General features: G+C 73.8%; 53 protein-coding genes (1 of these 53 cut by a window edge). 32 read left to right on the top strand and 21 right to left on the bottom strand.

The annotated features are described in order from the left end of the window. Positions 1 to 464 precede the first annotated feature (464 nt). The 3 genes from IG94_RS0105565 (at position 465) to IG94_RS0105555 (ending at position 2791) form a co-directional block, all read left to right on the top strand. Positions 465 to 1460 (top strand): DUF6192 family protein, encoded by a 996-nt coding sequence (locus IG94_RS0105565; protein WP_031031888.1) that lies wholly within the window; start codon positions 465 to 467, stop codon positions 1458 to 1460. Between the two features lie 2 nt (positions 1461 to 1462). Next, positions 1463 to 1882, top strand: coding sequence for a hypothetical protein (locus tag IG94_RS0105560; RefSeq protein WP_031031886.1), 420 nt, complete (start codon positions 1463 to 1465; stop codon positions 1880 to 1882). 66 nt (positions 1883 to 1948) lie between these two features. Further along, a complete protein-coding gene (locus tag IG94_RS0105555; protein WP_031031885.1) occupies positions 1949 to 2791 on the top strand; it encodes an IS5 family transposase in 843 nt (280 codons plus the stop codon). Positions 2792 to 2841: 50 nt separating this feature from the next. On the opposite strand, the gene IG94_RS0105550 is transcribed toward IG94_RS0105555, so the two are convergent. The 6 genes from IG94_RS0105550 to IG94_RS0105525 form a co-directional block, all read right to left on the bottom strand. Beyond that, positions 2842 to 3060: a hypothetical protein gene (locus IG94_RS0105550; RefSeq protein ID WP_031031882.1), complete on the bottom strand. Its 219-nt coding sequence runs from the start codon at positions 3058 to 3060 to the stop codon at positions 2842 to 2844. A gap of 133 nt (positions 3061 to 3193) precedes the next feature. Then, complete coding sequence (locus tag IG94_RS0105545) at positions 3194 to 4204, bottom strand: Ppx/GppA family phosphatase (protein WP_031031879.1); 1011 nt, start codon at positions 4202 to 4204, stop codon at positions 3194 to 3196. 121 nt (positions 4205 to 4325) lie between these two features. Continuing rightward, positions 4326 to 7148, bottom strand: coding sequence for an NHLP bacteriocin export ABC transporter permease/ATPase subunit (locus IG94_RS0105540; RefSeq protein WP_031031877.1), 2823 nt, complete (start codon positions 7146 to 7148; stop codon positions 4326 to 4328). A 1-nt stretch (position 7149) separates the two neighbouring features. Continuing rightward, positions 7150 to 9372: an NHLP family bacteriocin export ABC transporter peptidase/permease/ATPase subunit gene (locus IG94_RS0105535; RefSeq protein WP_031031875.1), complete on the bottom strand. Its 2223-nt coding sequence runs from the start codon at positions 9370 to 9372 to the stop codon at positions 7150 to 7152. Next, positions 9369 to 10175, bottom strand: coding sequence for an HlyD family efflux transporter periplasmic adaptor subunit (locus IG94_RS0105530; protein WP_031031872.1), 807 nt, complete (start codon positions 10173 to 10175; stop codon positions 9369 to 9371). The genes IG94_RS0105535 and IG94_RS0105530 overlap by 4 nt, the downstream gene beginning before the upstream one ends. 179 nt (positions 10176 to 10354) lie before the next feature. Continuing rightward, positions 10355 to 10570, bottom strand: coding sequence for a hypothetical protein (locus IG94_RS0105525; protein WP_031031870.1), 216 nt, complete (start codon positions 10568 to 10570; stop codon positions 10355 to 10357). Positions 10571 to 11178: 608 nt separating this feature from the next. Between IG94_RS0105525 and IG94_RS0105520 the strand changes: the two genes are divergently transcribed. From IG94_RS0105520 to IG94_RS0105510, 3 genes are all read left to right on the top strand, one after another. Beyond that, on the top strand, positions 11179 to 12567 hold the full coding sequence (locus tag IG94_RS0105520) for a S1 family peptidase (RefSeq protein ID WP_031031868.1): 1389 nt from the start codon (positions 11179 to 11181) through the stop codon (positions 12565 to 12567). 329 nt (positions 12568 to 12896) lie between these two features. Further along, positions 12897 to 15344, top strand: a complete 2448-nt coding sequence (locus IG94_RS0105515) for a SpoIIE family protein phosphatase (RefSeq protein WP_031031866.1) — start codon at positions 12897 to 12899, stop codon at positions 15342 to 15344. A 127-nt stretch (positions 15345 to 15471) separates the two neighbouring features. Then, positions 15472 to 15651, top strand: a complete 180-nt coding sequence (locus tag IG94_RS0105510) for a hypothetical protein (RefSeq protein ID WP_031031865.1) — start codon at positions 15472 to 15474, stop codon at positions 15649 to 15651. Between the two features lie 102 nt (positions 15652 to 15753). Here IG94_RS0105510 and IG94_RS0105505 read toward each other — a convergent pair whose 3' ends face one another. After that, on the bottom strand, positions 15754 to 16335 hold the full coding sequence (locus tag IG94_RS0105505; protein ID WP_031031863.1) for a hydrolase: 582 nt from the start codon (positions 16333 to 16335) through the stop codon (positions 15754 to 15756). 135 nt (positions 16336 to 16470) lie between these two features. Here IG94_RS0105505 and IG94_RS0105500 point away from each other — a divergent pair, with 135 nt between their 5' ends. Together IG94_RS0105500 and IG94_RS0105495 are read left to right on the top strand one after the other, a co-directional pair. Then, positions 16471 to 16971 (top strand): metallophosphoesterase family protein, encoded by a 501-nt coding sequence (locus IG94_RS0105500; RefSeq protein WP_031031862.1) that lies wholly within the window; start codon positions 16471 to 16473, stop codon positions 16969 to 16971. A gap of 261 nt (positions 16972 to 17232) precedes the next feature. Then, positions 17233 to 17517: a hypothetical protein gene (locus IG94_RS0105495; RefSeq protein ID WP_031031860.1), complete on the top strand. Its 285-nt coding sequence runs from the start codon at positions 17233 to 17235 to the stop codon at positions 17515 to 17517. An 8-nt stretch (positions 17518 to 17525) separates the two neighbouring features. Here the strand turns inward: IG94_RS0105495 and IG94_RS0105490 are convergent, their stop codons facing one another. Then, positions 17526 to 19280, bottom strand: coding sequence for an ABC transporter ATP-binding protein (locus IG94_RS0105490; RefSeq protein ID WP_031031858.1), 1755 nt, complete (start codon positions 19278 to 19280; stop codon positions 17526 to 17528). A 177-nt stretch (positions 19281 to 19457) separates the two neighbouring features. Between IG94_RS0105490 and IG94_RS0105485 the strand changes: the two genes are divergently transcribed. The 3 genes from IG94_RS0105485 (at position 19458) to IG94_RS0105475 (ending at position 22269) form a co-directional block, all read left to right on the top strand. Next, entirely contained in the window at positions 19458 to 20546 is a 1089-nt protein-coding gene (locus IG94_RS0105485; RefSeq protein WP_031031856.1) for an S-(hydroxymethyl)mycothiol dehydrogenase, read from the top strand. Beyond that, positions 20546 to 21175: an MBL fold metallo-hydrolase gene (locus tag IG94_RS0105480; protein ID WP_031031854.1), complete on the top strand. Its 630-nt coding sequence runs from the start codon at positions 20546 to 20548 to the stop codon at positions 21173 to 21175. The genes IG94_RS0105485 and IG94_RS0105480 overlap by 1 nt, the downstream gene beginning before the upstream one ends. 167 nt (positions 21176 to 21342) lie before the next feature. Continuing rightward, a complete protein-coding gene (locus IG94_RS0105475) occupies positions 21343 to 22269 on the top strand; it encodes an SDR family oxidoreductase (RefSeq protein WP_031031851.1) in 927 nt (308 codons plus the stop codon). Between the two features lie 13 nt (positions 22270 to 22282). Here the strand turns inward: IG94_RS0105475 and IG94_RS0105470 are convergent, their stop codons facing one another. Then, positions 22283 to 22822: a hypothetical protein gene (locus IG94_RS0105470; RefSeq protein ID WP_031031848.1), complete on the bottom strand. Its 540-nt coding sequence runs from the start codon at positions 22820 to 22822 to the stop codon at positions 22283 to 22285. A gap of 49 nt (positions 22823 to 22871) precedes the next feature. Between IG94_RS0105470 and IG94_RS0105465 the strand changes: the two genes are divergently transcribed. Beyond that, on the top strand, positions 22872 to 23702 hold the full coding sequence (locus IG94_RS0105465) for an SDR family NAD(P)-dependent oxidoreductase (protein WP_031031846.1): 831 nt from the start codon (positions 22872 to 22874) through the stop codon (positions 23700 to 23702). Between the two features lie 34 nt (positions 23703 to 23736). Here IG94_RS0105465 and IG94_RS0105460 read toward each other — a convergent pair whose 3' ends face one another. After that, a complete protein-coding gene (locus IG94_RS0105460) occupies positions 23737 to 24939 on the bottom strand; it encodes a Gfo/Idh/MocA family protein (protein ID WP_031031841.1) in 1203 nt (400 codons plus the stop codon). A 322-nt stretch (positions 24940 to 25261) separates the two neighbouring features. Here IG94_RS0105460 and IG94_RS0105455 point away from each other — a divergent pair, with 322 nt between their 5' ends. Beyond that, the gene (locus IG94_RS0105455) at positions 25262 to 25447 is read left to right on the top strand and encodes a hypothetical protein (RefSeq protein WP_031031839.1); all 186 of its coding nucleotides are present in this window, start codon (positions 25262 to 25264) and stop codon (positions 25445 to 25447) included. An 88-nt stretch (positions 25448 to 25535) separates the two neighbouring features. On the opposite strand, the gene IG94_RS0105450 is transcribed toward IG94_RS0105455, so the two are convergent. Then, a complete protein-coding gene (locus IG94_RS0105450) occupies positions 25536 to 26897 on the bottom strand; it encodes a S1 family peptidase (protein ID WP_031031837.1) in 1362 nt (453 codons plus the stop codon). Positions 26898 to 27218: 321 nt separating this feature from the next. Between IG94_RS0105450 and IG94_RS0105445 the strand changes: the two genes are divergently transcribed. Further along, the gene (locus IG94_RS0105445) at positions 27219 to 27623 is read left to right on the top strand and encodes a PPOX class F420-dependent oxidoreductase (RefSeq protein ID WP_031031834.1); all 405 of its coding nucleotides are present in this window, start codon (positions 27219 to 27221) and stop codon (positions 27621 to 27623) included. 7 nt (positions 27624 to 27630) lie between these two features. Here IG94_RS0105445 and IG94_RS0105440 read toward each other — a convergent pair whose 3' ends face one another. Next, positions 27631 to 28044: a Zn-ribbon domain-containing OB-fold protein gene (locus IG94_RS0105440; protein WP_031031832.1), complete on the bottom strand. Its 414-nt coding sequence runs from the start codon at positions 28042 to 28044 to the stop codon at positions 27631 to 27633. Between the two features lie 184 nt (positions 28045 to 28228). Then, a complete protein-coding gene (locus IG94_RS0105435; RefSeq protein ID WP_031031830.1) occupies positions 28229 to 28963 on the bottom strand; it encodes a TetR family transcriptional regulator in 735 nt (244 codons plus the stop codon). Positions 28964 to 29107: 144 nt separating this feature from the next. On the opposite strand from IG94_RS0105435, the gene IG94_RS0105430 reads away from it, so the two are divergent. Beyond that, entirely contained in the window at positions 29108 to 29605 is a 498-nt protein-coding gene (locus tag IG94_RS0105430) for a flavin reductase family protein (RefSeq protein ID WP_107060445.1), read from the top strand. A 25-nt stretch (positions 29606 to 29630) separates the two neighbouring features. On the opposite strand, the gene IG94_RS0105425 is transcribed toward IG94_RS0105430, so the two are convergent. Further along, positions 29631 to 30014 carry a hypothetical protein gene (locus IG94_RS0105425; RefSeq protein WP_031031826.1) on the bottom strand — a complete coding sequence of 128 codons (384 nt, stop codon included), beginning with the start codon at positions 30012 to 30014 and terminating at the stop codon, positions 29631 to 29633. Between the two features lie 112 nt (positions 30015 to 30126). Further along, positions 30127 to 31041: a MurR/RpiR family transcriptional regulator gene (locus IG94_RS0105420; RefSeq protein ID WP_031031823.1), complete on the bottom strand. Its 915-nt coding sequence runs from the start codon at positions 31039 to 31041 to the stop codon at positions 30127 to 30129. 174 nt (positions 31042 to 31215) lie between these two features. Here IG94_RS0105420 and IG94_RS42810 point away from each other — a divergent pair, with 174 nt between their 5' ends. Further along, positions 31216 to 31377: a hypothetical protein gene (locus IG94_RS42810; RefSeq protein ID WP_166625600.1), complete on the top strand. Its 162-nt coding sequence runs from the start codon at positions 31216 to 31218 to the stop codon at positions 31375 to 31377. A 55-nt stretch (positions 31378 to 31432) separates the two neighbouring features. On the opposite strand, the gene IG94_RS0105410 is transcribed toward IG94_RS42810, so the two are convergent. Next, the gene (locus IG94_RS0105410) at positions 31433 to 32188 is read right to left on the bottom strand and encodes a nucleoside/nucleotide kinase family protein (protein WP_372459476.1); all 756 of its coding nucleotides are present in this window, start codon (positions 32186 to 32188) and stop codon (positions 31433 to 31435) included. A 45-nt stretch (positions 32189 to 32233) separates the two neighbouring features. Between IG94_RS0105410 and IG94_RS0105405 the strand changes: the two genes are divergently transcribed. The 5 genes from IG94_RS0105405 (at position 32234) to IG94_RS0105385 (ending at position 37881) form a co-directional block, all read left to right on the top strand. Next, on the top strand, positions 32234 to 32974 hold the full coding sequence (locus IG94_RS0105405) for a beta-phosphoglucomutase family hydrolase (protein ID WP_031031820.1): 741 nt from the start codon (positions 32234 to 32236) through the stop codon (positions 32972 to 32974). Continuing rightward, entirely contained in the window at positions 32971 to 35325 is a 2355-nt protein-coding gene (locus IG94_RS0105400; RefSeq protein ID WP_031031819.1) for a glycoside hydrolase family 65 protein, read from the top strand. Before IG94_RS0105405 ends, IG94_RS0105400 begins: the two co-directional genes overlap by 4 nt. Before the next feature lie 163 nt (positions 35326 to 35488). Further along, entirely contained in the window at positions 35489 to 36967 is a 1479-nt protein-coding gene (locus IG94_RS0105395; RefSeq protein WP_031031817.1) for a hypothetical protein, read from the top strand. A gap of 79 nt (positions 36968 to 37046) precedes the next feature. After that, positions 37047 to 37532: a DUF5709 domain-containing protein gene (locus tag IG94_RS0105390; RefSeq protein ID WP_031031814.1), complete on the top strand. Its 486-nt coding sequence runs from the start codon at positions 37047 to 37049 to the stop codon at positions 37530 to 37532. A gap of 127 nt (positions 37533 to 37659) precedes the next feature. Further along, positions 37660 to 37881 carry a hypothetical protein gene (locus tag IG94_RS0105385; protein WP_031031811.1) on the top strand — a complete coding sequence of 74 codons (222 nt, stop codon included), beginning with the start codon at positions 37660 to 37662 and terminating at the stop codon, positions 37879 to 37881. Between the two features lie 41 nt (positions 37882 to 37922). Here the strand turns inward: IG94_RS0105385 and IG94_RS0105380 are convergent, their stop codons facing one another. Both IG94_RS0105380 and IG94_RS0105375 read right to left on the bottom strand, forming a co-directional pair. After that, entirely contained in the window at positions 37923 to 39026 is a 1104-nt protein-coding gene (locus IG94_RS0105380; RefSeq protein WP_107060438.1) for a PP2C family protein-serine/threonine phosphatase, read from the bottom strand. Between the two features lie 85 nt (positions 39027 to 39111). After that, the gene (locus tag IG94_RS0105375) at positions 39112 to 40320 is read right to left on the bottom strand and encodes a glycoside hydrolase family 64 protein (RefSeq protein WP_031031806.1); all 1209 of its coding nucleotides are present in this window, start codon (positions 40318 to 40320) and stop codon (positions 39112 to 39114) included. A gap of 322 nt (positions 40321 to 40642) precedes the next feature. Between IG94_RS0105375 and IG94_RS0105370 the strand changes: the two genes are divergently transcribed. Next, positions 40643 to 41086 (top strand): hypothetical protein, encoded by a 444-nt coding sequence (locus IG94_RS0105370; RefSeq protein ID WP_078892172.1) that lies wholly within the window; start codon positions 40643 to 40645, stop codon positions 41084 to 41086. Positions 41087 to 41107: 21 nt separating this feature from the next. Here the strand turns inward: IG94_RS0105370 and IG94_RS0105365 are convergent, their stop codons facing one another. Beyond that, positions 41108 to 42001, bottom strand: coding sequence for a Gfo/Idh/MocA family protein (locus IG94_RS0105365; protein WP_031031801.1), 894 nt, complete (start codon positions 41999 to 42001; stop codon positions 41108 to 41110). A 561-nt stretch (positions 42002 to 42562) separates the two neighbouring features. Between IG94_RS0105365 and bdeA the strand changes: the two genes are divergently transcribed. The 9 genes from bdeA to IG94_RS0105320 all read left to right on the top strand — a co-directional run bounded on the left by bdeA (position 42563) and on the right by IG94_RS0105320 (position 54269). After that, positions 42563 to 43468: a bis(hydroxyethyl) terephthalate hydrolase gene (gene bdeA, locus IG94_RS0105360; RefSeq protein WP_031031799.1), complete on the top strand. Its 906-nt coding sequence runs from the start codon at positions 42563 to 42565 to the stop codon at positions 43466 to 43468. A gap of 216 nt (positions 43469 to 43684) precedes the next feature. After that, complete coding sequence (locus IG94_RS0105355; protein ID WP_031031797.1) at positions 43685 to 46507, top strand: helix-turn-helix transcriptional regulator; 2823 nt, start codon at positions 43685 to 43687, stop codon at positions 46505 to 46507. A gap of 117 nt (positions 46508 to 46624) precedes the next feature. Then, positions 46625 to 47908: an RsbRD N-terminal domain-containing protein gene (locus IG94_RS0105350; RefSeq protein WP_031031795.1), complete on the top strand. Its 1284-nt coding sequence runs from the start codon at positions 46625 to 46627 to the stop codon at positions 47906 to 47908. 425 nt (positions 47909 to 48333) lie between these two features. Then, a complete protein-coding gene (locus IG94_RS0105345; RefSeq protein ID WP_031031792.1) occupies positions 48334 to 49134 on the top strand; it encodes an ABC transporter ATP-binding protein in 801 nt (266 codons plus the stop codon). Continuing rightward, complete coding sequence (locus IG94_RS0105340) at positions 49131 to 49943, top strand: ABC transporter ATP-binding protein (RefSeq protein ID WP_031031790.1); 813 nt, start codon at positions 49131 to 49133, stop codon at positions 49941 to 49943. The genes IG94_RS0105345 and IG94_RS0105340 overlap by 4 nt, the downstream gene beginning before the upstream one ends. Beyond that, the gene (locus tag IG94_RS0105335; protein ID WP_031031787.1) at positions 49940 to 50839 is read left to right on the top strand and encodes a branched-chain amino acid ABC transporter permease; all 900 of its coding nucleotides are present in this window, start codon (positions 49940 to 49942) and stop codon (positions 50837 to 50839) included. The genes IG94_RS0105340 and IG94_RS0105335 overlap by 4 nt, the downstream gene beginning before the upstream one ends. After that, on the top strand, positions 50832 to 51995 hold the full coding sequence (locus IG94_RS0105330; RefSeq protein WP_031031784.1) for a branched-chain amino acid ABC transporter permease: 1164 nt from the start codon (positions 50832 to 50834) through the stop codon (positions 51993 to 51995). The genes IG94_RS0105335 and IG94_RS0105330 overlap by 8 nt, the downstream gene beginning before the upstream one ends. After that, positions 51992 to 53284, top strand: a complete 1293-nt coding sequence (locus tag IG94_RS0105325) for an ABC transporter substrate-binding protein (RefSeq protein ID WP_031031782.1) — start codon at positions 51992 to 51994, stop codon at positions 53282 to 53284. The genes IG94_RS0105330 and IG94_RS0105325 overlap by 4 nt, the downstream gene beginning before the upstream one ends. Before the next feature lie 166 nt (positions 53285 to 53450). Beyond that, the gene (locus tag IG94_RS0105320; protein WP_031031780.1) at positions 53451 to 54269 is read left to right on the top strand and encodes an SAM-dependent methyltransferase; all 819 of its coding nucleotides are present in this window, start codon (positions 53451 to 53453) and stop codon (positions 54267 to 54269) included. Positions 54270 to 54353: 84 nt separating this feature from the next. Here IG94_RS0105320 and IG94_RS0105315 read toward each other — a convergent pair whose 3' ends face one another. Then, positions 54354 to 55280, bottom strand: coding sequence for a helix-turn-helix domain-containing protein (locus IG94_RS0105315; RefSeq protein ID WP_031031777.1), 927 nt, complete (start codon positions 55278 to 55280; stop codon positions 54354 to 54356). A 200-nt stretch (positions 55281 to 55480) separates the two neighbouring features. Next, positions 55481 to 55708, bottom strand: a complete 228-nt coding sequence (locus IG94_RS0105310; protein ID WP_031031774.1) for a DUF397 domain-containing protein — start codon at positions 55706 to 55708, stop codon at positions 55481 to 55483. A gap of 369 nt (positions 55709 to 56077) precedes the next feature. Between IG94_RS0105310 and IG94_RS0105305 the strand changes: the two genes are divergently transcribed. Continuing rightward, positions 56078 to 56157, top strand: the beginning of a protein-coding gene (locus tag IG94_RS0105305) for an ATP-binding protein (protein WP_372459472.1). Its footprint extends 310 nt past the window's final position; 80 of the gene's 390 nt are visible here — the first part of the coding sequence; the start codon lies at positions 56078 to 56080; its stop codon lies off the right edge, out of view.

The following is a 56157-nucleotide window of genomic DNA, read 5'->3' as shown; positions in this document are numbered from 1 at the left end:
GAGAGGGCCGTGGAGAGGGAATGTCGCGCTTGCGGTGAACGGCTGAGGCTGGATGCCCGGCCCGGGGCGGCGTTCTGCTCGTCTGTCTGTCGTTCCAGGCAGTGGCGCAAGGAGCGACGGTTACGGAAGCGGTTGGCGGCCGTACGGGACGAGACCGGCATGGTCGAGTGCCCGGAGTGCGGGGCCCGCTGGGTGGCTGGTGTCGACCGCCGCTCGGACGCCCGGTTCTGCTCGCGGCGGTGCGTCGTGAGGGCCTGGCGGAAGCGGAAGGATCCGTTCGCGGATCGTGCACAGTGACCACTGAACGAACGCCTCCGTGGACCAGTTTCGCTCACGGAACGGTCAATTGTGGTCATTCATTGTGATCTTCGTATTTCCGGTCCGACTCTCGGGAACGGATGCGGTCCCTGTCCTGTCATGGCCCCAAGTGCCTTGCCAGAGGCCGCACTTGGATGGTGAAAGCCATGTCCGAGCAGATGGAGAACATCGGATCCGTCAGCCAGTCCCGCTACGAGCAGATCGTGGCCGAGCTGCGGGAAGTCGTGGAACAGCAGACCCGGGGCAAGTTCACGATCGGCGACCGGGCCCTGGAGATCGAGCCGGTCAGGCCCCGCGGCGGCACCCCGGACACCGAGTGGACGGTCCGGGAGTCGCTGGTCCGCTTGGCCGACGACATCGGCCTGACGTTCCACACAGTGAAGAACGCGAGGTGGATCGCGTCGCGCTGGCCCAAGGAACACCGCCAGGGGGACGTGTCGTTCACGATCCACCGCATCCTGGGCCGGATCGAGAACGACCAGGAGAGGTGGGCCGCGATCAAGAACCCTCCCGAGGGGAAGGCCCGGTGGACGGCGGACGACGCCAAGCGGCGGGTCGGCTGGACGGTCGACAGCCCGGAGACCCCGCAGGAGCGGATCACCGCGATTCACCACCTGGCCCAGGATGAGGAGGTCGCCGCGGCGGTGACCACCGATTTCCTCAGGCGCCCGCAGGTCGCGGCCAAAGTCTCCACGGAGAACAAGGTCCGGGTGGTGGAGGAATTCACCCGCGACGAGGGCGTCGCCACTACGGCCGCGACCAGCCTGTTGCGCAGGCCGGACGTCGCGTTCAAGGCGATGAGCGACGACACCGCCCGTTTCCAGGTCAACTCTGCCCAGGCCGAGCGCGGCCGGCAAGCCCACGACCACTTCGAGCGCACGAACCCCGTCGCCCCGGCGGTCCGCAACATCGACCGGACGGTGGAGTTCCTTGACCTGGTGACCGCCTTCCACGCGTTCGTCGCGGCGGCCGGCCGCACCGTTCCCGGCCTGCGCGACCGGCAGCTGTCGGAGGACGAGCGCACCATCGTCCACCAGAACGTTGCGAAGGTGAAAGCGACCCTGGACTGGATCGAGACGGCGGTCGACACCGGCAAGGTCGACATGGACGACGAGCTCGCGGCCATCCTTCGGGGCGAGTAGTCGTGCCCCGCGCCTCCCGGCGCAAAGGGGACGCGGCCAGACGGCACGCGGACACGGTCCGCTTCGTCCTGTTCGAGGCCCGGCCGGCCGGGCTGGAGTTCCACCAGCTCGTTCGTGCCAGTGCCCTGTCCCCGCACCAGGTCCGGTCCGGCCTGGCCGCGCTGAAGGACGAGGCCGCGTCGAAGGGGTGGCCGCCGCTGATCTGGAACCGCGTCGACGGCTATCAGCTCGGCGCGGAGCGGGCCGCGCTGGAAGCCTACGAACGGCAGGTCGTCTCCGAGAAGCTGACGCAGTTCCGCCGCTTCATCACTGGCACCGTCGCCCCGCACGCGGCCGCCCATCCGAACGACAAGTGGGTGCGGCACATCGTCGCCCAGCTCAACTCCATCGAGTCCACCCTCGACCTCATCGCCTCGGCCTGACCCTTCCCCGCGGGGGCCGACCGGCGAAGCCGGTCGGCCCCCGCCGCAGGTCACCAGGGGAGAACCATGCGTGAACGCCGCTATCCCTCGGACATGACCGACCCCGAGTGGGCGCTGATCGAACCGCTCCTTCCGCTGCCCGCGAGTGAGACCCCGCTGGGAGGCCGGCCGGAGAAGCACCCCCGCCGGGAGATCGTCGACGCGATCCGCTACGTGGTCGACACCGGCTGCAAATGGAGGGCCCTACCTGCGGACTTCCCGCCCTGGAGGACCGTTTGGGGGTTCATGGCCCGCTGGGCGGCGGCCGGGGTCATCGGCCAGATCCGTGACGCACTCGCGGGGCGGATCCGCCGGGAGATGGGCAGAGGCCCCAGAGCCGTCGCCACGATCATCGACTCCCAGTCGGTCAAGGCGGCCTCGACCGTCGGGAAGGACAGCCGCGGCTACGACGCGGGCAAAAAGATCAACGGACGCAAACGGCACATGGTGGTCGACACCAAGGGCCTGCCGCTGATGGTCATGGTCACCCCCGCGGACCTCCACGACTCCGCCGCCGCGAAGGAAGTCCTCTTCCGCCTCCGTCTCACCCATCCCGAAATCACGCTCGTCTGGGCCGACCGCGCTTACGCGGGCAAGCTCGTGACCTGGGCTAAGAAGTATCTGAACCTCACGATCAAGACGATCTCCCGGCCCAAGGACACCACCGGATTCGTCGTCCTTCCCCGCCGCTGGGTCGTCGAACGATCACTCGCCTGGATGATGAACGCCCGCCGCCATGCCCGCGACTACGAGCGGCTCATCCAGCACTCGGAGACGCTCATTACCTGGGCCGCCATCACGCTCATGACCAGACGCCTGGCCACGATCATGGGACGTCGTCACTCAGCAGGGCCTGCGGCCGGCGTCTGACGCGCCGGTGGGGCCGGCCACCGGCCGACCCCACCGGAACCAGCGGCCGGTCAGTCCTTCTCGTACTGCGCGAGTGCGAGTCCGAGGCCGAAGAACGTCGGCGCCCACTCACCCACGAAAATCCCCCACCGGTCAGCACGGTCCGTCCCCGCTGCCTCTCCCTTGACCGAAGCCGTCCACGACAGGAACGACAGCCCGATCGAGACCACAGCAGCCGTATAGGCGTGATCACTACGCAAACCCGCCTCGTGCAACTTCTTGATGATCATGACCAAACTCCTCTGACGGAGATCTGCAGACACTGCCACCGTCACCCCCGCCCGGCATAACCGCTCACTCCGCACCACCAAACGGGTGACCCCAAAGGCAGCGCTCACAGCCCTCGCCTTTGAAAACAGCTTCTCAGACCGACGGGGACGCGAGGCGCAGGGGGACCGGTGGCGGCGGCGCGGCCTCGTCGCTGCGCCGGAGGACCTCCGCCCACCAGGCCGGACCGTCCTCGATGTGGCGCAGCAGCACCCCCTCCCGGATCGCCCAGGGACAGAGCGTGACCGACTCCAGGCCGGTCAGCTTCATGGCGGTGTGCCCGACGACCGCCCCGGCCAGACTCTGCGCCGACCGGGGCGCGGAGATGCCGGGCAGCCGCGCGCGCTCCGCCGCGGGCAGGGCGGCCAGCCGCTCGACCGCGTCCCCGAGGTCCGAGCAGCGCAGCCGCCGCTCCACGAACGGACCGTGCCGGCCCGGCGCGGCCCCGCACAGCCGGGCCAGCTGCTGGAAGGTCCGCGAGGTGGCCACCGCGGTGCGCGGACCCTCCCAGCGGATCCGCGCCGCGACGTCCCGCAGCTGATGGCGGACCCCGCGGCGCAGCGCCCGGACCTGCTCCGGCGCGGCCGCGTCCCGGCCGCCCGCCAGATACTCGTGGGTCAGCCGTGCCGCCCCGAGCGGCAGCGACGCCACGAAACCGGGCATCCTCCCGCGTCCGAAGGCCACCTCGAGCGAGCCGCCGCCGATGTCCAGCAGGGCGAGCGGGCCTGCCCGCCAGCCCATCCAGCGCCGGGCCCCGAGGAAGGTCAGCTCGGCCTCCACCTCGCCGGGCAGGGTGCACAGCGGGACGCCGGTCCGGGCGTGGACCGTGCGCAGCACCTCCCGGCGGTTCGGCGCGGCCCGCACCACGGCGGTGGCGAAGGCCAGCGGTCCGGACGCCCCCCACCGGTCCGCGGTACGGCTCGCGTCGGCGACCGCCGCCACGAGCCGCTCCACGGCCTCCTCCGGCAGCGGGCCGCCGTGCCTGACCTGTTCCGACAGCCGCAGCCGCCACTTCGCGGTGTGCACCGGCAGCGGAACCCCGCCCTCCGCGTCCGCCACCATGAGCCGGACCGTGTTCGACCCCACATCCACCACGCTGATACGCATGAAGGCCGAGGTACCCAACTGAGCGCCGCTCCAACGCGCCCCGGGCGGTTCGGCCGGAATCCCGGCGCTCCGCCGTCCGGCGCGGTGCGGCTCGGATTCCGGCGTCCCGCCGTCCGGCCGGTCAGGTCAGCTGACGCCGCACCAGCTCGTGCAGCCGGCCGCCCGTGTCCGCCAACAGCCGGTCGGGCGGGCCCTGCTGGGCGACCCGGCCGTCCTCCATCACGATCACCCGGTCCGCGTCGAGCACCGTGGACAGCCGGTGCGCGATCACGACACGGGTCGCGTTGAGGGCCTTGGTCGACTCGATCACCGTGCGCTGCGTCTCGTTGTCCAGCGCGCTGGTCGCCTCGTCGAAGAACAGGATGCGCGGCCGGCGGATCAGCGCCTGCGCGATCATCAGCCGCTGCCGCTGGCCCCCCGAGACCGTGCCGCTGCCCGACACGATGGTGTGCAGGCCCATCGGCATCCGCTTGATGTCCTCGGCGAGCCCCGCCATTCCGGCCGCCGCCATCGCCTCCTCGGGCGTGTACGGCTCGGTGCCGCAGATGACGTCCAGGATCGAGCCGGTGAAGGGCTGCGCGTGCTGGAGCACCACCCCGCACTGCCGGCGCACCGCCGACTGGTCGAGCGCGCCCAGGTCCTGGCCGTCGTACAGGACACTGCCCGACAGCGGCCGGTCGAAGCCGATGAGCAGCCGCAGCAGCGTCGACTTGCCGCAGCCGCTGGGACCGACGACCGCCACGAACTCGCCGGGCCGCACCTCGAAGGACACGTCGTCCAGGACGAGCGGCCCGTCGTCGGTGTAGCGGAACGACAGCCGCCGCGCCTCGATCGCCCCCGACAGCGGCCCCGGCCGGGTGCTCGCCGTCCGCACCTCGGGCGTCGCGTCCAGGACCGGCCGGATCTCCTCGAACAGCGGCAGCGCCGCCACCGCCGACACGAACGCGCCGGTCAGCTGGGTGACCGAGGTCAGCAGCATCGTCACCGAGGCGTTGAAGGTCAGGAACTCCGCCGCCGACATCGAACCGCGCGCCGGGCCGGCCAGCAGCATGAACATCAGCAGCGTGCACAGCGGCAGGTACACCGCGCCGAGGACCGCGTTGAGGTTCTTGACCCGCCCGGCCCGCTGCTGCAGCTCGCGGCTGTGCGCGAACCGTTCCGCCCACGCCGCGTAGGCGTAGTTCTCCGCCGCCGCCACCCGCAGCTTCGGGAGGCCGCGCAGCGTCTGGAACGCCTGGTTGTTCAGCTTGTTGGTGAGCTTGACCAGCCGCCGCTGCCAGCGCACCTGCCACAGCCCGAGGCCCAGGAAGACCCCGGCCACGACCACCAGCATGCCGATCGCCGCCAGCGCCATCGGCACACTGAACCAGAGCAGCAGCCCCAGGTTCATCGCCCCGACGGTCACCGACTGGGCCACCGTCGGACCGACGCCCGCCAGCAGCCGGCGGATCGCGCTGATGCCCATCGCCGCGCTCGCCAGCTCGCCGGTCGAGCGCTCGGTGAAGAACTTCGTCGGCAGCCTCAGCAGCCGGTCCCACACGGCCGGTTGGAGCGTCGCCTCGACCCGGCCCTCCAGCCGCAGGATGGTGAGGTTCTGCAACAGCATGAAGGCCGCCGCGACGACACCGCTCAGCATCACCGCGAGACACACCTGCACGATCAGCCCGGTCTGCGCCGTCGGCACGAACTCGCCGAGCACCCGGCCCGTCGCGATCGGCACCAGCGCGCCGAGCCCCACCGTCACCAGGCCGCTCAGCAGCAGGCCCGTCAGATCCCGGCGGGTGCCCGCCAGGCAGAACCGCAGCAGCCCGAGCGGACCGAGCCGGCCCTCCGGCAGCGGCCGGTAGAACATCACCGCGCTCGGCTCGAACTCCTCGGCGTTGTCCCGCTCCACCGGCGTCTCCCGGCCGGTCGCCGGATGCACGGCCGCATAGCCGCCGCGCCGCCACAGCAGCGCCACCGGCGCCCCCGACAGACTCCGGTGCCCGACCAGCGGCCCCACGTCGTCCCGCCACCAGCCGTCCTCCAGCCGCACCGTGCGGGTCCGCAGCCGCGAGGCGAGGGCGACCCGCTCGACCGGATCAAGCCGCTCGCTCTCCGTGCCGCTCCGCACGGGCTCGGCGAGCGGGATCCCGGCGGCGCGGGCGACCAGCCGGCACGCCGCGTACGAGGCGTCGGCGTCGGCGGCCGTGGTGCGCCCCGCCGACCGCTTCCCGATGGAGGCCAGCAGGGTCCGGTCGGCCTGCGCGCGCACGGCCTCACCCGCCTTGATACCGGCCGCCGTCCGCGTCTCGTGGGTGCGCTCCAACTGCTCGATCCAGCGGTCCAGCGTCGTCAGCAGCCGGTACTGCTGGTCGACCAGGCTCTGCCACAGCGCCGGGTCCATCAGCAGGTCGGCGGCGGCCTCCTCGCCGTACACCGCCCCGTACTGCACGCTGCCCGGCGGCACCTGCATCCAGAACACGTCGTCGTCGGTGGGCGCGGACGCCCGTTCCGCGGCCATCGGCGCCTGGAACAGGACCGTCAGGCCGCGGCCCACGCCGAGCGCCAGGGCGTACTCCAGCGGGCTCGTCGTCGGCGGCACGTACTGCGGGTTGCCGTACTCGTCGTACGACCACGTCTGCGTGGGCGCCGGCTGGTACAGCTCGCGCAGCCCGATGCGGTGCACCACGCAGTCCCGCAGCGGACGCGCGACCAGGGTGTGCTGCGGGCCCGCCACCGGACCGAGCAGCGCCGAGCCCGCCTCCAGCCGTCCCAGATGGTGCCAGTGGCCCTGCTCCCCGGCGTCGACCGCGAACAGGTCGACCGCGCCGGACGCCACCAGCCACAGCACCTGCGGCCCCTCCAGGTCGAGGCGGTTGAGCCCGGCGCAGTCCACCCGCGTGCCCAGCGCGCCGAGCGCCCCGAGGACGAGGTCGCCCTGTCCGTCGTGCACGGCCGTCATCTCACCGCTCCCTGACCAGCGCCGCGTACGCACCGCCGTGCGCCACCAGCTGCTCGTGCCGTCCGCGCTCCACGACGCTGCCGTGCTCCAGGACGACGATCTCGTCGCTGTCCCGCACGGTGCTCAGCCGGTGCGCGATCACCACGCAGGCGCAGCCGCGCCGGCGCAGGTTGTCCATGACCACCAGCTCCGTCTCCGCGTCCAGCGCGCTGGTCACCTCGTCCAGGACCAGGATGCTGGGGCGGCGCACCAGGGCCCGCGCGATCTCCAGGCGCTGGCGCTGCCCGCCGGAGAAGTTGCGGCCGTCCTGCTCGACCGGGCTCCCGATGCCGCCGGGACGCCGCATCACGACGTCGTACAGTGCCGCGTCCTTGAGCGCGTCCACCACCGCGGTGTCCGGAATCGACGGGTCCCACAGCGCCACGTTGTCGCGCACCGAGCCCTCGAACAGGAACACGTCCTGGTCGACGAAGGAGACCGAGGCGGCCAGCGCCCCGCGCGGCACGTCCTCCAGCCGCTGCCCGTCGACGCGGATGACCCCGTCCCACGGGGCGTACAGGCCCGAGATCAGCCGGGACACCGTGGACTTGCCGCTGCCCGAGCCACCCACCAGCGCCACCTGCTGCCCGGGGCCCACGGTCAGGTCGAAGCCGGTCAGCAGCGGTGTGTCGAGCGGGTTGTAGCCGAAGGAGACGTTCTGCAGCTCGACGTGCCCCTGCAGCCGGCGGGTGGAGTCCGGGCCGCCGGGGCGGTCGTAGAGCGGGTCCGTGCGGAAGTTCTCCACGTCCTTCAGCCGCGCCACGTCCGCCGCGAAGTCCTGGATGCGGCCCGCCACGCCGTTCAGGCGGGTCAGCGGGGCCGTGAAACGGACCACCAGCGACTGGAAGGCGACCAGCAGCCCGACCGAGATGTGCCCCTCGACCGCGCGCATGCCGCCGATCCACAGGATCAGCCCGCTGTTCAGCGTCGCCAGGGTCGGCGCGACCACCCCGAGCCAGGCACTCGGCACCCCCAGCCGCTGCTGCTCCTCCAGCGTGGTGGCGTGCTGCCCCGCCCACTTGCGGAAGTAGCCGTCCTCGCCGCCCGTCGCCTTCATCGTCTCGATCAGCTGCAGGCCGGTGTACGCGGTGTTCGTCAGCCGCGCCGTGTCGGCCCGCAGCTTCGCGGTACGGGTCGCCCGCAGCCGCACGACGACCCGCATCGCGAGGATGTTGAGCAGCGCCACGCCGACCCCGACGAAGGTCAGCTGCGGGTCGTACGTGTACAGCAGCACCGCGTACAGGACGACCACGACCGCGTCCACGCCCGCCGCCGCGAGGTCGCGGGCCAGCGTCTCGGCGACGGCGTCGTTGGACTGCAGGCGCTGCACCAGGTCGGCCGGGCTGCGCTGGGAGAAGAACGTCACCGGCAGCCGCAGCAGATGGCGCAGGAAGCGGGCGCTGGAGAGGGTGGAGGAGATGATGCGGCCGTGCAGCAGGTTGGCCTGCTGGAGCCAGGTGAGCAGGACCGTGAGCAGCACGCAGGCCGCCATCGAGGCGAACAGCACACCGAGCAGCGAGGTCTGCCCGCCGATCAGGAACATGTCGATGTAGGTGCGGCTGAGCGCGGGCACCGCCGCGCCGACCGCCACCAGGAGCAGGCTGGCCAGCACGGCGGCGGGCAGCGTCCCGGCGGTGCCCCGCAGCCGGGCCGGCATCGCGCCGAGCACGCCGGGCCTGCGGCCGCCCCGGGTGAAGTCCGCGCCCGGCTCCATGGTCAGGACGACGCCGGTGAAGCTTCCGTCGAAGTCCTCCAGGGACACGAAACGCCGGCCCTTGCCCGGGTCGTTGATGAACACCCCGCGCCGCCCGAACCGGCGGCCCATGCCGTCGTAGACGACGTAGTGGTTGAACTCCCAGAACAGGATGGCCGGCGTCGCCACCTCGGCGAGCGCGGCCAGGTCCATCTGCATGCCCTTGGCGGTGAACCCGTAACTGCGGGCGGCCTTCAGGAGGCTGCTCGCCCGGGAACCGTCGCGGGAGACGCCGCAGGCGATCCGCAGCTCCTCCAGCGGAACGTGCCGGCCGTAGTGGCCGAGCACCATCGCGAGGGAGGCGGCGCCGCACTCGACGGCCTCCATCTGGAGCACGGTGGGGGTGCGGACGGTCTTCGCGCCGCTCTTCGGCACGCTGCGCCGGGGCGGGGCGGCGCGGCGTCTGCCGCGGGTCTCCTGGGCGGTACTCACGGCAGCAGCCAATCGACGGGACGCTGGTCGGCCAGGCGGATGGAGCCCGAGGCCAGGGTCATGGAGGTCAGTTCGAACGGCGGCCCGTCCGCCGACGACCACGCGTAGCCGCTCTTCGTCGACTCCGAGGCCGTCAGCCGCACCGTCACGGCCACCGGCCTGCCGTCCTTGGTGAACTGCTCGCCGAGCTGGCTGTCCCCCAGGAACGCGCCGATCGTCTGCGCCGACTGCGCCGAGCGGTCCACCGACTTCACCTTCCCGTGCAGGACGCCGTACTGCTGGGTCGGCACCGACTGCACGGTCAGGTCGACGGAGGCGTTCGCGGGTACGGCGGCGGCGTTGTCGGCCGGCACGTAGACGGTGGCGTACAGCGGGTCGCCGGTGTGGGCGACCTTCTCGACCGAGGCGACGTTCGCGCCGGTCTGGATGATCTGGCCGACGGTGGCGGCGAGCGCGCTGACCCGGCCGGCGTCGACCGTGCGGACCACGCTCTCGCCGTCGGCGGTGCGGACCTTCAGTACGGGGGCGTCGGCGCCCAGCCGCTGTCCCGGCCTGGCGAGGACCGCGGTGACCTGCCCGGAGACGGGGCTCTGCAGGAGGTAACTGCCCTGGCCGTGCGTGAGGATGGCGGGCGCGGAGACGGTGGAGGTCACCGAGCCGCCCACCGCCCACACGGACGCGGCGGCCATCGCGACCACGGTCACGGACAGCACCAGCCAGCCCTGCGGACGGGCGAGACGCACCGGAAGATCGAGCTCGTCCGGCGACTGGAGCTTGGAGAGGGCCTGTTGGCGGAACTGCACGGCGGACGTACCCCAGTGATTCCCGTGATTCCCCGTGATTCGCCGTGCTCCCGAAGAGCCTCGTGAGCACGAGAGGACCGGGTGGGACGAGTGGGTTGGCGGAAGGAAGGCGTCGGGTGGAACGGCCGAAGAGCCCCGGAGCCTGGGCGGCTCCGGGACTCAGCGGCGCAAGGGCGCGATCAGAGACCGGCGACCAGGCCCGTGACCGGGGCGGTGTTCAGACCGGTGACACCCTCGACGGTGCCGACGGCGGTGTTGACCAGGCCGGAGACCGGGGCGACGCCGTCCACCAGGCCGGTGACGGTGCCGACGGCGTTCACGTTCAGGCCGCCGGAGACGTTGTCGAGGTCGGCGTCGGAGATCTCGGTGGTCTCAACCTGGGGGATGGAGTTCATGTGGGAACTTCCCTTCGTATAGCCATTTCACAAGGGGGGAGCGGCCCCCTCTGGGGACAGATGACGGCCGCGACCGCGGACACCGGGCGCCCGTTTCCGGAGCGTCCCCGGCCTCCGCGGTGCGATGGATCAAAGCACGCGTGCCGTCCGGGCTTCCAATCAATCACCCCCTCCCACCAGGGGACTTGCAACGCCGACGCGCCCAACGGTGCAGGGCCGGGCACGCCTTCGGGGCGACTTCTTCACACCGTGCGCGACATCGGCCCGGACGCCCCCCTTGCCGCGCCCCGGCCGATTGGGGCACTCCCGCCCCAAAGACGTACCGGCCGGTGGCGGGTTGTGCAGATCCGCCAACGAGGATGACCGGGCTGGGCATTCGATGTGCAGATTCACTGAAGCGCCGATTCCGCCCCAGGATCAGTACGCCGGGTCGCCGGCCGGACACGGGGAGTGGCGAGTGGTGGGGGTGTGCGGGGAGCGGTCCCGGGTGCGGGGGAGGGGCCGGTCTGAACGCACCGCGCGGTCCGTGCGTACCAACAGCCGTCAAGGCGCCCCCAACAGCAGCCGGGCCGGTGGCACGGTCCACCGGCCCCAGGAGGTCGAGTAGGTTGAGTCACAAGCGAATTCCGAAGCGCAAGGCCGCGATGGCCGCGGGCGGTGTGGTGGCGCTCGGCGCGGCCGCCATCCTCCTGCCGAACGCCAACGCCTCGCAGGACGGCGGCGGTTCACACGACGCCGCCGCGGCCCCGCGGACCCTCAAGGCGGCGGACGCCTCGGACCTCGCCTCGCAGCTCGCCGGCCAGCTCGGCGACGCCTTCGCCGGCTCGTACTACGACGCCGGTGCGCAGCGGCTCGTCGTGAACGTCGTCCCCGGTGACGACGACCAGGTCGCGGTGCGGGCCCAGCGGGCGGGCGCGGAGATCCGCGAGGTCGACAACAGCATGACCGAGTTGCACGGCGGCGCGCAGACACTGAAGTCCGAGGCGACCATCCCCGGCACCTCGTGGGCGATCGACCCGCGCACCAACAAGATCCTGGTGACCGCCGACAGCACCGTCACCGGCGAGAAGTGGGACCGGCTTGAGTCCACGGTCGGCCGCCTCGGCTCCGGCATGGCGACGCTGGAGAAGTCCGCGGGCACCTTCAAGACCTTCGTGTCGGGCGGCGACGCCATCTTCGGCGGCGGCGCGCGCTGCTCGCTCGGCTTCAACGTCACCGCGGGGGACGGTTCCCCGGCCTTCCTGACGGCCGGGCACTGCGGCGTCGCGGCCGACGCGTGGTCCGACGCCCAGGACGGGCAGCCGATCGGCACCGTCGACCAGGCGGTCTTCCCCGGCGAGGGCGACTTCGCGCTCGTCACGTACGACGACCCGGCGACCGAGGCCCCCAGCGAGGTCAACCTCGGCGACCAGACCCTGCAGATCTCCGGGGCCGCGGAGGCGACCGTCGGCGAGCAGGTCTTCCGCATGGGCAGTACGACCGGGCTGGCCGACGGCCAGGTCCTCGGCCTGGACGCCACCGTCAACTACCCGGAGGGCACGGTCAGCGGCCTCATACAGACCGACGTCTGCGCCGAGCCCGGCGACAGCGGCGGCTCCCTGTTCACGCAGGACGGCCTGGCGATCGGGCTGACGTCCGGCGGCAGCGGCGACTGCACGGCCGGCGGCGAGACGTTCTTCCAGCAGGTCACCACCGCCCTGGAGGCGGTCGGCGCCACCCTCGGCGACGGCGCGGGCGACGGCGCCGGGGAGCAGCCCGGCGGCGAGGTGGCCGGAGGGGCCGGCGCCGGCGGTGACGAGGCCGGCGGAGCCGGGGGCGGCGATGCCGGTGCCGGCGACGAGCAGCCCGGCGACGAGCAGCCCGGCGACGAGCAGCCCGGCGACGACGCGGGCGACAGCACCGGCACGGTCGGCGCCGTCTCCGGTTCTGGTTCCGGTTCCGGTTCCGACGACGGAACGGGTACCGGCGCCGGGCACGGCTCCGGCCCGCTCGGCTGACCGTGGCGCCAACGGGATCGACCGGCACTTCGACGGCGGTCCGGTCCTCCGGCGGGAGGACCGGACCGCCGCGGTGTCCTTCGGGAGCACTGGGCCACCGCGGTGCACGCCCCCTCCCTCCCCACGCGCACCGTCGGCCTCGTGCGGAGGTGATCGCACCCGGGGCCACCCAGCGCGGGGCGCCTCCCTCGCATCCTCCGGATCCAGCCCGCCCGGGTGCCGTCCCGGCCGGGCGCGGGCGCGCTCCCACGCACGTACACACGCCCCGCACCACCGGTAACAGCTCCGCAGGGGCTGCGCGGGCGTCGCTTTGGCGCTGTAATGGCGAAGTGGTCGGAGAGGGTGCTGCGGAACGCGGGTCGAGGACCCTGCGGGCCGAGGGTGCCCTGAAGGCGATCGCCGCCGGACCGGACCGCCAGGGGCGCACGCGCCGGGTCCTGGAGCAGGCACTGGTCTTCGCGGGTGCCTCCTGCGCCGCCCTCTACACGCCCGGCGACCACCGCGACCTGCTCTGCCTGGTCGAGTCGGCCGGTGTGCCGCGCGCCCTGTACGGCGTGCGTGACAGCTATCCGGCGTCCGGCGGCTCCCCGGTCGCCGACGCCCACCGGGGCGGCGCCGCGGTGTGGGTCGGTCCTGAGGAGTTCGCCGGTTCGGCGGAGTCGCGGCGCGTGCCGTCCAGCGGCCTCTCGCTCGCCGCGCTGCCGGTACGCGGGGACGGCGGTGGCTGCCTGCTCGCCCTGACCGGGCATCCGGACGGCTTCGGCGCCGAGGACCGCGCCTGCCTGGAACTGATCGCCGAGGCCCTGACCTGCCCCGTCCCCACCGAGGCCGCCGAGGGCGGGGAACTGCGGCCCACTGCCTTCACCCTCGCGATGGACAGCGGCCGGGTCGAGGTCGGCGACGGCGTCCTGCGGTTGTTCGGCCTCGCCCCCGGCGAGTTCGACGGCCGGGTCGAGACGCTGCTCGGCCTCACGGTGCCGGAGGATCTGCCCTCACTGATGTCGGTGACCGAGGCCGACCACATGACCATCGGCGAGCGCGAACTGGAGTTCCGCGTACTGCAGCCCACCGGGCCGCCGAAGTGGCTCCGGCTCAGCGGGCGCCTGCTGCCCGGCGGCGAGGGCCGGCCGACCCGCCTGCTCGGAACCGTCGCCGACGCCTCCACGCTGCGCCCGGACGTCACCGACGTCGCCCGCGTCCAGCGGCTCGCCGCCGCCCTCGCTACCGCCGGGACCGTCCGCGACGTCAGCCAGGCCGTGGTCGCCGCCCTGCGCAGGCCGCTGCGCGCCGACCGGATCGCGCTGGCCGAGCTGGAGAACGAACGGCTCGTGGTCACCGTCCTCGACCCGCCCGACCCCGAGTCCTGGCCCGAGCTGTGGCGGCTGGAGTGGCGCACCGAGTGGCCGGACGCGCCGGTACGGGCCATGCCCACCCTCGCCGCCGCCCTGCGCGAGGGCCGCGCCCGGATCTGGCCCGCCGGCACCGGCGACCTGGAGCCCGCGCTCGCCGACGTGGGCCCCGGCGGGCTCGCCGTGCTGCCGCTGCCCGCCGGCGGACGCATGGCCGGCGCCTGCCTGATCGGCTGGGACGCCCCGCACGACTTCGGCCCCGACGAACGCGCCCTGCTCACCGCCTCCGCCGGCCTCGCCGGACAGGCCCTGATGCGGGCCCACGCCTTCGACGCCGAACACGAACTGGTCGGCATGCTCCAGCGCCAGCTGCTGCCGCGCCGCCTGCCGGAACTGCCCGGCGCGGTCGCCGTCGCCCGCTACCTGCCCAGCACGGCCGGACTCGAACTGGGCGGCGACTGGTACGACGTGATCCCGCTGCCCGACCACCACGTGGCCCTCGTCATCGGCGACGTCCAGGGCCACAGCGCCGGCGCCGCCACGCTGATGGGCCAGATGCGCACCGCCCTGCGCGCCTACGCGGCCGAGGGGCACCCGCCGGACGTGGTGGTCTCGCACGCCAACCGGCTGCTGGTCGACATGGAGACCGACCTCTTCGCCACCTGCGTCTACGTCGACCTCGACATGGAGGCGGGGGCCGCCTGGTGCGTGCGGGCCGGGCACCTGCCGCCGGTGCTGCGCCATCCCGACGGCAGCACGGAGATCGCCGAGGCGGAGGGCGGCCCGCCGCTCGGCGTGGTGCCGCAGGCCGACTTCCCGATGAGTCCGCTGCGGCTGCGGCCCGGCACCCTGATCGCCCTCACCACGGACGGCCTGGTGGAGACGCCGGAGAGCGACATCGACGCGGGCCTCGACCGGTTCGCCCACGCGCTGACCGGCTCCGACCCCGCCCACCTGGGGCTCCTCGCCGACGCCCTGCTCGGCGAGGCCCGCCGCAGCGACGACGTCGCCCTGCTCCTGGTGCGCTACGACGGCATGGCCCTGCGCCCGCTGCGGGAGAGCTGGTCGGTGTGGCGGCTGCCGGAGGCCGTGCGGCACGCCCGCCGCTTCGCCCGGCGCACCCTGCGCTCCTGGGACGTCCCGGACGACACCACCGACGGCGTCCTCCTGATCGTCTCCGAACTCGTCACCAACGCCCTCGTGCACACCGACGGCCAGGTCCGCCTCGACCTCGCCCTGATCGGCCGCCGGCTGCGCGTGGCGGTCGCCGACGCCTCGCCCCGTACACCCGCCAAACCGACCAGCATCGGCTGGGAGGCCACCGGCGGGCGCGGCATCCTCCTCGTCGAGGCGATGTCGGCGGCGTGGGGGACGCTGCCGGTCGGCGGGGGCAAGCAGGTCTGGAGCGAGATCGCACTGGGCGAGTGAACGGCGCCCCGGTCCGGCCCGTGGGCCGCCGTGGCCGGTGTTTCACGGAGCCCGGTCCGGGGACCCGCCCGGGCGAGTGCACCGGACGCGGAAGCGACGCGCCAGAAGCAGAAGGAAGATGATGCTCGTGACCACGGACACCAGCGGCAAAGCCGCTGTCCGCCGGGTGGAGACCGGATGGTCGAAGGCCCGCCGGCTGCGGGGGAGGGGCCTGATGCGCACCTGCGTACCCGCCGTCGAGGACGGCAGCGCTCCCCGCGCGCCGCAACCGGGCCAGGAGTCGAACATCGTCCGGGGCGAGGACTGACCGAGCCCCCGGGTGAGGAGCGGGTCGGCCCGCCCCGGCGGGTGGTGAACTCCGAGGACTCGGAGGACTCGGAGGACTCGGTGGACCCGGCGGACAGCGGACTCAGTCCGTCCTGGACAGCAGTTCCAGGATCTCCGCCGTCGTCCCCGTCTCCCCGAGGCGCGGGAAGATCCGCTCGACGCTGTTGCGATGGGCGTCGGCGTTCATGTCGCTCATCGCGTCGGTGGCGAGGGTGACGTGGTAGCCGTGCTCGTGGGCGGCGCGTGCGGTGGACTCGACGCCGATGCTGGTGGCGATGCCGGTCAGCACGATCTGGGTGACCGAGCGGCGGCGCAGCTGGACGTCGAGGCCGGTGCCGTGGAAGGCGCCCCAGTTGCGCTTGGTGACGGTGATGTCGCCGGGGTGGCCGGCCAGTTCGTCGACGATCACGTCCCAGCCCTCCGGCCTCGTCCCGCCCGCGCCGCCGGCCTCCGTGCGGCCCGGCACGGCGTCGGCGCCGTCCGCGGCGAAGGAGACCCGGACCAGGACCACGGGGAGGCCGCGGGCGCGGAAGGCGTCCGCCAGCTCGGCGCTGCGGGCCACGACGTCGGAGCCGCCGTACGGCTCGGTGGGCGCGGAGACGATGCCGGCCTGGAGGTCGATCACGACCAGGGCGGTCCGGGGGTCAAGGGCGGTGAGGGCCATGAGGAGGGGTGCCTTTCGGACGGTGCGTGCCCACCACGCTAATTTCCACAGGTAAGACTGTCCAGTTAAGCCTGCACAGTTTTACCCGGTGATTGCGTGTTCGCGCGAGCACGAGCCCCGCCCTAACCTGGCGGGGTGCGTCTGCTGCTCGTGTCCGACACCCACCTGCCGAAGCGGGCGAAGGAACTGCCCGCGCCGCTGCTCGCGGAGATCCCGCGCGCCGACGTCGTCCTGCACGCGGGGGACTGGGTCGACACCGCCACTCTCGACCTGCTGGAGGGCCGCAGCCGCCGCCTTGTCGGGGTGTACGGCAACAACGACGGGCCCGCCCTGCGCGCCCGCCTGCCCGAGGTGGCCCGCGCCGACCTGGGCGGCCTGCGCTTCGGCGTCGTCCACGAGACGGGTTCCGCCCAGGGGCGCGAGCGGCGCTGCGCCGCCCGCTTCCCCGACCTCGACGTCCTCGTCTTCGGCCACAGCCACATCCCGTGGGACACGACCGCGGACACCGGTCTGCGCCTGCTCAACCCGGGCTCGCCGACGGACCGGCGCCGGCAGCCCCACTGCACCTACATGACGGCAGAGGTGACCGGCGGCCTGCTCGCGCAGGTGACTCTGCACCGGCTGCCCCGGCGCTGAGCGGCAGCGAGCGGAAGCTGTGCCGCGGAGGCCTACGTGTACGAGGGGACCGGCTTCCGCCGCATCCTGATCATGGACCCGGCCACCGGCGCCGTCCTCGGCCTGGGGACCACGTTTCACCACGGACCGGCCGGAGTACGGCGTGGCAACAAGGCGCCGTTGCCTGGAACCGACCTGATCCGAACGGCATCCCCTAGCCCTGACGGGTGAGCGGCCCCGGCCGGCCGTGTCCGCCGCCGGCCCGCCCGCGTTGGGCAGGGCATGATCTCAACACGACGTATCGTCGCCGCAGTCGGGCTCGCCGCCGGTGTCACCGCTCTCGCCGCCCCGATGGCGAGCGCGGCGGGCGCGGGCCCGCTCGGCGCCGAGAAGCTCAGCGTGACGGACACCCTCGACTCGCTCGCGGTCGGTGACATGCCCGCCGAGGACCGGGCCCAGATGCCGTTGCCCTCCCAGCAGTTGAACCGGCTGCAGGACCTCAACCAGCTCCAGCAGGTCACCGGGCTGGTCTCACCGGTCTTCGGTGCGGTCCCCGCCCTGGGCTGACGCCCGGGTCAGTCGCTCGCCGCCAGGAACTGGGTGGCCGCCAGCTCCGCGTACAGCGGATCCGCGGTCACCAGCTCCCGGTGCGTCCCCACCGCGCGGACGCGTCCCGCGTCCATCACCACGATCCGGTCGGCCGTCGTGACCGTGGACAGCCGGTGGGCGACGACCAGCACCGTGGTCGTCCGGGCGACTTCGGCCACGGTGTCGCGCAGCGCCGCCTCGTTCACCGCGTCCAGCTGCGAGGTCGCCTCGTCGAGCAGCAGCAGACGCGGGTGGCGCAGCAGCGCACGGGCGACGGCGACCCGCTGGCGCTCGCCGCCGGACAGCTTGGTGCCGCGGTGCCCCACCAGCGTCTCCAGCCCGTTCGGCAGCCGCGCGACCAGCCCGTCGAGCCGCGTCGTCTTCAGCACGGCGGCGACGTCCGCCTCGTCCGCCTGCGGGTTGCCCAGCAGCAGATTGTCCCGCAGGGAGCCGGAGAGCACCGGCGCGTCCTGCTCCACGTAGCCGATCGCGGCCCGCAGCGCGGGCAGTTCCCACTCCGCGAGGCTGCGGCCGTCGAGCGCGATCTCCCCCGAGCCGGGGTCGTAGAACCGCTCGATCAGCGAGAAGACGGTGGTCTTGCCCGCGCCGGACGGGCCGACGAACGCCGTCATGCCGCGGGCCGGCACCTCGAACGTCACCCCGTGGTGGATGTACGGCAGATCGTCGGCGTAACGGAAGCGGACGTCCCGGAAGGCGACCGACGCCGGCTCCGCGCCCGGTGACGGCAGCGGGGCCGGCCGGGCGGCCGGTTCCGCGGGCAGATGCAGCGCGTCCTGGATCCGGGCGAGTGCCGCCCGGCCCGTCTGGTACTGCGTGACCGCGCCGACCACCTGCTGGATCGGCGCCATCAGATAGAAGACGAACAGCAGGAACGCCACCAGCGTCCCCACGTCGATCGCCCCCGTCGCCACCCGCGCCCCGCCCACCGCGAGCACCGTGATGAACGCGAGCTGCATCGCCAGCCCGGCCGTGTTGCCCGCGGCGGCCGACCACTTGGCCGCGCGCACGCTCTGCCGCCACGACTCCTCGGCCGCCTCGTGCAGCGCCCGCTCCTCACGCGGCTCCGCCCCGGACGCCTTCACCGTGCGCAGCGCGCCGAGGGTCCGCTCCAGCGCGGCCCCCATCACCCCTACCGCGTCCTGCGCCTGCCGGCTGGCGCGGTTGATGCGCGGCACGATCAGGCCCAGCACCGTACCCGCCCCGACGACCACCGCCAGCGTGACCCCGAGGAGCACCGGATCGACCACCCCCATCATCACCAGCGTCGCCACCAGCGTGAGTCCGCCGGTGCCCAGACCGATCAGGGAGTCGGTCGTCACCTCCCGCAGCAGGGTGGTGTCCGAGGTGATGCGGGCCATCAGATCGCCGGGCTCGGTGCGGTCCACGGCCGCCACCCGCAGGCGCAGCAGATACGACGACAGCGAGCGCCGCGCCCCGAGGACCACCGACTCGGCGGTGCGCCGCAGCACGTACGAACCCAGCGCGCCCAGCGCCGTGTTGCCGACCACGAGCCCCGACATGGCGAGCAGCGCGCCGGTGATGGCCCGGTCGTGCGCCAGGTCGTCGATCAGCTCCCGCGCCACCAGCGGCAGCAGCAGCCCCGCGGCTCCGGTGAGGAGCGAGAGCAGGGCACCCGCGGCCAGGGCGCCGCGGTGCGGGCGTATGTACGACAGGAGCAGCCGCCAGGCGGGCTGACCGGACTGCGGATCGGCGGTGGTCACGATGCTCCTTCGGCACGCGGACGAGGGACTCAGGCTACGTGGGCGCCGCACCGCCGGACCCGCGGGCGTGAGCCGTGGCCGCTCCCGGCCTTCGAACAGCCCCGTCACCTGCCCTTTGACGCGTACGACCGCGTAGGGTCGGGGCGGAACTGAACGGCCGAGGAAGGGGTCAGCAGCATGGCGCAGGAAGTACGCGGCGTGGTCGCGCCGGGCAAGGACGAGCCGGTGCGGATCGAGACGATCGTCGTGCCCGATCCCGGCCCGGGCGAGGCCGTGGTCAAGATCCAGGCCTGCGGGGTGTGCCACACGGACCTGCACTACAAGCAGGGCGGCATCAGTGACGACTTCCCCTTCCTGCTGGGCCACGAGGCCGCGGGCGTCGTGGAGTCGGTCGGCACGGGCGTCACCGACGTCGCGCCCGGCGACTTCGTCGTCCTCAACTGGCGTGCCGTGTGCGGCAAGTGCCGGGCCTGTACGCGCGGGCGGCCCTGGTACTGCTTCGACACCCACAACGCCGAGCAGAAGATGACCCTCGCCTCGACCGGCCAGGAGCTCTCCCCGGCCCTGGGCATCGGCGCCTTCGCCGAGAAGACGCTGGTCGCCGCCGGGCAGTGCACCAAGGTCGACCCGGCCGTCTCCGCCGAGGTGGCCGGCCTCCTCGGCTGCGGGGTGATGGCCGGCATCGGCGCCGCCATCAACACCGGCAACGTCGGCCGCGGCGACACCGTCGCCGTCATCGGCTGCGGCGGCGTCGGCGACGCGGCGATCGCCGGCTCCCACCTGGCCGGGGCGGCGAAGGTCATCGCCGTCGACATCGACGACCGCAAGCTGGAGACCGCCCGCTCCATGGGCGCCACCCACACCGTCAACTCCCGCGAGACCGACCCGGTCGAGGCGATCCGCGAACTGACCGGCGGCTTCGGCGCCGACGTCGTCATCGAGGCCGTCGGCCGGCCGGAGACCTACCGGCAGGCCTTCTACGCCCGCGATCTGGCCGGCACCGTCGTCCTCGTCGGCGTCCCCACGCCGGAGATGAAGCTGGAACTGCCGCTGCTCGACGTGTTCGGACGCGGCGGCTCGCTCAAGTCGTCCTGGTACGGCGACTGCCTGCCCTCCCGCGACTTCCCGATGCTCGTCGACCTCCACCTCCAGGGCCGCCTGGACCTCGGCAAGTTCGTCACCGAGACCGTCGGGCTCGACCAGGTGGAGCACGCCTTCGACCGGATGCACGCCGGTGACGTGCTGCGTTCGGTGGTGGTCCTCTGATGGCCGCCCGCATCGAACGCCTCGTCACCTCCGGGCAGTTCAGCCTCGACGGCGGCACCTGGGATGTCGACAACAACGTCTGGCTCGTCGGCGACGACCAGGAGGTGGTCGTCATCGACGCCGCCCACGACGCCGACGCGATCGCTGAGGCCGTCGGCGACCGGCGCCTGACCGCCATCGTGTGCACCCACGCCCACAACGACCACGTGGGTGCCGCCCCCGCGCTCGCCGAGCGCACCGGCGCCGTCGTCTGGCTGCACCCCGACGACCTGCCGCTGTGGCGGCAGACCCACCCCGACCGGGACCCCGACGCCTGGCTGGCCGACGGCCAGGTCATCGAGGCCGCCGGCGCGGACCTGACCGTCCTGCACACCCCCGGGCACGCCCCCGGCGCGGTCTGCCTGTACGACCCCGGCCTCGGCACCGTGTTCACCGGCGACACCCTTTTCCAGGGCGGTCCCGGCGCGACCGGACGGTCCTACTCGGACTTCCCGACGATCGTCGACTCGATCCGCGACCGGCTGCTGGTGCTCCCGCCCGAGACGGAGGTCCGCACCGGCCACGGTGATCCGACCACCATCGGCGCCGAGGCCCCGCACCTGGCGGAGTGGATCGCGCGCGGACACTGATCCACCGTCCGCGCGGACACTGATCCGCCCTCCGCGCGAAACCGGCCGCACCCGGAAAACCGGACACGCGGAATAGGTGACAGAAGATGTCCGGCTTCCCGGGCACTCTCGGTCACGGGCTCGTGGGACCACGACCCGTACGTACGGGAGAGGAACGGAAGCCGGACATGGCAGAGTCATCGAAGAAGCCGCTCGCGGGCAAGATCGCCCTGGTCGCCGGGGCGACCCGCGGCGCGGGCCGCGGCATCGCCGTCGAACTGGGCGCGGCGGGCGCCACCGTGTACGTGACGGGGCGCAGTACCCGCACCCGGCGCTCGGAGTACGACCGGCCCGAGACCATCGAGGACACCGCCGACCTGGTCACCGAGGCCGGAGGCCGCGGCATCGCCGTACCCACCGACCACCTCGAACCGGCGCAGGTCGCCGTGCTCGTCGACCGCATCGCCCGGGAGCAGGCCCGCCTCGACGTCCTGGTGAACGACATCTGGGGCGGCGAGAACCTCTTCGAGTGGGACCGCCCCGTTTGGGAGCACGACCTGGCGGGCGGCCTCCGGCTGCTGCGGCTCGCCGTGGAGACCCACGCGGTCACCAGCCACCACGCCCTGCCGCTGCTGCTGCGCGGGTCCGGCGGACTGGTCGTCGAGGTCACCGACGGCACCGACGACTACAACCGCGAGCACTACCGCAACTCCTTCTTCTACGACCTCGCCAAGACGTCGGTCCTGCGCATGGCCTTCGCCCTCGGCCACGAACTCGGGCCGCGCGGCGCCACCGCCGTCGCGCTCACTCCGGGCTGGATGCGGTCGGAGATCATGCTCGACCAGTTCGGCGTGCGCGAGGACAACTGGCGCGACGCCCTCGACCGCGTACCGCACTTCGCCATCTCCGAGTCGCCCCGCTACGTCGGCCGTGCGGTCGCCGCCCTCGCCGCCGACCCCGGCGTGGCCCGCTTCAACGGCCGGTCCCTCTCCGGCGGCGGCCTCGCCCGGGAGTACGGCTTCACGGACCTGGACGGCAGCCGCCCGGACGCCTGGCGCTACCTGGTCGAGGTCCAGGACGCGGGCCGGCCGGCCGACGTCACGGGATATCGCTGACGGGCGGCCGACGTCACCCGATATCGCTGACGGGCGGCAGCGGCCGTCGGGCGCCGTGCCCCGCGGGCAGGGCCAGGTCCTCGCGTACGGCGGTGTAGTAACCCGTGCGCGCGGCGCGCTGCCGTTCCAGCAGCGCCCGCCAGGCCTCCGGATCGCGCGCCGCCCCGCGCAGGAAGCGCTCCATCTCCAGCACGGTCGCGAACCACGCCCGCGCCCGCTCCACCACCTCGCCGCTGCCCAGCATGAGCAGTGCCTCCCAGGCCGGGTCGCGGTCGAGGCCGGCTTCCGCCCGGGCGGCGGCGGCCTCCCGCGGGGCCAGCGGATGCGGGTGCGGGTCGATGCCGAGGTGGGCGGCGACCCGGTAGGCGAGCGTGACGGAGGCCTTCAGGGAACGCGCGTAGTCCGAGTAGACCGTGAGCCTGCGCTCCTCCCAGCGCACCGCCGACTCCTGGCGGAACCGGGCCCGGTCGCTGCGGACGACGGCGAGGTACGAACCGAGCGCGCCGACGACGACGCCGATCAGTGCGGGGAGCTGCTGCAGGAACGCGGACATGGCCGCACGGTATCTGCCCGGGTGATCGCCGCGGCAGTACGGTCGTGCCATGACGGACACCGGGCGCTTCACCGACCACACGGCACTCGTCACCGGCGCCGCCCGCGGGATCGGCGCGGCCACCGCGCGCCGGCTCGCGGCGGAGGGGGCCGCGGTGCTGCTGACCGACGTGGACCTGGACGCCGCGCGGCGGACGGCGGCGGACATCGCCGGTCCCGCGGGACGGGGCCCCGCGGTCGAGGCGTACGCCTGCGACGTGAGCGACCGGGCGTCCGTCGAGGCGGCCGTCGCCCACGCCGTGGGCACCTTCGGCGGCCTCGACGTCCTGGTCAACAACGCCTGTGCCTGCGCCCCCGACGCCCCGCTCTTCGAGGACGAGCCGGACGAGGTCTGGGCCCGGGACATCGACGTCACCCTCACCGGCGCCCACCGCTGCTGCCGGGCCGCGCTGCCCCACCTGGCGGCCTCCGGGCGCGGCGCGATCGTGAACATCGGCTCGGTCAACGGCGTCCAGGACTTCGGCAACCACGCCTACAGCGCGGCCAAGGCCGGGCTCGCCTCGCTGACCCGCACCCTCGCCGGCCACGCGGCCCCGCGCGGGGTCCGGGTCAACCTCGTGGCGCCGGGCACGGTGCGCACCACGGCCTGGGCGGGCCGGGACGAGGACCTGGCGGCGGTACGCGGCCTGTATCCCCTGGGCAGGGTGGGCGAGCCCGAGGACGTGGCGGCGGCCGTCGCCTTCCTCGCCTCGCGCGACGCCTCCTGGATCACCGGGACCACGCTGACCGTCGACGGCGGGCTGACCGCGGTCAACACGGGCTTCCGCCAGGCTCTGAAGGAGCCGGACCGCACGGACCGGGGCACGGGGCGCGGGGCCTGAGGCGCGGGCCGGGAGAGGCCGACGCGCGGGCGCCTCACCGTTGCGGCGCGTCCCCGAAGTCCGGTATCCGCAGCCTGGCCCCGCCCTGCCGTGCCGACTCGTGGGCGACGATGCCCGGCAGGGTGTAGCGGGCCGCGACCCAGGCGTTCACGGACGGCAGGGTCCGTGAGTTCACCGCGGTGACGAAGTCGTCCACCAGGAAGTGGTGGCTGCCCTCGTGCCCGTTGGGCAGCAGGTCGAACGCCCGGGGAAGCCGCGCCCGGTCGTGCACCGGCGCCGAGCCCGAGGTGAACGCGGCCCGCAACTCGGGCGCGACGTGCTGGAGCCGGGGGTCGTCGGGCGACGTGGCGGGCCTGGGTTCCAGCAGCTCGCTGATGTCCTCCACCCCCGTCTTGTCCTGCCACAGCGCCACCGTGGCCAGCTGTTCCATGCTCGCCTCGGTGCCGAAGAACCGGAAACGCGACTCCCGGATGTGCGAGGGGTAGCCGACCCGGCGGAACTCGTTCGTCCGGAACGACCCGCCGCCGGCCACCTCGAACAGGGCCGTCGCGTTGGAGACGTCGTTGTCGAACCGGCTGACCGACCGGTCGAAGACGCCGTCCCCGCGCTCGTCCACCACGCCGATCGCCGAGACGCTGACCGCGTGCGTCCGCCAGGCACCCAGCACCCCGCCCACCGCGTGCGTCGGGTACAGCAGCGGCGGATAGCTGGCCGTGGACTTCCAGTCCGCTCCGCCGCTGTAGCGGTACGCGTCGTAGAAGCCCAGGTCCATGTCGTGCACGTAGTCGCCCTCGGCGTGGAACAGCCGCCCGAAGGCGCCCTCCGCGATCTTGTTGCGGGCGTGGACGGTCGCCGGGTTGTACTGGCTGGTCTCACCCATCATGTAGGTCAGTCCGGTGGCCGCGACCGTGTCGATGATCTCCGCGATCTCGTCCGCGCCGATCGCCATCGGGACCGCGGAATAGACGTGCTTGCCCGCGCGGAGACCCTGGAGCACGAGCGGGCCGTGGGTCCAGCGCTGGGTGAAGACCGCCACGGCGTCGACCTCGGCGGCCGCCAGCATCGCCTCGTAGGCGGGGAACGTGCCGGTGAGGCCTTCGTCGGCGGCGAGCCGCTCGGCCCGCTCCGGCAGCAGGTCGGTGACGTACACGTCACGCACACCGGGATGCGCCCGGAACAGCCTGGCGAACTGGCCGGAGAACTGGCCGGCACCGACGATGCCGAGGGAGAAGGTCATGGAGGGCGTGCCCTTCACTGGTCGCGGTCACTGGTCGGGGTCACGGGTCGCGGTCATGGGTGGTGATTACGTGTGGTGGTCACGGACGGGATCACCGGCTGAGGTGATCCTCGCCCGGACCGCGGCCGGTGAATCCACCGTTCCGGCCTCCGTTCGAGCCGCGGCGGGCGTGAAGAGGGCGGCCGTGTGCGGCAGAACACACATGACGGAACGAACTCGCCGGTAGACCTTGACAGATGAGAGAATCGACGTGACCAGTAACACGGTCCGATATGTCCGTTTGGCTGGCGATTACTCACATCGTCTTCACGTTCGGCGCCGTATGCTTCACGGTATGTCCACCACTGTTGAACCCTCCTCCGAGCGATCGGCTGCCGAGGTCAACGAGGAGATCCGGGCCCTGTGGCTCCGGTCGGGCGGGACACTGAGCGTCGAGCAGCGCGCGGAGTACCAGCGGCTCGTCATGGAGTGGGCCAACGCGGCCCCGGAATCCATGGAGGCCGCCTGACCGGCGCCGCGGGCTTCCCGGCGCCTCGGAGTCCCCGGCCCGGCGGCCGCCCCCTGCGGGGCGGGCGCCCTTCTCGTACCGGCCCGGGTCAGCCCCACGTCGCCGAGTACTGCTGACGGTAGGCCTTGCGGTCGTGCTCGGCGCGGATCCACCGCGTGGCGACCAGGGCGACCAGACTGCCCGCCACGACCAGCAGGCCGGGCCCGACGTTGCGGCGGTCGGTGAGACGCGCGAGCAGGGTCCGCCCGTCCGCCCCCGGCACGGACGCCGCCGCCCCCGGTGCCGCGGCGCCCGGGGCGGCGGTGCCGGGGGCCGGCGACGAGGCCGCGGCGCCCTGCCCTGCGTCTTCCTGCCCGGCGACGATCAGCCGGACGCCGAGCGCCTCCATCGCCTCAGGCAGCGGCTGGAAGAACGTCGTACCGCCCTTGGCGCAGTCCCCGTCGCCGCCCGACGTCACACCGAGCGCGACGCCCTCGGAGAACATCGGCCCGCCGCTGTCGCCGGGTTCCGCGCACACGTCGGTCTCGATGAGCCCGGTGACCGTGCCCTCCGGGTAGTTGACCGTCGCGTCCAGGGCCGTCACCCGGCCGTCGCGCAGCCCGCTGGTGCTCCCGCTGCGGAACACCCGCTGGCCCACGGCCGGTTCACCCACCCCCGTGATCCGTACGCCCTTGCCGTCGCCCACCGCCACGACGTCGGCGCTGTCCCCGGCCTTGCCGCCGGCGTACTCCACGAGGGAGAAGTCGTCCCCGGGGAAGCTGCCGGACACGGTCTTGCCGACCTCCCGGTCGCCCTTGTCGTCGCCGAACCAGACGGACCCGGTGGGCCCGCAGTGTCCGGCGGTCAGAATGAAGTCGTCCGTGCCGTCGGTCACGTTGAAGCCCGCCGAACAGCGCCCCGCCGTGGACAGGATCGGCTGCGCCCCGTTCAGGCGCGTGGTGAACGTGCCCTGGACGCGCTCCATGCGGACGAAGCCGCCGATGCCCTCGGCGACACCCGTGAGCCGGGACCAGTCCGACCTGGAGACCGTGCTGTCCCCGCGCACCAGCACCTCGTTGGACCGGTAGTCGAGCGCCCACGCCGTCCCCGTCACCCGGGGTGCCGCGCGCAGGGCGGAGGCCGCCGACCGCAGTTCGGACATGCTGTGCCGCACCAGCTTCGCCGTGGCGCCGGCCCGCCGCACCGACCCGGCCGTCTCCTCGTCGGTGACCGCCACGACCGGCCGGCCGTCGTCGCCGACCCAGTGGCCCGCGGTGCGCTCGGAACCCAGCCGCTCCACGAGCCCGGCCCCGGCGCCGGACGCGCTCCGCGCCAGGGTGTGCGGCGCCGCGGGCGCGTCGGCGGGCTCGCTCGCCACCGCCCGGGTGACCATCGTCCCCCCGATCAGCAGTCCGCCGACGGCCGCCAGCCGTGCCGCTCGCCGGACGATGCGTCGTCGTGCGTGCCTCATGCGTGCGCTCCCGAAGCCGAACACGCGGTGCCGTCACCGCGGGGGCCTCCGGACGTCGGGCGCCCTCCTCCCATACGCGGCCCGGCCCGTGAGTGTTCACCGGCCCGTGCGCCGGAACGGCCAAGGGGGTGTCGTTTGGATCTGGTCGGTTCCAGGCAAGGGCGCCTTCCAGCCGACCTGAGCGGGGTCTGGTGCGTGCAGTTGCAAGGCGGAGGAGGGCGACAGGGCGGAGCCCTGGCAACCGACGACAACGCCGCAGATGCGCGTGCCAGACCCTGCGACCCCGACAAGATCCAAACGACACCCCCTAAACTCCCGGGCATGGACGACGATGCGTCACCGGCCCGGCTCGGTGCGGGCAAGTATCTGCTGGTCACCACCTACCGCAAGAACGGCACTCCCGTCGCCACCCCGGTGTGGGTCGTGCGGGACGGTGACGCCCTGGGTGTCTGGACGCCCGCCGGCTCCTGGAAGGTCAAGCGGGTGCGCAACCGCGCCGACGTCCTGGTCGGCCCCTGCGACGTGCGCGGCAGGCCGACCGGCGACCAGGTCCCGGGGCGGGCCGAGATCCTCGACCCGGCCGGCACGGCCCGCTACCGGCGGCTGCTCGCCCGCAAGTACGGCGTCGTCGGCCGACTCACCCTCCTCGGCAGCCGGCTGCGCCGCGGACTCGACGGCACCGTGGGCATCCGCATCACGCTCACGCCCGGACCGCCGGGGGAGTGACCGGCCCTCAGGTCCACGCCCGGTACGGCTCGTCCACCAGCTGGAAGACCGGCTCGCCCCGCACCGGGTCCTTGGCCGTGGACAGCCGCACCCGGTCGCCGCTGTGGATGCCGATGAGCGGGCCCGTCACCCGGCCCCGCAGCACGAAACCCTCGGTCATCTCTATGAGTGAGACATTGCGCGCGGCCGGGGTGTTGCGGTGCACCACCGAGGCGTGGCGCACCGTGCCCGTACCCGCGCTGCGCTCCGTGCGCAGGTCGCTGCCGCGGCAGACCGGACACAGCACCCGGTGGTACATCGCGGTGCTGCACCAGGTGCAGCGCTGGAAGTAGACCGCCTCGGCGTCCGGTGCCTCCGCGTCGAGCAGGCCCGTCGCGGCGCCGGCCGCCTGCCGGGCGACGTTTCCTGAGTGGTGGTACACGCTGGTCAACTCCCTGCGCTCGGGCCGGAATCCACGTGCGCGGTCAGCGGGCACGCGTGTGCCCGGCCGGTCGTGCCGCCGTGCACGCACCACAGCGTATGGCACGCAGTGTCACCCGTAAAGGCACTCCGTACCCTCAGTTGCTCGTTCCGTTGTCCGCCCGGCCGCCCGCTCGCCCACCCGTTCAGTCGCGCGCGAAGGCCGTCTCGATCTCCCGCACGACCTGCCACAGCGGTGTTCCGCGCCGCGCGGCCACGACCACCACGTCCTCGGGCGCCGCGCCCCGGGGCGGCACGGGCACGTCGCCGAAGACGGACTGCGCGTACCCCAGCGCGTGGTCGACCGCGGCGCCCGCGTCGTCCCGGCCCCGCGAACGGAGCCAGGAGCGCAGGGCGTTGTTGTGCGCCGCGACCACCGCGGCCGCGATCACGTCGGCGTGCAGGATGCCGTCCGGCCGGCCGCCCAGACGTGCGTGCAGGTACTCGGCGAGGGCGCGCTCGTAGCGCCACACCACCGACAACTCGTAGGCGCGCAGCCCCGGAACCTTCTTGGTGAGGTGGTACCGCTGCACCGAGAACTCCGGGTTCTCGGCGTACATGCGCAGGACGAGCCGGGCCGCGTCGCAGACCCGCCGCACGGGGTCGGCGTCCTCGGGTGCGGCGGCGAGGAAGGCCTTCATGTCGGCCAGGCAGCGTTCGTGGTCGGGGAAGACCACGTCCTCCTTGGACGGGAAGTAGCGGAAGAAGGACCGCCGTCCGACCCCGGCCAGGGCGACGATGTCGTCCACCGTCGTCTCCTCGTACCCCCGCTCGACGAACAGCCGGAACGCCGCGGCCACCAGCGCCTCCCGTATCGGCGGCCGGACCGCGGCCGCGTCCGTCCCGGCCCCGCGGCGGGGCTCCGCACTGCTGGTGCTCATGAGGGCGAACGTAGCAGCTCCCCGACAGCGTGGCACTGAGTGCAGCCCACGTAGGGAACTGAGTGCACTCGGCCTCCGGACCGCCCCGGCCGGAACGCGCCGGCCGGCGGAGGGGAGCACGGGACAGGCCCTAGCATGGCCGCCATGTCCGCCACAGCTGCCCCGGACGCCTTCCTGCACCGGCTCGACCCCGACATGTGCGTGGTGACGGCCGCGGCGGGCGGGGAGCGTGCCGGGTGCCTGGTGAGCTTCCACTCGCAGTGCTCCCTGAACCCCGTCCGGTACGTCGTGTGGCTCTCCGACGTCAACCGGACCTTCCGGGTGGCCCGGTCCGCCGAGGTCCTGGCGGTCCACCTGCTCGCCCGCGACCGGTACGGGACGGCCGAGCTGTTCGGCGGGGAGACCGGGGACGAGACCGACAAGTTCCGGCGGACCGGCTGGCGGGAGGGGTACGGCGGGGCCGCCGTGCTGGACGACGCCGCGGCCTGGTTCGTCGGACGGGTCCTGGAGCGGACCGCCGGGGGAGACCATGTCGGGTTCGTGCTGGAGCCGGTCGAGTGGGGTGAACGCGAGGTGGCCGGCGGAGCGCTGCTGCGGCTCGCCGACACCGGCGCGATCCGCCCGGGGCACCCGGTGGACTGACGCGCGCACCCGGGCGGCGCCCGGCTCAGCGGCCGGCGGCGCCCCGTTCGGCCAGCGCCTCGGCGACCGCCCGCACGCTGCGCGCGATGTGCTGCAACTGCCCGATCTCCGCCGCGTACAGCTTGATGGTGTGCTCGATGACCGACTCGTGCAGGCCGAGCCGCGGCAGGTCGGCCCGGGCGGTCTGCAGGGCGGTGCGGGCCACCCGGATCTCCTGCTGGACCTGGAGCTGCGCGTGCCTGGCGAGCAGCACCGGATGCCGGATCAGGGCCGGGTAGCCGGCGTAGCGGGCCGGTACCAGCTCGCGCAGCCACCTGGCCGCCGAGCGCTCCCAGTCGTAGCTGCCGGGCGTCTTGACCTGGCACGGCCAGTCCGGACTGGTGCGCGTCGTCGTCAGGGGCATGGTCATCGCTTCCGGTTCTGGTGCGGCATGAGCAGTATTTATATATGCCATCCGGTTTGCAAGGCGTATGGAAACATTCATGTCTGCTTAGGCGGGGACGCCTCCTACGAGACGCCACTCAGTCCCGCAGGAAGAACTGGTGCTCGTCCGCCACGTGCTCGTACTCCTCCAGCCGGGCCTGCGTCCGGCCGGGATCGGCGTCGGTCATGGCCTGGAGCAGCGCCGCGCACATCACGCCGGGCGCCGCGTAGGAGTCGAAGACCAGCCGCGACCCGGTGCCGGTCGCGAACGCGACGTCGGCCTCGTCCGCCAGGGGGCCCAGGGCAAGGTCGGTGATCAGCGCCACCTTGAGACCGGCACCCCGTGCCACCCGCACGGCGCCCAGCGTCTCGTGGGCGTGCCGGGGCATGGAGAACGCCAGTACCCAGGCCCCGCCCGCCTCCCTGGACTGGAGCAGCGCGTCGTAGGCGACGGTGCCGCCGCTGGTGACCAGGCGTACGTCGGGATGGATGCGGCGGGCGGCGTAGGCGAAGTACTCGGCGAGCGACACCGAGATGCGCAGCCCGAGGACGGTCAGCGGCGCCGAGGCGGCCAGCTCCCGGCCGGCCTCGATCACCCGGTCGGCGTCGGCGAAGTCGCGCCGCAGGTTCGCCAGGTTCTCGATCTCGGCGTCCACGGCCGCCTGCAGTTCGTTGCCCCGGTTCTCCTCCGCCGGCCCGCCCCGGCCGCCCAGCGCGACCGCCTGGAGCTGCTCCCGCAGCGCCGGGTAGCCGCTGAAACCGACCGCCGAGGCGAACCGCGTCACCGAGGGCTGACTCACCCCGACCCGGTCGGCGAGGTCGGTGATCGACAGGAAGGCCGCCTCGTGGAGGTGCTCGATGAGGTACTGCGCGATGCGCCGCTGCCCCGGGGAGAGCCGGGGCCGGTCGAACAGGGTCCGCAGCCGGGACGTGGGGGAGGCCTCCGTCGCCGGGGCCGCCCGTCCCGAGGTGATCGCCGATGCCTGGGCACGTGCCTGCTGTGGCGATGGCACGGGTGCGCCTCCCTTGTCTCCCACGGAGGTCAACATAGCTCACCCACCGTGGCCGGCCGGGCGGTACGACGGACCGGACCGGGCGTGGATAGCACCGCGCCGACCGGGAACCCGCCGCCACGAGAGCAAGCACGGGCGTACGAGCCCGCCGACCCGGACGAGGAGCCCGCCGACATGACCGTCCCGGAAGAGAACCGGCCGAAGACCGACACCACCGACGACGTTCTGGAGCAGCAGCAGGACGACGCGCCCCGCCCGCCCGGCGGCACCGGCCGCACCCTGCGCGAGGCCCTCGAGGAGGCGCACGTCCGCCCCGACGACTACGACGAGGAGTGACCGCGCCGCACCCCGGGCGCCGCGTTGCCGCAGGCCAGGCGTCCAGGCGTGTCGATCACGCGCTGCGGTGTCCCGCGCCCGGGTGCCCCGCGCCCCGGTCGTCCGGGTCGCCGCGGCCGTCGAGTACCTCCCCCGCGACCACCAGGTCCGCCCGGTGCCGCGTCGCCGCGACGACGCCGGCGTTGCGCCCGTCGGGGCCGTGAGCCCAGGCGTGCGCCTGCTCGGGCGACTTGCCGAACCGCTCGTGCCGGGCCACCAGCCGGCGCAGCCGCTCCGGCTCCGCCAGTTCGCAGAACCACACCTCGTCGAGCAGCGCCCGCACCCGCGGCCACGCGCCGTCCTCCAGCAGCAGGTAGTTGCCCTCCGTCACGACCAGCCGCGCCGACGGCGGCACCGCCACGGCCCCGGCCAGCGGCTGCTCCAGGACCCGCTCGAAGCCGGGGGCGTAGACCGTCTCCCCGTACGCCTCCTCGCGCAGCCGGCCCAGCAGGGCCGCGTACCCGGCGGAGTCGAAGGTGTCCGGCGCACCCTTGCGGTCCCGGCGGCCGAGCCGGTCCAGCTCCACGTCGGCCAGGTGGAAGCCGTCCATGGGCACGTGCGCCACCCACGGCTCGCCGCCGGCGTTCAGCTCGCGCACCAGGCGCTCGGCGAGCGTCGACTTGCCGGCGCCGGGACTGCCCGCGATGCCCAGGACCGCCCGCCGGACCCCGCGCCGTCCGCCGCCCTGACCGCCGCCGGCGGCCAGGGCGCGGGCACGGGCGAGCAGGTCGTCGAAGGAGGGGCGGGGAGAAGGGGGAGGCACACCGCACAGTGTGTCACCCGATGGGACGCGCCGAGTCGGGGAACCGTGGGGAGTATGAGCACGCAGCTGGGACTTCCCGACGACATCCAGGCCTGCCTCTTCGACCTCGACGGGGTCGTCACCAGGACGGCGGTGGTGCACGCCGCCGCCTGGAAGGAGACGTTCGACGCCTTCCTGCGCGAGCGGGACGGCGCGGACTTCCGCCCCTTCACCGACTCCGACTACGACGAGTACGTCGACGGCCGCCCACGCGCCGACGGCGTCCGCTCCTTCCTCGCCTCCCGCGGCGTCGAGCTGCCCGAGGGCGGTCCCGAGGACCCACCCGACGCGCAGACCGTCAACGGCGTCGGCAACCGCAAGAACGAACTGCTCCTGGAGAAGATCCGCACCGACGGCGTGGACCCCTACGACGGCACGCTGCGCTACATCGACGCGGTCCGCGCCGCCGGTCTCGCCACCGCGATCGTCTCCTCCAGCGCCAACACCCGCGACGTGCTGCGCTCCATCGACGCCGAGGGACTGTTCGACGTACGGATCGACGGCGTGGTGGCCCGCGAACGGGGGCTGCCGGGCAAACCGCGCCCCGACACCTTCCTCGCCGCCGCCCGCGACCTCGGCGTGGACGCCTCCCGCGCCGCGGTCTTCGAGGACGCGCTGGCCGGCATGGACGCGGGCCGCTCCGGGCACTTCGGCTACGTCGTCGGCGTCGACCGCGTCGGCCAGACCGACGCCCTCTACGCCCACGGCGCCGACCGCGTCGTCAAGGACCTCGCCGAACTCGGAGGACGCGCGTGATCACCAACCGGACCTACACCGTCGAGCCCTGGCGCGTGCGCGAGACGGCCCTCAACCTGGACCTCCTCGCCCAGAGCGAGTCCGTCTTCGCCCTGTCCAACGGCCACGTCGGCTGGCGCGGCAACCTCGACGAGGGCGAACCCCACGGACTGCCCGGCACCTACCTCAACGGCGTCTACGAACTCCACCCCCTGCCCTACGCCGAGGCGGGCTACGGCTACCCGGAGTCCGGCCAGACCGTCATCAACGTCACCAACGGCAAGCTGCTGCGGCTGCTCGTCGACGACGAGCCCTTCGACCTGCGCTACGGACGGCTCGTCAAGCACGAGCGCACCCTGGACCTCCGACGCGGCGTCCTGGAGCGGAGCTGCGAGTGGACCTCCCCGGCCGGCACCACCGTCCGGGTGCGCTCCACCCGCCTGGTCTCCCTCACCCAGCGCGCCATCGCCGCCGTGCAGTACGAGGTCGAGCCCGTCGACAGCCGCACCCGGGTGGTCATCCAGTCGGAACTCGTCTCCAACGAGAGCCTGCCCGACCCCGACGGCGACCCCCGGACGGCCAAGGCGCTGCAGTCCCCGCTGGAGCCGGAGGAGGACCTGGCGGCCGGCTCGCGGCTGCGCCTGGTCCACCGCACCCGGCGCAGCGGCCTGCGGGTCGCCGTGGCCGCGGACCACGAGATCGACGCGCCCGGGGAGATCACCACCAGCAGTGAGAGCAACGCGGACGTGTCCCGCCTGACCGTCACCTCCGTCCTGGACCCGGGACAGCGGCTGCGGGTGCAGAAGACGGTCGCCCACGGCTGGTCCGGCACCCGCTCCCGGCCCGCCATGAGCGACCAGGTCGAGGCGGCGCTGGCCGCCGCGGCCCACGGCGGCTGGGACGGCCTCGTGGCCGAACAGCGCGCCTACCTCGACGACTTCTGGGCCAGCGCCGACGTCGAGGTGCACGGCGACGAGGAGATCCAGCAGGCCGTCCGCTTCGCCCTTTTCCACGTGCTCCAGGCCGGGGCCCGCGCCGAGCAGCGGGCGATCCCGGCCAAGGGGCTGACGGGCTCGGGCTACGACGGACACGCCTTCTGGGACACCGAGATGTTCGTGCTGCCGGTGCTCACGTACACCGCGCCCAAGGCCGTCGCCGAGGCACTGCGCTGGCGCCTGGCCACCCTGCCCGCCGCCCGGGACCGCGCCACCCAGCTCGGCCTGCGCGGCGCCGCGTTCCCCTGGCGCACCATCGACGGCTCGGAGGGCTCGGCGTACTGGCCGGCCGGCACCGCCGCCTTCCACGTCGCCGCCGACATCGCGCACGCCGTGGTGCGCTACACGGCCGCCACCGGCGACACCGACTTCGAACGGGACACCGCGGTCGAGCTCCTGGTGGAGACCGCCCGGCTGTGGCGCTCCCTCGGCCACCACGACCACCACGGCGTCTTCCACATCGACGGCATCACCGGGCCCGACGAGTACAGCGCCGTGGTCGACGACAACACGTACACCAACCTCATGGCCCGCGCCAACCTCCTCGCCGCCGCCGACGTGTGCGAGCGCCACCCCGAGGAGGCCGCCCGGCTGGGCGTCGACGAGGAGGAGAGCGCCGCCTGGCGGGACGCCGCCGAGGCCGTGCACATCCCGTACAACGACGAGATCGGCGTCCACGAGCAGCACGCGGGCTTCACCCGGCACCAGCGCTGGGACTTCGCCGCCACCGGCGCCGACCAGTACCCGCTGATGCTGCACTTCCCCTACTTCGACATCTACCGCAAACAGGTGATCAAGCAGTCCGACCTGGTGCTGGCCATGTACACCTGCGGCAGCTGGTTCGACGCCCACTGCGACGACGAACAGACGGCCGCCAACTTCGCCTACTACGAGCCGCTGACCGTGCGGGACTCCTCGCTGTCCGCGTGCTGCCAGGCCGTCGTCGCCGCGCAGACCGGACATCTGCGCCTGGCCTACGACTACGCCGCCGAGGCCGCCCTGATGGACCTGGCCGACCTGGAGCACAACACCCGCGACGGGCTGCACATCGCCTCGCTGGCCGGTACGTGGATGGCGCTGGTCGCCGGGTTCGGCGGCACCCGGCGGGTCGGTGACAGCCTGAGCTTCACGCCCCGCCTGCCCGAGAAGTTCAGCCGCCTGGCCTTCCGGCTCCAGTTCCGCGGCCGGTGCCTGCGCGTGGAGATCGGCTCCGACAAGGCCACGTACACCCTGCTCAGCGGCGACCCTCTCACGATCCGGCACCACGGGAGCGAGGTGCACATGAACGGCGACGGCCCGGTCACCCTCGCCGTCCCCGCGTCCCGGCCCCGGCCGACCCCCGAACAGCCCCCGCACCGCCGCCCCAACGTCCGCTGACCCGGCCGGCCGGGTCACCCGGCCGGGGCCCTGCCCTGCGCGGCGGTGGTACGCGGGTTAACTTGACCCTGGTCGCTCCCGGCGCGGCCCGGCGGCTCCGGCCACGGGCCGCGGGGAGCGAGGACCGACCGGCCCCGCGCGCAGCGGGGGTGAGGGGTGCACGATGGCCGACGGCGCGGACGCCCTTCTCGCCGGCGGCCGAGGGGGTACGGCGACGGCGACGTCCGCCACCCCGGGGCGCCTGCGGGCCACCGGCCCGCTCGCGGCGGTGGCCGCCGGATTCGTCCTCGCCCAACTCCTCTTCGTACCGCTGTCGATGGGCCTCGGCTGGGACGAGACGGTCTACGTCAGCCAGGTCACCACCCACCACCCGGCCGCCTTCTTCAGCGCGCCCCGCGCCCGCGGCGTCTCCCTGCTGGTGGCGCCCGTCGCGTCCTGGTCGGCCTCCACGGAACTGCTGCGCCTCTACCTCGCCGTGCTGTCGGGACTCGGCCTGTACGTCGCTCTGCGCACCTGGCGGGACCTGCTGCCCACCCGGGTCCTGGCCACGGCCGGAGCCTTCTTCGCCACCTTGTGGGTGACCCTGTTCTACGGGCCGCAGGCGATGCCCAACTACTGGGTCGCGATCGGCGCCCTGACCTGCGTGGGCTGCTTCCTGAACGCTCTGCCGGGGCGCACCGGCAGGCGTGCCCTGTGGGGCGTGGCGGCCGGGGCCGCGCTGATGGCGCTGATGCGGCCCACCGACGCGGTCTGGGCGGCCCTGCCCCTGCTCGTCCTCGCCGCCGTGCGCCGCCACGGGCCGCTGCTGCTCGCCCTCGCGGGAGGTCTGGCGGCCGGGGGAGCGGAGTGGGTGATCGAGGCGTACGCCTGGTACGGCGGCCTCGGGGAACGGCTGTCCCGGGCCTCCGAGATCCAGGGCGGCCTCGGCCTGCACCTCGCCGTCGCCGACCAGATGCGCAGCCTCGGCGGACGGGGCCTGTGCCGTCCGTGCACCGGGCCGATGCCGGACCCGGTGGTCACCCTGTGGTGGCTCGCGCTCCCCGTCGCCGCGATCGTCGGCGCGGCCGTGGCGGTCCGGGCCCGGCGGGGCGCCGCGACGGTGCTCCCGTTCGCCTGCGCCGTGACGGCCGCGGTGCCGTACCTCTTCCTGATCGGCTACGCGGCGCCCCGCTTCCTGCTCCCCGCCTACGCCCTGCTGGCCGTCCCGGTCGCCGTGGCGCTGGGACGCCTGGCCGGTGCCGGACGTGGCCGGTGGCGGCCGGCCGTCGCGACGCTGGTCGCGCTCGTGCTGGCCGGACACCTGGCGGTCCAGTTCGCCGTTCTGGCGGGCACCGCCGGCCGCACCACCGACAGCCGCCGGGACTGGGCCCGCGTCGCCGCCGAGCTGCACCGGCTCGGTGTCCGCCCGCCCTGCCTGCTCACCGGGCACGAGTCCATCCCGATCGGCTACTACACCGGCTGCTCCTCGGGATCGACCGGCGGCAACAACGGGAACACCACCGCCGCCGAGATCGTGGCCACCGCGCGCCGCATCCCGGTCGCCGACGTCACCGGGCCGGGCGGCACCCCGCCGCGCTTCGCCCGCGACTGGAAGCCGTACCGCGTCACCGGCCTGGAGATCCGCGTCGCCCCCGCGGGTTAGAGATCGCGTATCGGGAAACGCGAAGCGGACAGGGGGACGAGAGAGCCAGAGCCGACGCGAGCGTGAGAGGGAGGCAGCGATGGGCACGGACCCGATGGCCGACGACGCCTACCAGCCAACCGGGACCAACGAGGAGCAGGAGGACGCCGCGCCCCTCGACCTCCAGGACGCCGTCGACGAGCGGACCTACGACGACACGCTCGACGAGGGCTACTCCCCGCCGGAGAAGCCCCTCGGCGTGACCAAGCACGGCACCACCGCCGCCGAGCAGCACGAGGGCGAGAGCCTCGACGAGCGCCTCGCCGAGGAGACCCCGGACGTCACGGCGCCCGACGGCGACGGTGTGGGCGACGAGCCCGACGGCGAGGGAGAGCCCGTCGACCCGGAGGCGGGCACCGCCCGTGCCGGGCGGCTGGTCGCCCCCGACGAGGGAGCCCACGCCGACACGACCAAGGAGACCGTCGCCGAGGACGTCGGCATCGACGGCGGAGCCGCCGGCGCCGAGGAGGCCGCCGTGCACGTCGTGGAGGACGAGACGGAACTCCCGGACTCCCGGGGCGAGTGACCCCGGGGGCGGCGAGCGGTGCACCGGCGGGCGCGAGCCCCGCAGCACGGCACCCGACCCAGCGAACCGGATCAGCGAGCTGGATCAGCGAACCAGATCAGCGAACCGGATCAGAGGAGCACTGATCATGTCGACGCCACAGCCCGACGCCCACCGGCCGTCCGACGCCCGCGCGGGGGACGACCGCGCCACCCCGGACGACCTGCTCCACTCCCGCACCGGCACGGAGGTGTCCGCGGAGGACCTCGTTCTGGCGGCCGGCCGGGACGTCACCCCCGAGAACCTCGACTGGGCCAGGCGCAAGCTGGCCGAGGAGGGGCCCGCGGCCATCGACAAGCTGCTGCCCTGACTCCGCACCCGGCCGGCCCCGGGCACGGGGGAGAGGGCGCGTCAGCCGTCCGCAGCCGGTGACGGAGCGAGGACGAGCATCGTGACGTCGTCCTGCACGTCCGGGCAGAACCGCACGAGGTCCGCCCAGACCCGGGCCGGGAGCGCGGCGGTCTCCTCGCCCGCGAAGGCGGCCAGCCGGTCGGCCAGCGGGTAGAACGCGCCGTCGCCGCCCCTGGCCTCGACCACCCCGTCGGACGCCAGGAAGAGCCGGTCACCCGGGCGCAGCGCCACCGAGCACGTCTCGATCCCGGCGGCGTCCGCCAGCCCGATGCCGAGCGGTGTCCACGGCGAGACCTCCACCTCGGCCGCCCTCCCCGCCCGCATCAGCACGGGCGGCGGGTTGCCGCACACGACGACCCGCACTTCCCGGGCGTCCGCAGAGAACTCCAGCAGCGCGGCCGTCGCGAACAACTCGGCGTGCCGGGCGTCCGCCGAGTCGACCAGCAGCCTGCGGTCCAGCCGCCCCGCCACCGCCGCGAGGTCCGGCAGGTCGAGCACCGCCTCCCGGAACGCCCCCAGCAACGAGGCCACCGTCGACACCGCCGACAGACCGTGGCCCTGCACGTCCCCGGTGACGACCCGTACGCCGAAGGGCCCGTTCCGGACGTCGAAGAAGTCGCCGCCGACCAGGGTCCCGCGCTGTGCCGCCCGGTAGAGACCGGCGCAGCGCACCGCTCCGACCCGCTCGGGCAGCGGGGGCACCACCGCCCGCTGCGCCGCCTCGGCGACCGTCCGCTCCAGTCCCAGCTGAGCGTCGCGGCGGCTGCGCACGAAGGACACGAAGACGCTGAGTACGGCGACGAAGACCAGGGTCAGCAGGTCGGCGTCGCCCGGCCGGTCGAGGCCGAAGACCGGCACCGTCAGCAGCGCGACGACGGCACCGCACAGCGCGGCCGTCGCCGGCGGGCCGTAGGACAGGACGGCCAGCGGCGGGATGGCGCCCAGCAGGAAGCCGATGTCGAGCCGGTCGTCGCTGACCAGCGTCGCCGCGCAGATCGACGCGGTGAGTGCCACGGGCAGCACCCGCACCCAGCGGGGCGGCGGGGCCCCCGTCAGCCAGCTCCGCCGGTCCTCGCCGAGTTGCAGCAGCGAGCCGGACACCATACGCACACGTCCACGCTCCTACGCCGCCCGGCACCCCGCACGCCGAACCGGTCGCGCGGGGTGCCGGGTGCGGGCGCGGACGCGGTCAGAAGGCGCCGAGCGTCAGCCGGAACCCGGTGGGCGCGGTGTCCTGGATGTAGGAGGCGAAGTCGGCCACGTCGTCGAAGGCGAAGCCGTACGCCCTGCCGTCCTCGGTGGCCGCGTGCACCGCCTTCGCGTAGTGGTTGGTCAGGTCGGTCCCGTAGAAGGCCGCGGGGTCGGTCGTGGGCTGCTCGGCCGTGGAGACCAGCGTGGAGCGGTTGAAGCCCGCGCCCAGGACCGCGGCGACGGGACCGGTGGTGCCGTCGTTGGGCGCGGCGAGGTTGCCGTCGCAGAACAGCACGTCCCGGGTGGACGGCTTGGCGAAGGAGACCTGGGCGGGTCCGTCGAAGGTCAGCCGGTCCCCGCGCACCCGGCCGGTGAAGGTGCCGGCGTTGGTGGTGATCCTCAGGTCCTTGCCGGTGTAGGTGCTCCACACCTCGTCGATGTACGGGGCCAGGTAGTCCTTGGGGAACAGCCCCGCGTCCAGCCCGTGCCCGGGCGCGATCACGCGGGTGTCGTCCACGACCAGCGGAGCGAACTCCTCGACCTTGCGCAGCGCCTCGAAGACGGCGGCCCGGCCGCCCGCGCGTATGGTGCCGGTCGTCTGGTCCTCGGAGCCCGTCAGGCGGATGCCCAGCGGCACGCTGAACATGTCGACCATGGTGGTGTTGCAGAACATGCCGGAGGAGTTGTACGTGAACTCCGCGCAGTCGTGCAGCACTCCGTAGTTGGGGTCCGACTCCACCCAGCCGGCCGGGTACTGCAGGGCCGCGTTGCCCGCGCCGTCCGCGACGACCTTGAACTTCAGCTTCTCGCCGAGGGACACGTAGATCCGGCCGGAGAGGTACGGCAGGTTCAGCTTGGTCTCGCCGCTGCCCCCGAGGGAGATGGCGTAGTCGGTGAAGCCGTCGGCACCGTTGTCGGAGAGCGCCACGGGGGCGACGGTGCCGTCGGGGGTGACCCGCACCTGCGTGCCGTCCTGGTTGCCCACGATGTAGACGTGGACGTCGGCGTTGCCGTAGGAACCGGTGCTGTTGACGATCGTCAGCGGCAGGGCACCGGCGGCCTTGGTCTCGGGGCCCGAGTCGTCCGAACCGACGCCCGCCAGGGCGTGCGGGGCGACGGCGGCGGCGACCGGGGCGGCCACCACCAGGCCGCCGAGGGCGACGAGGAGCTTGCGGCGGCCGAGCGGGCGCTGGTGACGAGCAGTCATGTGGGGAGTCTCCAGAGTGATCGGGGCATGACAGGGCAGAGCGGGACTCGGGCGGAAATCCTGAGAGCGCTCTCACGCCGTGCGGCGATGCTATGCGGCGGGGGTGGTCGGGCCAACCGCCGTCGGCCGCCGCCAAACCCGTTGTACCAGCTGGGACTTGGGGTCACGGGTGTTGCTCGGGGCACGCTTAACCGGTGTTTAAGGCGTGCTTAATCCGGGGCCGCGCGGGCGCCGGTCTGAAGGTGTCGGCAACTGGGTGACGGGACCGGGTGCCATGCTGGGCGCGCGGCGAACGGGCGGCGCGGACGCGGTGGAGGCGGTTGTGGGTTTCGAGGGCGAGGTCTGGCGCGTGGGCCGGGCACCGGGAGCACCGGGAGTACCGGGAGACACGGGAACGACGAGGGGCGGGGCGGAGAGAGCCGGGGAGGAGGAGCCCGGGGCGGCGTCGGGGGCCGGTGCGGAGTTCGGGGAGATCCGGATCGACGACGCCGACTTCCCCTGGCTCTCCGGCCGGTTCGAGGCCGGGCCCGCCTACGGTGACGTCCGGGACCTGTTCGCCCGCGAACTGGCCCTCGCGGAGCGGGACGACGCCGGTCACTGGGAAGAGTGGGAGGCGGTCTACGGGGAGATCGAGCGGCGCGTCCGGCTGGTCTCGCCGGACGGCCCGGTCGCCGGGTTCCTGCTGCACATCAGGGGCGACCGGGCGTGGTTCCGGTGGAGCGAAGAGCCCCTCGGGGGCGGGCGGGAGCCGGGCCCGGAGGGCTGACCGACGGCCGGCGGTCAGCGGTCAGGCGCGACCGGACGAGCGCAGCAGCCGCTCGGCCTCCGCGAGGATCTCGGTCACCCGCAGCCCGAACGCGGCGTCGCACGGATGCGGGCGCCCGCCGCCCGCGGCGGCCAGCAGCGCGTCCGCGGCCCGCCGCAGCGCGGGTACCGCCCCCTGCGCGGCGTCCGGGAGGAGCGTCACCCCGGACCGGCCCCGCAGTTCCACCGCCGTACCCGCCGCGGCCGGCGGCGCGGTCAGGCTGAGCGTGAGCGTGCTGGACGCCCCACCGGCGTGGTCGAGCACCAGATGAACCGTGTCCCCGGGGCCCGGCGCCGCCGCCGTCACGCGCAGGACGTCACCGAGGACCGGCAGGAGTACGGACAGGGCGTGCGGCCCCACGTCCCACAGGGCCCCCTTCTCGCGCCGCCACGGCGAGTCGGCGAACGGGCCGCCGTCACCGCCGAACACGGATCCCAGCCACTGGGCCCGCGCGGTGAACCAGCCGTCGGACGCGGCCTGTTCGGTGATCCACGCCTCGGTCTCCGGCTGGAACCGCGCGGTGAAGAAGACCACGGAGGCGACGCCCGCCGCCTCGGCCGCCCCGACCACCGCGCGTCCCTGGGCCGCGTTCGTCGCCAGCGGCTTGTCGAGGAGCAGATGGCATCCGGCCCGCGCCGCCCGCACCGCCGACTCGGCCTGCACACCCGGCGGCAGCGCGACGGCGACGGCCTCCACGTCGGCGAGCAGGGCGTCGACGTCGTCGTAGGCGCGGGTGCCGTGCCGCCGGGCCAGTGCCTCGGCGGCGTCGGGCCGGCGGCCCCACACCCCGACGAAGTCCAGGCCGTCGTGCCCGGCCAGGGCGGGGGCGTGTGCCATGTCCGCCCAGGGGCCGGTGCCGAGCAGTCCGATGCGCATGCCGCCGCCTCTCCACGGTGCCGGACCCGGCAGGACCGGCCGGCGTTCCTCGCGCCGGCGGCGGAGAGCCGTCCGGTCGACGCCGAGCGTGTCACACCGAGGGGGCGGCCGGGCAAGACCCGGGACCGCGGACGCCGGGCCGGGCCGAACACCGCGAGCCGCGCCCGCCCGCCGGCCGTGCCTCCCGCGCGTCCACCGCTCGGCACTGCGGCCGAGCACCGCCTGTCTCTCGGGGCGCGTCGCGCCCCCTGCTCCGCCCCTGCTCCGCCCCTGCTCCGCCCCTGATCCGCCCCTGCTCCGCCCCTGATCCGCCCCTGCTCCGCCCTTGCTCCGGCACCGCGTCGCGGCATTCCGGCGCGGCGGTTCCCCGCCCGGCGGCGAAACGGCCCGTGCAAGACCGGTGATTCTGCCGATGCCCGCGCCCCCGTCGCCGGTCGAGAGTGGCATCCCCGACCAGAGGCGGCGCCACCGGCGGATGTCCCGGCACGCGACCCCCGCGTGTTCCGGGCCGTGTGCGACCACCGGCCCGGCCGCTCGCCACGACAGAGAGGAACCCCCCTCGTGCAGCGAAATCCCCGCACCCGCACCCGCGCCACTGGGCGCCGGTTCGCCGGTGTGACGGCGGCCGTGGCCGCGGTCCTCGCGCTCAGTACCCTCACCGGCCCCGGCGCCCAGGCCGCCGACAACCCGTACGAGCGGGGCCCGGCCCCCACCGAGTCCAGCATCGAGGCGTCGCGCGGCTCCTACTCCGTCGCGGACACCAGAGTCTCCTCGCTCGCGGTCACCGGCTTCGGCGGCGGCACGATCTACTACCCGACCAGCACCGCCGACGGCACCTTCGGCGCGGTGGTGATCTCACCGGGCTACACCGCGTACCAGTCGTCCATCGCCTGGCTCGGTCCGCGGCTGGCCTCGCAGGGCTTCGTCGTGTTCACCATCGACACCAACACCACGCTGGACCAGCCCGACTCCCGCGGCCGTCAGCTCCTGGCCGCGCTCGACTACCTCACCGGGCGCAGCTCCGTCCGCGAACGGATCGACAGCAGCCGGCTCGGCGTCATGGGCCACTCCATGGGCGGCGGCGGCACCCTCGAAGCCGCCAAGTCCCGGCCCTCGCTCCAGGCGGCCATTCCCCTCACCCCGTGGAACCTGGACAAGACCTGGCCGGAGGTCAGCACACCGACCCTGGTCGTGGGAGCCGACGGAGACACGATCGCCCCGGTCGCCTCCCACGCCGAGCCGTTCTACTCCAGCCTGCCGTCCGCGACGGACCGGGCCTACCTGGAGCTGAACAACGCGACCCACTTCTCGCCCAACACGTCGAACACGACGATCGCGAAGTACAGCATTTCCTGGCTCAAGCGCTTCATCGACAACGACACCCGCTACGAGCAGTTCCTGTGCCCGCTGCCCCGGCCCAGCCTGACCATCGAGGAGTACCGGGGCAACTGCCCGCACGGTTCCTGAGCCTCCCACGGCACCTTTGGCGGCGGTCGCGAGCGCTTGCGGCCGTCGCCGTTCCGCTGTGCCGCCGCACGCCCGCGGCCCGCCCCGGTTGGGCGCCGGCACAGTGCGGGGGCCGCTCTTCCGGCGCGACACCGCAGGTGACAGGGGCGAGGGGACGTCCGCCCCGCCCGGACGGATGGCTTCCGCCGCAGTTTACGCGCGGGTAACCTCCCGGGAATGACCGGAGAGACGACCGTTTCCACGGCCGCGCGGATCCACGGCCGGAGCGCGCAACGCCGGGTACTGCGCGCCTTGCTGGACCAACTCCCCACCCGTGGAAGCCCGCTCCTCGTGACCGGGGAACCCGGACTCGGCAGGACCGCACTCCTCACCTGGGCCGCCGGCTCCTTCCGGACCGGTCCCGTGTTCCGTCCCGCACCGGGCCGGGAGTCGGACGGCGCCGGGCCCTCCGCCGGTGAACTCCTCGCCGTCCTGCGGGCGGCGGCGCGTCAGGCGCCGGCGCTCGTCTGCGTGGACGACGCGCACCTCCTGGACACCGCCGCCCGGGCCGCGCTCGGGCACGCAGCTGAGTGCCTGCCGGCCGCCGACCGCGTCGGCCTGCTCGTCTCCGTCGCCGGCCACCGCGCCGTCGACCCGGACTTCGCCCACCTGCCCACCCTCCGCCTGGATCCGCTCACACCTCCACAGGCCGCCGCCCTTCTCGACGACGCGACCGACGGCGCCGCGGACCCCGCCGTCCGCGAGCGGCTCGTGGCCGAGGCGGAGGGCAACCCGGCCCTGCTCCTCGCCCTCGTCCGCCGGCTGTCACCCGCCGAACTGCGCGGTCGCCTGCCCCTGCCCGCCCCGTTGGCCGACGCGGCGACACTCGCCGCGGTGGCGGGCGGCGCACACACCGGCCGGTCGGCCGCCGCGGGAGACCTGCTGCTGACGGTGGCGGCCGCCGTACGGGCCTCGGACGGGCCGGACGTCGACGCGGGCCTCGTCCTGGACGCCGTACGGCGGCTGCGGACGCCGTCCGAAGTGGCGGAGCGCCCAGAACCGCCGCCCGAGCAGCCCGAGCAGCCCGAGCAGCCCGAGCCGCCCGAGTCGGCCGCGGTGCCCGGCCGTCGGGAAGCGCTGCCCGAGCAACTCGCCCAAGGAGGCGACCGGCTGCGCTTCCACAGCGCGCTGGTCCGCCGTACGGTGCACGCCACCGCCGCACCGGAGCGGCGCCGTGCCGTCCATCGCGCGCTGGCCGAGGCGCTGGAGAACGGCGGTCGGCGGCTGCCCGGTCTGCTGCACCGCTCGTGGTCCCTGGCCGGTCCGGCGCCGGCGCCGTCCCTCGCGGACCGGCTGGCGTCGGCGGCCGGTGACGGCGCGGTGCCCGCCCCGTACGCACTGCGGGCGACGGCGTACGCGCGGGCCGCCGATCTGACGGCCGACGGGGCGACGCGGGCGGAGCGGTACACGGCGGCGGCCGAGCAGTACCTGCTCGCGGGCCGGCCCGACCGGGCCCGGCCGCTGCTCGCCGCGGCCCGTGCCCGCGCCGCCCCCGCCGCCGTACGCGGACGGGCCGAACTGGTACGCGGTCTGACCGAACTGCGGGACGGTCCGGTCGGCGACGCCCACCAGTCGCTGCTGCTGGCCGCGTCCCTGCTCGCCGGGGACGCCCCCGCCGACGCCGCGACCGCCGCGCTCGCCGCCGCCGACGCGGCCTGGGCGGCGGGCGACCTGGAGGGATGCCTGGCGACGCTCGCGCCCGGATCGCCGCGGGCCGGGGAGCCGGCGGTCCGTCCGCACACCGGGGCCGAGCCGCCCGGCAAGCACCCGACCATGGTCGTGCGCGACCACGGAGCCGGTATGCGCGCACTGCTCCAGGGACGGCTCGACCGCGCCGCCGCTCCACTCGGGCAGGTGGTGGAGCGGGGCGGGACCGACCACCGGCCCGAGGCGCTGCTGCGTTCCGCGGCCGCCGCGCTGCTGCTCGGGAACGTGGACGCCGCCCGCCGGGCCGGGGCCCGGGCGCTGGCCGCCGCCCGGCAGCTCGGCTCGGAGACGCTGGTGCCGCAGGCTCTGGAGTACCTCGCCTACGCCGAACTGCGCGCCGGCCGGCACCCGCAGGCGCGTGCCCATGCGGAAGAGGGGCTGCGCGTCGCGCTGCGGACCGGGCAGCGCAACACGGCGGCCCACCACAGGGCCGTACTGGCCCTCGCCGCCTCGATCGAGGAGGACCCGGACACCGTCGCCCGGCACGTCACGGCCGCTCTGTCCACGGCCCGGCGGCACGGTCTGGCCCAGGCGGCGACCCTCGCCCAGTGGGCGGAGGCCCGGGCCGACCTCGGCCGGGGGCGTCCCTTCGAAGCCGCCGACCGGCTCGGACTCCTGGTGCTGCCCGGGCCCGGACGCGGGCACTTCGCGGTGTGGCGGCTCGCGGTGCCCTGCTTCGTCGAGGCCGCGGTCCTCGCCGGCCGCCACGAGGACGCCGCCGGCGTCCTCACGGACTTCGCCGACTGGGCCGCCTTCGGCGCCGACCGGCAGGCCGCCGCCCAACTGGCCCGCTGCCGTGCCCTCCTGGCGCCGCCGGAGGGAGCTGACGGCCTCTACCGGCGTGCCCTGGACCGGCACGACGAGGCGGGCGGCGACTTCGAACGCGCCCGTACCGAACTGCTGTACGGCAAGTGGCTGCGCCGCCGCCGCAGACCCCGCGAGGCCCGCGACCGTCTCGGCACCGCGCTGGCCGGCTTCGAGCGCAGCGGGGCCGGTGTCTGGGCGGCGCAGGCCCGCGACGAACTCCGCGCCCTGGGGGCGGCCCCGCACGGGAGGGGCTCCGGGGCGCTGACCCGTCTCACCCCGCAGCAACTGCGCATCGCGCGGCACGTCGCCGAGGGAGCCACCAACCGCGAGGTCGCCCTGACCCTGGCGGTGAGCACCCGCACGGTCGACTACCACCTGCGCAGGGTCTTCGCCGCCCTCGGCGTCCGGTCCCGCCTGGAGCTGGCCCGTGTGGTCGGGCAGGCGGAACGGGCCGGACCCGCAGAGAAGACCGGTGCACGACCCTAGGGACCGACCGGACGGTATGCCATCCTTCGGGGCAGGACGAGTCAGGGGGCAGGACCGTCGCGGGCGGGACAGCCCGCCGAGGACCGCCTCCGCAAGCCCTGCCCGGGGAGGACCGCGATGCAGCACGCCGTACGGTCACGAGCACCCATCCGCGCCGGGCTGACGCCCGTTCCACGTCCGCGGACACCCGGCACCGGGTCGTCGACCGACGGGGACGCCCTGCGTGTCCTGCACCGGGCGGCCCGCAGTCTGCTCGACGACCTGCCCGAACTGACCGACCGGCTGGTCGCCCTCCTGAACGAACAGGAGCCGGCCTACCGCACGGCCCTCACCAGGGATCCCTCCGCGACCTGGCAGGAGGCCCACCGCTCGCTGCGGCACAGCGTGGCCTCGCTGCTCGACCCGCGCGGCGCACGGGACGCCGCCCGCCGCTGCTCCTGGCGGATCGGCGCCACCCGCGCCGAGCAGGGACTCCCGCTGGACGCCCTCCTGCACGCCTTCCGCCTCGGCGGCTCCCTGGTCTGGCAGCGGCTGGTCGAGGAGACCTCCAGGGCCGCACCCGAGGACGTACGCCTGCTCGTCCACGTGGCGGCCGACGTGTGGGACTTCGTCGACGAGCACTGCACCCTCGTCGCGGACGCCTACCGCCGGACCGAGTGGCGGATCGGACGCCGCCGGGAGAACCGGGCCCGGCTGCTGGCGGCGGGCCTGCTCGACGGCACGAGCCGCATCGCCGACCTGCCCGAGGCCGCCCAGGTGCTGGAACTGCCGGAGCAGGGCCGGTACGTGGTGGTCGCCGTCACCGGCGGGCCTCCCGGCCGCCCCGACGCGGGCCGCGCCGCCGCGGTGCCCTCCGGCAGCCGCGTGCACTGGCACGCCGGTCCCGACGTCGACTACGGCATCGTCCCCGTCGGCGCCGACGGGGGCCTGCCGGCCCCGCACGACCCGGTGTCCGGGCCGCCCGCCGCCTTCCCCGGTCTCCGGATCGGCGTCGGCAGCCCGGTCGACGGACTGGCCGCCGTCGGCGACGCCCGCAGACTCGCGGACACCGCGCTGGAGATCTGCCCGGAGGCCGGCGGCACGGTGCGGCTGGCCGACCAGCTCCCCGCCGCCCTGGTCGTCTCCAGCCCCGAGCTGGGCCGGGCCCTCGCCGAGCGGGTGCTCGGCCCGCTGCTGCGCCTGGAGCCCGCCGACCGCGAGGTACTGCTGGACACCCTGACGACGTGGCTCGACTGCGACGGCTCGGCCCAGCGGGCGGGCGAGCGCCTCTACTGCCACCGCAACACCGTCCTCAACCGCCTCCGCCGCTGCGAACAGCTCACCGGCCGCTCCCTGTCCCGCCCGGCCGACGTCGTCGAGATCAGCCTCTCCCTGACGACCCGCCGCGTACTGCGCGACTGACCCTCCCCACCCCGGCCGCCACGGCCCGGGCCGCTCCGGCGCCGTCTCCCCGCCCGGCCCCGTGTTCTGCCCGGTCCGGGGTTCTGCCCGGCTTCGGGTTCCGCCGGCGCTCGGCCCCGGGTACTGCCTGGTTTCGGGTCCTCGCCCGGCCCGGGGGTCTGCTCGGCCCGGGGTTCTGCCCGGCTCCGGGTCCCGCTCGGCTCCGGAATCTGCCCGGCTTCGGGTTGCGCTTGGCATCGGGCGCTGCCCGGTCACGCCTCTTCGGCGCCCGTCCGCGCTGGGCATCCGCACAGACTCGCCGCCCCCGGACTGGGACCTCGCAGCGACCCGGCCCGGAGGCCCTGTACGGCCACCCCCGCCCGTGCTGTCGTGAGTCCCCCCCTTCACCGTCACCGTGCCCTTCCGGCCGGTCCCAAGGAGCCGCGATGCCCTCAGTACCCCCGGACGACGCGCCCGCGCTGCACGTCGAGAAGCTCGACGTGACGTACGGGCGCGCGCTGTCCGCCCTCCGTTCCGTGTCCCTGGACGTCCCGCACGGCGCCGTCGTCGCGCTGCTCGGTGCCAACGGCGCCGGCAAGACGACCCTGCTGCGGGCCGTCTCGGGCACCCTGCGCCTGCACCGGGGCGCGATCACGGCCGGAGGCGTCCGCTACGGCGACACGGTCCTCGACGGCCGGGACCCGGTCACCGCCGTACGCGCCGGAGTCGTCCAGGTGCCGGAAGGCAGGCGGGTGTTCGCCGGGCTCACCGTCGACGAGAACCTGCGGGCCGGCGGGCTCGGCCTGAACCGCCGGGCCCCGGCCCAGGTCCGCGAGGCCCGGGACCGGGTCCTCGCCCTGTTCCCGAGGCTCGGCGAGCGCACCCGCCAGGCGGCCGGCCTGCTGTCCGGCGGCGAGCAGCAGATGCTGGCCATCGGCCGCGCCCTGATGGCCGCGCCCCGCCTGCTCCTGCTGGACGAACCCTCCCTCGGCCTCGCCCCGATGATGGTGGACCGCATCGCCGAGGTGGTCCGCGAGATCAACGCCGGGGGGACCGCCGTGCTGCTCGTCGAGCAGAACGCCGGTATGGCGCTGTCCCTCGCCGAACGCGCCCACGTCCTGGAGGTCGGCGAGGTCCGGCTCTCCGGCGACGCCGCCGAACTCGCGCGGACGGACGCCGTACGCCGCCTGTACCTGGGGGAGACCGCCGACGGTGCCGGCGGTCTCGACGGGAGGGGAGCCGCGTGACCGCAGCCCCCGCCGCACCGCCCGCGCTCGACGTCCGGGGGGTGACCGTGCGCTTCGCCGGGCTCCTCGCCCTCGACGACGTCTCCTTCACCGTGGCCCCCGGCACCGTGCACGCCGTCATCGGCCCCAACGGCGCCGGCAAGTCCACCTGCTTCAACGTCCTGTCGGGCCTGTACCGGCCCACCGCCGGCACCGTACGGCTCGGCGCGGCCGAGCTGACCCGGCTCGCCCCGCACCGGATCGCCGCACTCGGTGTGGCCCGCACCTTCCAGAACATCGTCACCACCCGGGGCACCGTCGCCGACAACCTCATGCTCGGCCGGCACGCCCTGTCCCGGGCAGGCTTCGCCGCCACCGCCCTCCGCCTGCCCAGCGCCGTACGGGAACAGCGGGCACACCTTGCCCGGGCCCGCGAGATCGCCGAACTCACCGGCCTGGGAGCCCACTTCGACACGCCCGTGGCCCTGCTGCCCTACGGCGACCGCAAACGCGTCGAACTCGCCCGCGCCCTGTGCCTGGAGCCCCGTGTCCTGCTGCTCGACGAACCCGTTGCCGGCATGAACGCCGCCGAACGCACCCGCACGACCGAGGTCGTCCGGGAGATCCGCGCCGAACTCGGCCTGTCCGTCGTGCTGGTCGAGCACGACATGGGCCTGGTCATGCGCCTCGCCGACGACGTCACCGTCCTCGACTTCGGCCGGGCCGTCGCCCACGGCACCCCGGACGAGGTCCGGCGCGACCCCGAGGTGCTCCGCGCCTACCTCGGCACGGGCACGGGCACTGGCACCGCGAAGGAGGGCGCGGCATGAGCGGGTTTCTCGACAACCTCCTCAACGGACTCGCCGTCGGCTCGGTCTACGCCCTGATCGCCCTCGGATTCGTCACCATCTTCAAGGCGTCCGGCGTACTGAACTTCGCCCACGGCTCGCTGCTGCTGCTCGGCGGCTACCTCGTCGCCGTCCTCCACGACGACCTCGGCTTCGCCGGGGCGCTGGCGGTCGCGGTCCTCGTGACGGCCGCCGTCGCCGGGCTCCTCGACCGGCTGGTGCTGCAGCGGACCGGCGGGAGCGACCCGCACGCCGCCCATGTGCAGACCATCGTCACCATCGGCGTCGACATCGTCCTGGTCACCGACCTGGCCCGGCGCATCGGCGGCGACCTGCTGCCGCTCGGCGACCCGTGGGGCGACGCCGTGACCGACCTGGGACCGGTGACCGTCGCCGACAGCCGCGTCGCCGCGATCCTGGTCTCCGCCGCGGCCATCGGCGGCGCCTTCGCGCTGTTCCGGTTCACCTCCTGGGGCCTGTCGCTGCGGGCGGCCGCCGAGGACGCCGAGGCCGCCGCCCTGATGGGCGTACGGCTGAACCGGGTGCGCACCGCCGCCTGGTGCCTGGCCGGCGGCCTCGCCGCGCTCGCCGCGGTCTTCCTCGTCGCCTTCCCGGCGCCCGGACTGGAGCGCACCACCGGCCAGATCGCCCTCAAGGCCTTCCCGGCCGCCATCCTGGGCGGCATGGCGTCCCCCGTCGGCGCCCTGGTCGGCAGCATGCTGATCGGCCTTACGGAGGCGTTCGTCGCCGGATACCAGTCCGACCTGCACGTCCTCGGCGAGGGCTTCGGCGACGTCGCGCCCTACGCCGTGATGGTGCTGGTCCTCCTGGTGCGCCCCGCCGGGCTCTTCGCCGCGAAGGGAACGGCCCGTGTCTGACCCGCGATCCGTCCTCCGCCGCCGCGCCGCGCTCCTGCCGCCCGTACTCCTGCTCTGCGCCCTGCCCTTCTACCTGGACGCCTTCTGGCTGCGCATCGGCCTGTTCTCCATGGCCGCGGCCGTCGGTGCCGTCGGCCTCGGCCTGCTCAGCGGCACGGCCGGCCAGCTCTCCCTGGGGCACGCCTTCTTCCTCGCCGTCGGCGCCTACGGCTACGTGTGGCTGGCCGGCGAGCCCGGCCCCGGCCTGCCGCCCGCCGTCGCCGCCGTCCTCGCCGTCCTGCTCGCCGGGGCCGCGGGCGGCCTCTTCAGCCCGGTCGCCGGACGTGTGAAGGGCATCTACCTCGGTGTGGCGACCCTCGCGCTCGTCTTCCTCGGCCACCACGTCCTGCTCACCGCCGACTCCGTCACCGGCGGCTTCAACGGACGCTCGGTGCCGCCGCTGGAGGTGGGCGGCTTCGCCTTCGCCGACTCCGGCCCCGAACTGACCGTCCTCGGCGTGCCGTTCGGTGCCGAGGAACGGCTCTGGTATCTGGGCCTGGCGCTGTTCGCACTCACCTGGTTCACCGCGCGGGGCCTGCTGCGCGGACGACCCGGCCGGGCCCTGGCGGCGCTGAGCGACAGCGAGACCGCGGCCTCCGTGATGGGCGTGCACGTCGCCCGCTACCGCTCGGCGGCGTTCGTCGTCTCCTCGATGTACGCGGGCCTCGCGGGAGTGCTGCTCGCGCTCTCCTTCCGCCGTGTCGTGCCGGACTACTTCTCCCTCGCCCTCTCCGTCGACTACCTCGCCATGATCGTCATCGGCGGCCTCGGCTCGGTGGCCGGCGCCAGTGCCGGCGCCGTCTTCGTCACCGCGCTGCCGCTGCTGATGACGCGCTACGCCGACCAGTTGCCGCTGGTGGCGACCCCGGGCTCGGGCGGCGGCGCGATCGGCCCGACCGAGGCATCCCGGTACCTGTACGGCGCCGCGATCGTCGTCATCCTGCTCCGTGCCCCCGACGGCCTGCACGGACTGGCCCGCCGGGCCGGAGCCCGCCTGCGCCGCCGACGCCGCGCCACCGGCCCGCCGGGCACCGGGGCCGCGCCGATCCCCGCCGCCGGAACCGACCCCACCGACCCCACCGATCCCGCCGCACGAGCCAAGGAGCACACCCCGTGAACCTCACGCACCCGAGGCCCCGCACCGCCTGCACCGCCGCCCGCACCGCCGCGTCGGCCGCGGCGCTGGCCGCCGTGCTGCTCGCGGGCACCGCCTGCAGTTCCAAGGCGGACGGCGGGAGCACCGGCGACGCCGCCGACGGCGTCAAGTCCGGTCCCGGAGTCAGCGACAGCAGCGTCAGACTGGGCGCGCTGACCGATCTCACCGGGCCCTACGCCACCCTCGGCAAGAGCATCGTGCAGGCCCAGCAGATGTGGGCGGACGAGACCAACGCGGCGGGCGGCGTCTGCGGACGCGACGTCGAGATCGTCGTCAAGGACCACGGCTACGACGTCCAGAAGGCGGTCACCGCCTACGCCGACATCGCCCCCGACGTCGTGGCGCTGCCCCAGGTCATCGGCTCGCCGGTGGTCGCAGCCCTGCTCGACGACATCGAGCGGGACCACATGCTGACCTTCCCGCAGGCCTGGGCCGCCTCCCTGCTCGGCATGGACCCGGTGCAGGTGCTCGGCACCACCTACGACCTCGACATGATCGCCGCCGTGGACTTCCTGACCCGCACCAAGAAGATCGCCGAGGGCGACACGATCGGCCACGTGTACTTCGAGGGCGACTACGGCGCCAACGCGCTGGAGGGCTCCGAATGGGCCGCCGAGCAGGCGGGCATGAAGGTGGCCGGGCAGAAGATCAAGGCCACCGACACCGACCTGACCGCGCAGGTCTCCGCGCTGAGCAAGGCCGGGGTGAAGGCCGTTCTGATCAGCGCTGGTCCCGCCCAGACCGCGTCGCTCGCCGGGGTGGCCGCGGCCCGCGGCCTGAAGGTGCCGATCGTCACCAGCGCCCCCGGCTACGCCCCGCAGCTGATGAAGACGCCCGCCGCGGGCGCGCTGGCCGCCATGGTCCACGTGGTCAGCGCCGCGCCCGCGGTCAGTTCCGACCTGCCGGGCGTCGAGAAGATGGTCGCCGACTACAACAAGAAGTACCCGGGTGAGCTCGTCGACTCCGGAGTGCTCTCCGGCTACAACGCCGCCGAATTGATGGGCGCCGACCTGAAGAAGGCCTGCGAGGGCGGCAGTCTCGCGCGTGCCGACGTGGTCAAGGCGCACCGCTCGCAGAAGAACGCCGACACCGGCCTCGGCACGCCGCAGGACTTCACCCTCGTGACCGCGCCGGCCAGCCGGTCCACGTACGTGCTGAAGCCTGACGCGAAGGCGGTCGGCGGCCTGGTCGGGGTGGAGGAGGCCCACAAGGCGCCCGGAGTGGACGCCTACCTGGCCGCCCGCGGCTGACCGCGAGCGGGTCGGCCGGGGGCGGGAGTGGCCGTCAACCGGGCTGCGTCGCAGCGGGTTTGACGGTCACTTGATCCACCCCCCTGGTTCTGCTGACCAGTGGGTCCCTAGGATGTACTGTCTGTCATGCCAGTCCAGTTGGCGCCCTTATGGAGCTGGGGGAACGATGCAAGCCGACAAGCAGCTGTCCACGGAAATCGACGCGAACGTGCCTACCGCCGCACGTATGTACGACTTCTATCTGGGCGGCAAGGACAACTACGCGGCGGACCGGACCGCGGTCGGCGAACTCGACAAGGTCGTTCCCAGCACGCGCCGCCTGGCGCTGAACAACCGTCGCTTCCTGCAGCGTGTCATACGGACCCTGGTCCAGGACTACGGGATCCGCCAGTTCCTCGACCACGGATCCGGCCTGCCCACGCAGGACAACGTGCACCAGATCGCCCAGCGCGTCGCGCCCGACTCCCGCGTCGTCTACGTCGACAACGACCCGATGGTGCTGGTCCACGGCCGGGCGCTGCTCGACCAGAACGACCAGACCGCCGTCATACACGCCGACATGCGGGCCACGGAGGAGATCTTCTCCCACCCGGACACCCAGCGCCTGATCGACTTCTCGCAGCCGGTCGCCGTGCTGTTCAACTCGGTGTTCCACTGCATCCCGGACAGCGACACCGACGGCCCGAAGGCGGTCGTCCGCCGGGTGACCGAACGGCTCGCGCCCGGCAGCTACGCCGTGATGTGCCAGCTGGTCAGCGAGGACCCCGAAGTCCGCAAGTTCGTCACGGACTTCATGGACCAGGCGACCCAGGGGCACTGGGGCCGGGTCCGTGAGCCGAAGGACGTCGAGGACTTCTTCGAGGGTATGGACATCCTGGAGCCCGGCCTCGTGGAGGTCTCCACCTGGCGCCCGGACACCGATGTGGCGCCCCGTCAGCTCACCGACGAGTGGATCGAGTTCGGCGGCCTGGGCCGACTGCGCTGACGCGTCTCCGGCACACCGTACGAACGGAGGGAGGGCACACGCGCCGCGTGTGCCCTCCCTCCGTTCGCCGTCACCGCTTCTTCGCTACTGCTTCTTCTCCGAGTAGCGGCCCGCCATCGTCTCGCGCAGCCGCTCCAGCGACGCGCGCGGGGTCAGCGCCTCGTCGGCCAGCCGGTCCAGGGCGACCCGGTACTCCTCCGTCTCGTCCCGGTCCTCCAGGAAGTTGGCGCTCCTGATGTGTTCCAGATAGACCACGTCGGGCAGGTCGACGCCGCCGAAGCGCAGGTAGGTGATCGGAATCGCGGGCGCCGACGCGTTCGTCACGTCCAGCGGCACGATCTGGAGCGTCACATGGGGCTCCTCGGCCATGGCGGCGAGGTGGGCCAGCTGCTCGCGCATCACCTCACGGCTGCCCAGCACACGCAGGAGCACCGACTCGTCGATGATCGCCCACAGCTGCGGCGCGTCCTTGCGGTGCAGCAGCTCCGCGCGGCGCTTGCGCAGCTCGACGCGGCGACGGACCTCGCCGGCGGGTGCGTTGGGCAGACCGCGTTCGACCACTGCCTCGGTGTAGGCCTCGGTCTGGAGCAGTCCCGGCACATACTGGATCTCGAAGGTGCGGATGGTGGAGGCGGCCTCCTGGAGGCCGACCAGACGATCGAACCACTCCGGCATCAGACGCTTGTCGTACCGCTGCCACCAGCCCGGCTCGCCCGCGCGCTGCAACAGCTTGAGCAGCACGGAGGCCTCGTACGGATCGGTGCCGTACCGCTTCAGGAGTGCGCGGACGTCGGTCTCCGTCGGAGGCCTGCGGCCCTTGCCGGACTCGATGCGCGACAGCTTCGCCGCGCTGAAGCCGATGTCACGGGCCGCCTGGTCCTGGGAGAGGCCGGCGTCCTCGCGGAAACCCGCCAGCTGGACGCCGACGAGCATCTTCAGGAGAGTCGGAGCCGGCTCGGCCCGGTCCAGATAGGGTTCGAGACGGGAGATGCGGGGCGACGCGGCGGACATCCTGACTCCCAGCAGACCGGCAGACGTGAGGGGAAGACTATCTCACCCCACCGGTGCCCGGCGCATCCGCCTGTGGAAAAAGGGTAGTTGGGCTCCGCTTGTGGTGCCGGGCCCGTCCTGCCGCGCCCGTGTTGCCGGACTCGTGCCACCGGGGGACGTCTGTGCGGCGCCACCGTCCGTCGCGGCCGCCCCGCGGCGGCTCACAGCAGATGGTCGAACTCGCCGTCCTTGGCGCCCGCCACGAACGCGGCTATCTCGGCCGGGGTGTAGACGAGCGCGGGGCCGTCCGGGTCACGGGAGTTGCGCATCGCGATGCCTCCGTCCACGAGGGCGACCTCGACGCAGTTGCCCTCGGCGTTGCTGTGCCGACTCTTCGTCCAGCAGGCTTCCAGCGAGCTGGCCTGCACTCCGTTGCGCACTGGTGGCACCGCGGTCTCCTTGCCGTTCGGGGGAGCGGACCGAGTTCCTTCGGTCCCCGAGCGCTCCCATCCGATTTTTTTCGCGCAATTTCTCGTGCAATTGCACGCGAGCGCTCTCAGCGTGGATAATAGCCGTGGCGTCAACCCCTCGGTGGGCGCCCCGTCTTGAGGTCGCATCAGGGAGAACCTGTGTCGTCACCTGCGCATCCAACGCTCCGGTCGACCGGCGAACCCGTGTCGGAGGCCGGCGCGACGAGCCGGCCCGGAGAACTCCCGTGTGCGCCGCGGGACACCGTGGGCCGGTCCGAGTGGCCCGGCGCCGCACCGTACGGCGCGCGCCCCGCCGGGACCGACCGGTCCGGCGCCGTGGTGCTGCGCGTGGCCTGCAGCCGAGAGGGCTTCGCCCGGGCTCGGGTCTTCACCCGGGACACGCTGCGCGCCTGGTCCCTGGAGCACTG

This window comes from Streptomyces olivaceus (genome assembly GCF_000721235.1).
Classification (GTDB): Bacteria; Actinomycetota; Actinomycetes; order Streptomycetales; family Streptomycetaceae; genus Streptomyces; species Streptomyces olivaceus.
The sequence above is the reverse complement of the archived record's forward strand: the minus strand, read 5'-3'. Positions and strand labels throughout refer to the sequence as shown.

What these genes read in the sequence shown, in the direction of transcription:
- IG94_RS0105565 (WP_031031888.1), top strand. Translation starts at nt 465, where the DNA reads ATGTCCGAGCAGATGGAGAACATCGGATCCGTCAGCCAGTCCCGCTAC.
- IG94_RS0105555 (WP_031031885.1), top strand. Translation starts at nt 1,949, where the DNA reads ATGCGTGAACGCCGCTATCCCTCGGACATGACCGACCCCGAGTGGGCG.
- IG94_RS0105550 (WP_031031882.1), bottom strand. Translation starts at nt 3,060, where the DNA reads ATGATCATCAAGAAGTTGCACGAGGCGGGTTTGCGTAGTGATCACGCC.
- IG94_RS0105545 (WP_031031879.1), bottom strand. Translation starts at nt 4,204, where the DNA reads ATGCGTATCAGCGTGGTGGATGTGGGGTCGAACACGGTCCGGCTCATG.
- IG94_RS0105540 (WP_031031877.1), bottom strand. Translation starts at nt 7,148, where the DNA reads ATGACGGCCGTGCACGACGGACAGGGCGACCTCGTCCTCGGGGCGCTC.
- IG94_RS0105525 (WP_031031870.1), bottom strand. Translation starts at nt 10,570, where the DNA reads ATGAACTCCATCCCCCAGGTTGAGACCACCGAGATCTCCGACGCCGAC.
- IG94_RS0105505 (WP_031031863.1), bottom strand. Translation starts at nt 16,335, where the DNA reads ATGGCCCTCACCGCCCTTGACCCCCGGACCGCCCTGGTCGTGATCGAC.
- IG94_RS0105495 (WP_031031860.1), top strand. Translation starts at nt 17,233, where the DNA reads ATGATCTCAACACGACGTATCGTCGCCGCAGTCGGGCTCGCCGCCGGT.
- IG94_RS0105485 (WP_031031856.1), top strand. Translation starts at nt 19,458, where the DNA reads ATGGCGCAGGAAGTACGCGGCGTGGTCGCGCCGGGCAAGGACGAGCCG.
- IG94_RS0105480 (WP_031031854.1), top strand. Translation starts at nt 20,546, where the DNA reads ATGGCCGCCCGCATCGAACGCCTCGTCACCTCCGGGCAGTTCAGCCTC.
- IG94_RS0105475 (WP_031031851.1), top strand. Translation starts at nt 21,343, where the DNA reads ATGGCAGAGTCATCGAAGAAGCCGCTCGCGGGCAAGATCGCCCTGGTC.
- IG94_RS0105470 (WP_031031848.1), bottom strand. Translation starts at nt 22,822, where the DNA reads ATGTCCGCGTTCCTGCAGCAGCTCCCCGCACTGATCGGCGTCGTCGTC.
- IG94_RS0105465 (WP_031031846.1), top strand. Translation starts at nt 22,872, where the DNA reads ATGACGGACACCGGGCGCTTCACCGACCACACGGCACTCGTCACCGGC.
- IG94_RS0105460 (WP_031031841.1), bottom strand. Translation starts at nt 24,939, where the DNA reads ATGACCTTCTCCCTCGGCATCGTCGGTGCCGGCCAGTTCTCCGGCCAG.
- IG94_RS0105455 (WP_031031839.1), top strand. Translation starts at nt 25,262, where the DNA reads ATGCTTCACGGTATGTCCACCACTGTTGAACCCTCCTCCGAGCGATCG.
- IG94_RS0105450 (WP_031031837.1), bottom strand. Translation starts at nt 26,897, where the DNA reads ATGAGGCACGCACGACGACGCATCGTCCGGCGAGCGGCACGGCTGGCG.
- IG94_RS0105445 (WP_031031834.1), top strand. Translation starts at nt 27,219, where the DNA reads ATGGACGACGATGCGTCACCGGCCCGGCTCGGTGCGGGCAAGTATCTG.
- IG94_RS0105435 (WP_031031830.1), bottom strand. Translation starts at nt 28,963, where the DNA reads ATGAGCACCAGCAGTGCGGAGCCCCGCCGCGGGGCCGGGACGGACGCG.
- IG94_RS0105430 (WP_107060445.1), top strand. Translation starts at nt 29,108, where the DNA reads ATGTCCGCCACAGCTGCCCCGGACGCCTTCCTGCACCGGCTCGACCCC.
- IG94_RS0105425 (WP_031031826.1), bottom strand. Translation starts at nt 30,014, where the DNA reads ATGACCATGCCCCTGACGACGACGCGCACCAGTCCGGACTGGCCGTGC.
- IG94_RS42810 (WP_166625600.1), top strand. Translation starts at nt 31,216, where the DNA reads ATGACCGTCCCGGAAGAGAACCGGCCGAAGACCGACACCACCGACGAC.
- IG94_RS0105405 (WP_031031820.1), top strand. Translation starts at nt 32,234, where the DNA reads ATGAGCACGCAGCTGGGACTTCCCGACGACATCCAGGCCTGCCTCTTC.
- IG94_RS0105395 (WP_031031817.1), top strand. Translation starts at nt 35,489, where the DNA reads ATGGCCGACGGCGCGGACGCCCTTCTCGCCGGCGGCCGAGGGGGTACG.
- IG94_RS0105390 (WP_031031814.1), top strand. Translation starts at nt 37,047, where the DNA reads ATGGGCACGGACCCGATGGCCGACGACGCCTACCAGCCAACCGGGACC.
- IG94_RS0105385 (WP_031031811.1), top strand. Translation starts at nt 37,660, where the DNA reads ATGTCGACGCCACAGCCCGACGCCCACCGGCCGTCCGACGCCCGCGCG.
- IG94_RS0105380 (WP_107060438.1), bottom strand. Translation starts at nt 39,026, where the DNA reads ATGGTGTCCGGCTCGCTGCTGCAACTCGGCGAGGACCGGCGGAGCTGG.
- IG94_RS0105375 (WP_031031806.1), bottom strand. Translation starts at nt 40,320, where the DNA reads ATGACTGCTCGTCACCAGCGCCCGCTCGGCCGCCGCAAGCTCCTCGTC.
- IG94_RS0105365 (WP_031031801.1), bottom strand. Translation starts at nt 42,001, where the DNA reads ATGCGCATCGGACTGCTCGGCACCGGCCCCTGGGCGGACATGGCACAC.
- IG94_RS0105355 (WP_031031797.1), top strand. Translation starts at nt 43,685, where the DNA reads ATGACCGGAGAGACGACCGTTTCCACGGCCGCGCGGATCCACGGCCGG.
- IG94_RS0105350 (WP_031031795.1), top strand. Translation starts at nt 46,625, where the DNA reads ATGCAGCACGCCGTACGGTCACGAGCACCCATCCGCGCCGGGCTGACG.
- IG94_RS0105345 (WP_031031792.1), top strand. Translation starts at nt 48,334, where the DNA reads ATGCCCTCAGTACCCCCGGACGACGCGCCCGCGCTGCACGTCGAGAAG.
- IG94_RS0105335 (WP_031031787.1), top strand. Translation starts at nt 49,940, where the DNA reads ATGAGCGGGTTTCTCGACAACCTCCTCAACGGACTCGCCGTCGGCTCG.
- IG94_RS0105320 (WP_031031780.1), top strand. Translation starts at nt 53,451, where the DNA reads ATGCAAGCCGACAAGCAGCTGTCCACGGAAATCGACGCGAACGTGCCT.
- IG94_RS0105315 (WP_031031777.1), bottom strand. Translation starts at nt 55,280, where the DNA reads ATGTCCGCCGCGTCGCCCCGCATCTCCCGTCTCGAACCCTATCTGGAC.